This window comes from Sodalis praecaptivus, from assembly GCF_000517425.1.
Classification (GTDB): Bacteria; Pseudomonadota; Gammaproteobacteria; order Enterobacterales; family Enterobacteriaceae; genus Sodalis_A; species Sodalis_A praecaptivus.
Genome location: NZ_CP006569.1, coordinates 1,955,543 through 2,011,192 on the forward strand (window position 1 = coordinate 1,955,543; position 55,650 = coordinate 2,011,192).

Annotated in this window: 62 protein-coding genes (2 of these 62 only partly in view); 48 read left to right on the top strand and 14 right to left on the bottom strand. The window is 58.1% G+C overall.

The features are described from left to right. Nucleotides 1-472: the 3' portion of an SOS response-associated peptidase family protein gene (locus tag SANT_RS08675; protein ID WP_025421903.1), read on the top strand. It extends 209 nt beyond the left edge of the window; only the last 472 of its 681 coding nucleotides appear in the window; the start codon falls outside the window, past its left edge; it ends in the stop codon at nt 470-472. 1,066 nt (nt 473-1,538) lie between these two features. Here SANT_RS08675 and SANT_RS08680 read toward each other — a convergent pair. Then, nucleotides 1,539-1,775 (bottom strand): DUF2171 domain-containing protein, encoded by a 237-nt coding sequence (locus SANT_RS08680; RefSeq protein WP_025421904.1) that lies wholly within the window; start codon nt 1,773-1,775, stop codon nt 1,539-1,541. A gap of 995 nt (nt 1,776-2,770) precedes the next feature. Between SANT_RS08680 and SANT_RS08685 the strand changes: the two genes are divergently transcribed. Next, complete coding sequence (locus SANT_RS08685; RefSeq protein ID WP_025245146.1) at nt 2,771-2,983, top strand: hypothetical protein; 213 nt, start codon at nt 2,771-2,773, stop codon at nt 2,981-2,983. A gap of 479 nt (nt 2,984-3,462) precedes the next feature. Here SANT_RS08685 and SANT_RS08690 read toward each other — a convergent pair whose 3' ends face one another. Both SANT_RS08690 and SANT_RS08695 read right to left on the bottom strand, forming a co-directional pair. Continuing rightward, nucleotides 3,463-4,098, bottom strand: a complete 636-nt coding sequence (locus tag SANT_RS08690) for a two component system response regulator (RefSeq protein WP_025421905.1) — start codon at nt 4,096-4,098, stop codon at nt 3,463-3,465. After that, on the bottom strand, nt 4,091-6,901 hold the full coding sequence (locus SANT_RS08695) for a hybrid sensor histidine kinase/response regulator (protein WP_025421906.1): 2,811 nt from the start codon (nt 6,899-6,901) through the stop codon (nt 4,091-4,093). The genes SANT_RS08690 and SANT_RS08695 overlap by 8 nt, the downstream gene beginning before the upstream one ends. Nucleotides 6,902-7,117: 216 nt before the next feature. Between SANT_RS08695 and SANT_RS08700 the strand changes: the two genes are divergently transcribed. The 29 genes from SANT_RS08700 to SANT_RS24055 all read left to right on the top strand — a co-directional run bounded on the left by SANT_RS08700 (nt 7,118) and on the right by SANT_RS24055 (nt 27,737). Further along, complete coding sequence (locus SANT_RS08700; RefSeq protein ID WP_025421907.1) at nt 7,118-7,516, top strand: hypothetical protein; 399 nt, start codon at nt 7,118-7,120, stop codon at nt 7,514-7,516. Continuing rightward, nucleotides 7,500-8,978: an EscC/YscC/HrcC family type III secretion system outer membrane ring protein gene (locus tag SANT_RS08705; RefSeq protein ID WP_025421908.1), complete on the top strand. Its 1,479-nt coding sequence runs from the start codon at nt 7,500-7,502 to the stop codon at nt 8,976-8,978. Before SANT_RS08700 ends, SANT_RS08705 begins: the two co-directional genes overlap by 17 nt. Next, on the top strand, nt 8,975-10,165 hold the full coding sequence (gene sctD, locus SANT_RS08710; protein ID WP_025421909.1) for a type III secretion system inner membrane ring subunit SctD: 1,191 nt from the start codon (nt 8,975-8,977) through the stop codon (nt 10,163-10,165). Before SANT_RS08705 ends, sctD begins: the two co-directional genes overlap by 4 nt. Nucleotides 10,166-10,177: 12 nt before the next feature. Beyond that, complete coding sequence (locus tag SANT_RS08715) at nt 10,178-10,438, top strand: EscE/YscE/SsaE family type III secretion system needle protein co-chaperone (RefSeq protein WP_025421910.1); 261 nt, start codon at nt 10,178-10,180, stop codon at nt 10,436-10,438. A 39-nt stretch (nt 10,439-10,477) separates the two neighbouring features. Continuing rightward, nucleotides 10,478-10,783 carry a hypothetical protein gene (locus SANT_RS08720; protein ID WP_025421911.1) on the top strand — a complete coding sequence of 102 codons (306 nt, stop codon included), beginning with the start codon at nt 10,478-10,480 and terminating at the stop codon, nt 10,781-10,783. Further along, nucleotides 10,780-11,358 (top strand): hypothetical protein, encoded by a 579-nt coding sequence (locus SANT_RS22905; protein WP_081730439.1) that lies wholly within the window; start codon nt 10,780-10,782, stop codon nt 11,356-11,358. Before SANT_RS08720 ends, SANT_RS22905 begins: the two co-directional genes overlap by 4 nt. Then, nucleotides 11,339-11,845 carry a CesD/SycD/LcrH family type III secretion system chaperone SscA gene (sscA, locus tag SANT_RS08730; protein WP_025421913.1) on the top strand — a complete coding sequence of 169 codons (507 nt, stop codon included), beginning with the start codon at nt 11,339-11,341 and terminating at the stop codon, nt 11,843-11,845. The genes SANT_RS22905 and sscA overlap by 20 nt, the downstream gene beginning before the upstream one ends. Continuing rightward, nucleotides 11,823-12,887, top strand: coding sequence for a type III secretion system translocon subunit SctE (gene sctE, locus SANT_RS08735; protein WP_081730440.1), 1,065 nt, complete (start codon nt 11,823-11,825; stop codon nt 12,885-12,887). Before sscA ends, sctE begins: the two co-directional genes overlap by 23 nt. 9 nt (nt 12,888-12,896) lie before the next feature. Beyond that, nucleotides 12,897-13,592, top strand: a complete 696-nt coding sequence (locus tag SANT_RS22910; RefSeq protein WP_025421915.1) for a hypothetical protein — start codon at nt 12,897-12,899, stop codon at nt 13,590-13,592. 6 nt (nt 13,593-13,598) lie between these two features. Beyond that, nucleotides 13,599-14,021 (top strand): hypothetical protein, encoded by a 423-nt coding sequence (locus SANT_RS08745; protein ID WP_025421916.1) that lies wholly within the window; start codon nt 13,599-13,601, stop codon nt 14,019-14,021. 87 nt (nt 14,022-14,108) lie between these two features. Beyond that, nucleotides 14,109-14,552 carry a SycD/LcrH family type III secretion system chaperone gene (locus SANT_RS08750; protein WP_237234666.1) on the top strand — a complete coding sequence of 148 codons (444 nt, stop codon included), beginning with the start codon at nt 14,109-14,111 and terminating at the stop codon, nt 14,550-14,552. A 366-nt stretch (nt 14,553-14,918) separates the two neighbouring features. After that, a complete protein-coding gene (sctF, locus tag SANT_RS08755) occupies nt 14,919-15,134 on the top strand; it encodes a type III secretion system needle filament subunit SctF (RefSeq protein ID WP_025245132.1) in 216 nt (71 codons plus the stop codon). A 2-nt stretch (nt 15,135-15,136) separates the two neighbouring features. Next, nucleotides 15,137-15,400, top strand: coding sequence for an EscG/YscG/SsaH family type III secretion system needle protein co-chaperone (locus tag SANT_RS08760; protein WP_237234667.1), 264 nt, complete (start codon nt 15,137-15,139; stop codon nt 15,398-15,400). Beyond that, entirely contained in the window at nt 15,397-15,651 is a 255-nt protein-coding gene (gene sctI, locus SANT_RS08765) for a type III secretion system inner rod subunit SctI (RefSeq protein ID WP_025421919.1), read from the top strand. Before SANT_RS08760 ends, sctI begins: the two co-directional genes overlap by 4 nt. Beyond that, a complete protein-coding gene (ssaJ, locus tag SANT_RS08770) occupies nt 15,648-16,373 on the top strand; it encodes an EscJ/YscJ/HrcJ family type III secretion inner membrane ring protein SsaJ (RefSeq protein WP_025421920.1) in 726 nt (241 codons plus the stop codon). The genes sctI and ssaJ overlap by 4 nt, the downstream gene beginning before the upstream one ends. Further along, complete coding sequence (locus SANT_RS08775; protein ID WP_237234668.1) at nt 16,352-16,954, top strand: type III secretion system domain-containing protein; 603 nt, start codon at nt 16,352-16,354, stop codon at nt 16,952-16,954. The genes ssaJ and SANT_RS08775 overlap by 22 nt, the downstream gene beginning before the upstream one ends. Beyond that, nucleotides 16,936-17,709 carry a hypothetical protein gene (locus tag SANT_RS08780; RefSeq protein WP_025421922.1) on the top strand — a complete coding sequence of 258 codons (774 nt, stop codon included), beginning with the start codon at nt 16,936-16,938 and terminating at the stop codon, nt 17,707-17,709. Before SANT_RS08775 ends, SANT_RS08780 begins: the two co-directional genes overlap by 19 nt. After that, on the top strand, nt 17,603-18,589 hold the full coding sequence (locus SANT_RS08785) for a SepL/TyeA/HrpJ family type III secretion system protein (protein ID WP_025421923.1): 987 nt from the start codon (nt 17,603-17,605) through the stop codon (nt 18,587-18,589). Before SANT_RS08780 ends, SANT_RS08785 begins: the two co-directional genes overlap by 107 nt. 61 nt (nt 18,590-18,650) lie before the next feature. Beyond that, a complete protein-coding gene (locus SANT_RS08790; protein WP_025421924.1) occupies nt 18,651-19,019 on the top strand; it encodes a type III secretion system apparatus protein in 369 nt (122 codons plus the stop codon). Next, on the top strand, nt 19,004-21,061 hold the full coding sequence (locus SANT_RS08795; RefSeq protein ID WP_025421925.1) for an EscV/YscV/HrcV family type III secretion system export apparatus protein: 2,058 nt from the start codon (nt 19,004-19,006) through the stop codon (nt 21,059-21,061). The genes SANT_RS08790 and SANT_RS08795 overlap by 16 nt, the downstream gene beginning before the upstream one ends. Beyond that, nucleotides 21,048-22,376, top strand: coding sequence for an EscN/YscN/HrcN family type III secretion system ATPase (locus tag SANT_RS08800; protein ID WP_081730441.1), 1,329 nt, complete (start codon nt 21,048-21,050; stop codon nt 22,374-22,376). The genes SANT_RS08795 and SANT_RS08800 overlap by 14 nt, the downstream gene beginning before the upstream one ends. Continuing rightward, nucleotides 22,373-22,750, top strand: a complete 378-nt coding sequence (locus SANT_RS08805; RefSeq protein WP_025421927.1) for a hypothetical protein — start codon at nt 22,373-22,375, stop codon at nt 22,748-22,750. Before SANT_RS08800 ends, SANT_RS08805 begins: the two co-directional genes overlap by 4 nt. Then, nucleotides 22,731-23,108 (top strand): hypothetical protein, encoded by a 378-nt coding sequence (locus SANT_RS08810; protein WP_025421928.1) that lies wholly within the window; start codon nt 22,731-22,733, stop codon nt 23,106-23,108. The genes SANT_RS08805 and SANT_RS08810 overlap by 20 nt, the downstream gene beginning before the upstream one ends. After that, a complete protein-coding gene (locus tag SANT_RS08815; protein WP_148296259.1) occupies nt 23,089-24,129 on the top strand; it encodes a YscQ/HrcQ family type III secretion apparatus protein in 1,041 nt (346 codons plus the stop codon). Before SANT_RS08810 ends, SANT_RS08815 begins: the two co-directional genes overlap by 20 nt. Nucleotides 24,130-24,186: 57 nt before the next feature. Beyond that, nucleotides 24,187-24,834, top strand: a complete 648-nt coding sequence (sctR, locus tag SANT_RS08820; RefSeq protein ID WP_025421930.1) for a type III secretion system export apparatus subunit SctR — start codon at nt 24,187-24,189, stop codon at nt 24,832-24,834. After that, nucleotides 24,831-25,100, top strand: coding sequence for an EscS/YscS/HrcS family type III secretion system export apparatus protein (locus SANT_RS08825; RefSeq protein ID WP_025245118.1), 270 nt, complete (start codon nt 24,831-24,833; stop codon nt 25,098-25,100). The genes sctR and SANT_RS08825 overlap by 4 nt, the downstream gene beginning before the upstream one ends. Next, a complete protein-coding gene (locus SANT_RS08830; RefSeq protein ID WP_025421931.1) occupies nt 25,097-25,867 on the top strand; it encodes an EscT/YscT/HrcT family type III secretion system export apparatus protein in 771 nt (256 codons plus the stop codon). The genes SANT_RS08825 and SANT_RS08830 overlap by 4 nt, the downstream gene beginning before the upstream one ends. After that, complete coding sequence (locus SANT_RS08835) at nt 25,860-26,924, top strand: EscU/YscU/HrcU family type III secretion system export apparatus switch protein (RefSeq protein WP_025421932.1); 1,065 nt, start codon at nt 25,860-25,862, stop codon at nt 26,922-26,924. The genes SANT_RS08830 and SANT_RS08835 overlap by 8 nt, the downstream gene beginning before the upstream one ends. A 177-nt stretch (nt 26,925-27,101) precedes the next feature. Next, nucleotides 27,102-27,737, top strand: a complete 636-nt coding sequence (locus SANT_RS24055; RefSeq protein WP_025421933.1) for a hypothetical protein — start codon at nt 27,102-27,104, stop codon at nt 27,735-27,737. 1,041 nt (nt 27,738-28,778) lie between these two features. On the opposite strand, the gene SANT_RS08845 is transcribed toward SANT_RS24055, so the two are convergent. Next, entirely contained in the window at nt 28,779-29,204 is a 426-nt protein-coding gene (locus SANT_RS08845; protein ID WP_025421934.1) for a VOC family protein, read from the bottom strand. Between the two features lie 119 nt (nt 29,205-29,323). On the opposite strand from SANT_RS08845, the gene SANT_RS08850 reads away from it, so the two are divergent. Continuing rightward, nucleotides 29,324-30,208, top strand: coding sequence for a LysR family transcriptional regulator (locus SANT_RS08850; RefSeq protein ID WP_025421935.1), 885 nt, complete (start codon nt 29,324-29,326; stop codon nt 30,206-30,208). Between the two features lie 42 nt (nt 30,209-30,250). On the opposite strand, the gene SANT_RS08855 is transcribed toward SANT_RS08850, so the two are convergent. After that, nucleotides 30,251-31,219, bottom strand: coding sequence for a biotin-dependent carboxyltransferase family protein (locus SANT_RS08855; RefSeq protein ID WP_025421936.1), 969 nt, complete (start codon nt 31,217-31,219; stop codon nt 30,251-30,253). Further along, the gene (gene pxpB, locus SANT_RS08860; RefSeq protein ID WP_025421937.1) at nt 31,219-31,947 is read right to left on the bottom strand and encodes a 5-oxoprolinase subunit PxpB; all 729 of its coding nucleotides are present in this window, start codon (nt 31,945-31,947) and stop codon (nt 31,219-31,221) included. The genes SANT_RS08855 and pxpB overlap by 1 nt, the downstream gene beginning before the upstream one ends. Before the next feature lie 175 nt (nt 31,948-32,122). Here pxpB and SANT_RS08865 point away from each other — a divergent pair, with 175 nt between their 5' ends. Further along, complete coding sequence (locus SANT_RS08865) at nt 32,123-32,902, top strand: LamB/YcsF family protein (RefSeq protein WP_025421938.1); 780 nt, start codon at nt 32,123-32,125, stop codon at nt 32,900-32,902. 28 nt (nt 32,903-32,930) lie between these two features. On the opposite strand, the gene SANT_RS08870 is transcribed toward SANT_RS08865, so the two are convergent. Beyond that, the gene (locus SANT_RS08870; RefSeq protein WP_051440140.1) at nt 32,931-33,896 is read right to left on the bottom strand and encodes a hydroxyacid dehydrogenase; all 966 of its coding nucleotides are present in this window, start codon (nt 33,894-33,896) and stop codon (nt 32,931-32,933) included. Between the two features lie 113 nt (nt 33,897-34,009). On the opposite strand from SANT_RS08870, the gene SANT_RS08875 reads away from it, so the two are divergent. The 6 genes from SANT_RS08875 (at nt 34,010) to SANT_RS08900 (ending at nt 38,757) form a co-directional block, all read left to right on the top strand. Beyond that, a complete protein-coding gene (locus SANT_RS08875) occupies nt 34,010-34,657 on the top strand; it encodes a DUF1989 domain-containing protein (protein ID WP_025421940.1) in 648 nt (215 codons plus the stop codon). Then, a complete protein-coding gene (locus SANT_RS08880) occupies nt 34,654-35,460 on the top strand; it encodes an amino acid ABC transporter ATP-binding protein (RefSeq protein WP_025421941.1) in 807 nt (268 codons plus the stop codon). The genes SANT_RS08875 and SANT_RS08880 overlap by 4 nt, the downstream gene beginning before the upstream one ends. Continuing rightward, complete coding sequence (locus SANT_RS08885) at nt 35,457-36,113, top strand: amino acid ABC transporter permease (protein ID WP_025421942.1); 657 nt, start codon at nt 35,457-35,459, stop codon at nt 36,111-36,113. Before SANT_RS08880 ends, SANT_RS08885 begins: the two co-directional genes overlap by 4 nt. A 17-nt stretch (nt 36,114-36,130) precedes the next feature. Further along, complete coding sequence (locus tag SANT_RS08890) at nt 36,131-37,078, top strand: agmatinase (RefSeq protein WP_025421943.1); 948 nt, start codon at nt 36,131-36,133, stop codon at nt 37,076-37,078. Nucleotides 37,079-37,165: 87 nt separating this feature from the next. Beyond that, on the top strand, nt 37,166-37,969 hold the full coding sequence (locus SANT_RS08895) for a transporter substrate-binding domain-containing protein (protein WP_025421944.1): 804 nt from the start codon (nt 37,166-37,168) through the stop codon (nt 37,967-37,969). A 116-nt stretch (nt 37,970-38,085) separates the two neighbouring features. Then, nucleotides 38,086-38,757 (top strand): GntR family transcriptional regulator, encoded by a 672-nt coding sequence (locus tag SANT_RS08900; RefSeq protein WP_025421945.1) that lies wholly within the window; start codon nt 38,086-38,088, stop codon nt 38,755-38,757. Between the two features lie 125 nt (nt 38,758-38,882). On the opposite strand, the gene SANT_RS08905 is transcribed toward SANT_RS08900, so the two are convergent. The 6 genes from SANT_RS08905 to yebS all read right to left on the bottom strand — a co-directional run bounded on the left by SANT_RS08905 (nt 38,883) and on the right by yebS (nt 46,793). Continuing rightward, a complete protein-coding gene (locus SANT_RS08905; RefSeq protein ID WP_025421946.1) occupies nt 38,883-40,160 on the bottom strand; it encodes a Zn-dependent hydrolase in 1,278 nt (425 codons plus the stop codon). Further along, a complete protein-coding gene (locus SANT_RS08910; RefSeq protein WP_025421947.1) occupies nt 40,160-41,377 on the bottom strand; it encodes a pyridoxal phosphate-dependent aminotransferase in 1,218 nt (405 codons plus the stop codon). The genes SANT_RS08905 and SANT_RS08910 overlap by 1 nt, the downstream gene beginning before the upstream one ends. A gap of 101 nt (nt 41,378-41,478) precedes the next feature. Continuing rightward, on the bottom strand, nt 41,479-41,997 hold the full coding sequence (locus SANT_RS08915) for a hypothetical protein (RefSeq protein ID WP_025421948.1): 519 nt from the start codon (nt 41,995-41,997) through the stop codon (nt 41,479-41,481). Nucleotides 41,998-42,352: 355 nt separating this feature from the next. After that, nucleotides 42,353-42,598, bottom strand: a complete 246-nt coding sequence (locus SANT_RS08920; RefSeq protein ID WP_025421949.1) for a DUF1480 family protein — start codon at nt 42,596-42,598, stop codon at nt 42,353-42,355. 345 nt (nt 42,599-42,943) lie between these two features. Beyond that, complete coding sequence (locus SANT_RS08925) at nt 42,944-45,571, bottom strand: PqiB family protein (protein ID WP_025421950.1); 2,628 nt, start codon at nt 45,569-45,571, stop codon at nt 42,944-42,946. Beyond that, nucleotides 45,543-46,793: a membrane integrity lipid transport subunit YebS gene (gene yebS, locus SANT_RS08930; protein WP_025421951.1), complete on the bottom strand. Its 1,251-nt coding sequence runs from the start codon at nt 46,791-46,793 to the stop codon at nt 45,543-45,545. The genes SANT_RS08925 and yebS overlap by 29 nt, the downstream gene beginning before the upstream one ends. 233 nt (nt 46,794-47,026) lie before the next feature. Here yebS and SANT_RS08935 point away from each other — a divergent pair, with 233 nt between their 5' ends. The 4 genes from SANT_RS08935 (at nt 47,027) to htpX (ending at nt 51,430) form a co-directional block, all read left to right on the top strand. Continuing rightward, a complete protein-coding gene (locus tag SANT_RS08935; protein WP_025421952.1) occupies nt 47,027-47,518 on the top strand; it encodes a GAF domain-containing protein in 492 nt (163 codons plus the stop codon). 101 nt (nt 47,519-47,619) lie between these two features. After that, nucleotides 47,620-48,297, top strand: a complete 678-nt coding sequence (gene proQ, locus SANT_RS08940; protein ID WP_025421953.1) for an RNA chaperone ProQ — start codon at nt 47,620-47,622, stop codon at nt 48,295-48,297. 19 nt (nt 48,298-48,316) lie between these two features. Next, nucleotides 48,317-50,356 (top strand): carboxy terminal-processing peptidase, encoded by a 2,040-nt coding sequence (gene prc / locus SANT_RS08945; protein ID WP_025421954.1) that lies wholly within the window; start codon nt 48,317-48,319, stop codon nt 50,354-50,356. A gap of 192 nt (nt 50,357-50,548) precedes the next feature. After that, nucleotides 50,549-51,430 carry a protease HtpX gene (gene htpX / locus SANT_RS08950; RefSeq protein ID WP_025421955.1) on the top strand — a complete coding sequence of 294 codons (882 nt, stop codon included), beginning with the start codon at nt 50,549-50,551 and terminating at the stop codon, nt 51,428-51,430. A gap of 289 nt (nt 51,431-51,719) precedes the next feature. Here the strand turns inward: htpX and SANT_RS08955 are convergent, their stop codons facing one another. Next, nucleotides 51,720-53,105 carry an MFS transporter gene (locus SANT_RS08955; protein WP_025421956.1) on the bottom strand — a complete coding sequence of 462 codons (1,386 nt, stop codon included), beginning with the start codon at nt 53,103-53,105 and terminating at the stop codon, nt 51,720-51,722. A gap of 214 nt (nt 53,106-53,319) precedes the next feature. On the opposite strand from SANT_RS08955, the gene kdgR reads away from it, so the two are divergent. From kdgR to SANT_RS08980, 5 genes are all read left to right on the top strand, one after another. After that, nucleotides 53,320-54,111 carry a DNA-binding transcriptional regulator KdgR gene (gene kdgR / locus SANT_RS08960; protein ID WP_025421957.1) on the top strand — a complete coding sequence of 264 codons (792 nt, stop codon included), beginning with the start codon at nt 53,320-53,322 and terminating at the stop codon, nt 54,109-54,111. A 66-nt stretch (nt 54,112-54,177) separates the two neighbouring features. Then, nucleotides 54,178-54,426 (top strand): DUF2766 family protein, encoded by a 249-nt coding sequence (locus SANT_RS08965; RefSeq protein WP_025245106.1) that lies wholly within the window; start codon nt 54,178-54,180, stop codon nt 54,424-54,426. A gap of 165 nt (nt 54,427-54,591) precedes the next feature. After that, nucleotides 54,592-54,735, top strand: a complete 144-nt coding sequence (gene mgrB / locus SANT_RS08970) for a PhoP/PhoQ regulator MgrB (protein WP_025245107.1) — start codon at nt 54,592-54,594, stop codon at nt 54,733-54,735. A 92-nt stretch (nt 54,736-54,827) separates the two neighbouring features. Further along, nucleotides 54,828-55,097: a YebO family protein gene (locus SANT_RS08975; RefSeq protein WP_025421958.1), complete on the top strand. Its 270-nt coding sequence runs from the start codon at nt 54,828-54,830 to the stop codon at nt 55,095-55,097. Nucleotides 55,098-55,184: 87 nt separating this feature from the next. Further along, nucleotides 55,185-55,650, top strand: the start of a protein-coding gene (locus SANT_RS08980) for an MBL fold metallo-hydrolase (protein ID WP_025421959.1). It continues 521 nt past the right edge of the window; only the first 466 of its 987 coding nucleotides appear in the window; its start codon is at nt 55,185-55,187; the stop codon falls past the right edge of the window.

Sequence of the window (55,650 nt, forward strand, 5' to 3'; positions counted from 1 at the left end):
ACCCCTTATCAATGCTCGTGGCGAGACTGCTGCTACAGGACGTATGTTTAAGTCTTTATGGAACCGAGGCCGTGCCGTTATCCCGGCTGACGGCTGGTATGAATGGAAAAAAGAGGGGAATAAAAAACAGCCTTACTTCATTTACCATAAAGCAAAAAGACCTCTTTTTTTTGCGGCGATTGGCAAAGAACCTTACGATAAAGAACACGATAGAGAAGGGTTCGTTATTGTCACGGCCTCGAGCAACAAGGGGATGGTTGATATCCATGACCGCCGTCCGCTAGTTATTAGCGCCAATAGGGTGAGAGAATGGTTAAACAGGGAAACAACGTCAGAACAAGCACAGGAAATCGCTCGTGATGCGGCATTACCCGAGTGTGATTTTACATGGCATCCCGTCTCTAAAAGGGTGGGTAATCCCTATAATCAGGGCGCTGAACTAGTGAAGATGATAAATGACCCCGAGGTTTGAATGCTTTTCTTCCACCTTTTTCCGGTAGCGAGCTTTGACTCGCCTCTGCCGTCGATAACCTCGTCGCAATCAGCTGCTTCAGGGATTGCCCGCCAGGTATGACGACAATGTTAATAAATCTTAAGGGGCGATCTCAGTTAATCTCAGTGATCTAGGCTCCCTGCTGTATCTGCACGGGGCGATTGATGGTAATCGCGTCTCACCGCAAGCCACGACGCCACCCTAGGTCGTCTGGCATTTGCGCTTTAACCTTAACGTCATTGATCCTGCATCGGCATGACAACCTGGATCGTCAAAACAGGGCTATGGCTCTGTCAGTGCCAGATAAGGTTAAATCGAAGACGCTGCACAAGGTTATCACGGGTCATGATGCCGCTGGTAAGATGTCCTCGCGGTCGATGTGGCAGCGGGCAGGCCTGTTCCTTAAAGGACTTCATTGGCCTCTCTGGGCAGCCTGCGTCAGCGATCTGGGTAATTGTCTTGACCCTTGTTCATCAAAATAGGCGTCACGGAACAAGGAATGCCGCACTATAACATAACTCACCAAAACATTTCGACGACAGGATGCAGCAGAAGGGTTTTCGTATACGTCATCCTAAAATGCCTTCAGCACCTCCTTGGTTTCCCCCGTTCATTCCTGCGACGACCGCTCGATAAAGGTTCCTCTGTTAATATGAAGACGGCGGGGATATTGAATGGGCTTCACCGCGAAAAAAGCTGTTTAATATCACGTGCAACATTGAAGAAGGGCGGCCATGTATTTTGGAGGAACATTAATGGGGTAAGTCTGCATCTACTGTCTGAAGGATGCATTAAATAAACAGTGAACGCATTGCGGTCATTTTCTTTATAAAAAAGGAAATACTTCGCGATGCTGAACTTGAAATATTCGATGCCGGGATAATAGCATGAAAAATGCGGCTCTTTTGCAGGATAGGTTATTTATTTTTTATTAAGTAAGGGGTGTTTTTGTCTTTTGGGATGCCTGCACGGCAGGTTGATGCTGCGCAGGCTTTAACACGGGTGAAAACCGTTGCAATTTCGCCGGCCGTCGGCGCAGCGGCAACTAGCAGGCTTGCCACGCTTGATGCACTTCATCTTGGGTTTTGGAGAGTATCACCTTGTTTTCCTTGACTTCTTTGACCCAGGATAAGGGGATCAAATGGTGCTTGCCGCCCGATTCCGGGTCGTTTTTTGCGAGCTTAATATGATCCTCACCTTCCATATGATCGACGATGCCCACATGATTCCCACCGCAGCAGGTAACTTGAGCATGTTCCATAATTTGTGATTTATTGACCATGGTAGCCTCCTATTGGCTTTGAAATAAATGACCATTGAAAGTATAGCGGACGACCGGATGTCTATTTTCCGCAATGACAAATTATCGCAGGCCTGTATTTTAATAAGTTGTTAACCGCAAGCGCGGTGGTAATGTTTTTTTAAATGCCTCAAGTAGAAATGACATGATGCTGGCAAGCTAAACGATAAGAAAATGAACAGGCTAACGCCCGCGATGACGTCAAGCCCGTTGTTCGATGGCCTGGCGGGGGGGATAATCTGTCCTCGGTGAATGGGGTCGCACCGCGAGAGAGGAAGAGCGATAATAGCATTGACGCGCCAGGCAATAACGCGATCGCTTACGGCGTTTGGTCGCGCAACGGGTTAACTGTCGACCCAAAAGCTGAGATGGAGAGTGAGAAGAGGCAACTGAACTTTAGTCTAGTTGTTAACCGTTATTGTTACGAGTATAAATTACCCATGTACAGAATGACAGCGCTTAATCTTGTTCACCTATTATCCGCTAAATAAGATAACTCGCGCCTCAATCAACTACAGAGAGGGAGAAAATGGCTGCGGGGTCGCGGTGCGCTGACCAACAGAACGGATAGCGCGGTGTTGTAAACGGTGAAGTCAGAGCGCAAGGAACAGCAAAGAAGAGTAAAGTATACCGGTAAGACGCGCAGAGTGGCGTCGATAGCGTTAAAGTCAGATATATCATACCAGCGGTAACGTGCGCGATGAATGACAATACCGTTGATTATCAACCTATAGCTTAGGGCATTCGTGGCCTGACCACCCAAGGGAAATTTCTATTTTCCTGTATGGCCCGTGGAGAATTGTCGTACTTGGCCCTAATTTAACTAGGCCGTAAGTATGGATAAAAAATTATTTGAAATTGTATTAATGTGAGAATTAATTAACTAGATACGTAAAGAGACAATCATAACCAGATGAAAACCGATGCCCGCAAGGGCAATATTATAATTATTAACAAGCTATTTAGGAGGGAACAATATGAAAGGCGATAGCAAAAAATTGTTACTTCAAGCCATGTTGACAGATGTTCGCGCGCAATTGGTGTCGGCCTTCCATCGGGCCTGCCGGGCGAGGGAAAAGAAACCGGAACAAATTCGGCATCAGGATTTGACCGAATTGCGTAAATTGATTGATAAACTCGATGAAGCTATCCTGCTTGAAAAGCAAAGTTATATTGAGCGGTTTCGGTGATGGGCGCCAAGGAATCCCTTTCGCAATGCGCCGTGCCAAGGATGGACGCCATCAATTGAGACGCCTGCGCCGTGATCATTGCGCGCATATCGACCGCACGGACAAAACAACGTACCCTCCTTACAACGGGGTGGGTTTCAGTGAGCGTCTGTGCAGAGTGAACAAGCAGGGATTCGCCTTGTTGCGGTGGCGTCAATGTCAGCCGAAAACCCGATAGGTAGCACGCCAAATCGTCTTATAATCTGTCGCCACTCTTCGTCTGTCATTCGTTGCCCTGGCGCGGGCGGCGAGGCGTTAAAGCGGGGGAGCCGTGCGGGGCCGTTGAAGTGGCTACCTTTGGTCTGCGGCGGTCGAAACGCTGCTCTGAAGCGGACCGGGGCCTGTGTCACGCCGTTGCAACCGCGCTGAGCACGGACTGGGGGCCGAACCCCGGCGGCGGGAGTAGGGATCGCCGCCATGGTTGGCCAGTATTGTGAAGGTTAGTCGGTCAATCCAAGTCGGCGAGAGCAGTTGAGCAGCTCCGTGACTTTATGGACATTCAATTTTCGCATGATATTCAAGCGGTGGGTCTCCACGGTCTTCACGCTGATGCATAACTGCTCAGCGATTAGCCGGTTGGTGTTGCCATCGGCGATGAGTTTAAGGATTTGTCGTTCCCGAGGCGTCAGCAATTCTTGATTGTCGGCCTCCATGCTCAGGGCGGTATGGATTATATCCCGGTTCAGCGCCGGGTCCACATAGCATTTGTTGACCGCTACGGTTTGTAGCGCCGCCAGCAATACCTGCTGGCGGCTATTTTTCAAAACATAACCTAGCGCGCCGGCGGCCAGCGTACGTATCGCCATATACTCTTCAGTGTGGGCGGTATAGGCCAGAATGGACATCTGCGGCCAGCGGGAGCGCAATTGGGGGATCAAATCCAGGCCGTTAATGCCCGGCAGGCCGAGATCGAGCACCAGAATATCCGGTTCATGGATTCGGCATTGGTTATACACCGCCAGGCCGTCATCGATATGCGCCACGATTTTAAAGCGCGGATAGGGTTCGAGCAGGTTAATGATGCCGTTGATAATCAATTCATGATCATCCACGAGCAGGATTTTATAATTATTCATATTCCGTGACCTCTTGAGTAATAGCATCCCGTGCGGATGCATTTTCGGCGCTTAGATATTTGTCCAGGGCATGACGTAATTCGGCTATCTGTTCCCCGGACAGCGGGAGGCCATGCTTGACCAGATTTTCCATATCGACGACGTCGCACAGCAGTTCTCCCAACCCCGCCTGTCCCAGTCCCCCTTTCAGGGTATGTAACAGCGCGCTGATTTTTTCCACATCGTTAACGTTCAGTTCGATATCATTGAGCAGCGAATGCAGTGATTCGTGTACTTTTTGGCGCAGCAGATCGCTGCCTGCCGACAGAAAGGACGTGGTTAATCGGCTGTCTTGTTCTTGCAGCGGAATATCCCGCTGGAGTTGATATTCTGCGGCGTAGCTAATGCCGTCAGCCAACTGCGCCAGCGTGACCGGTTTGGTCAGATAATGCCGCATACCCGCCTCTTTGCAGCGCGCGATATCCTCCGGGGCGGTATTGGCGGAGAGCGCGGTGATCATACAGTCGCGGTCACGGTTCTCCGGATCCTCGCGCCAGAGGCGGGCGCATGCGGTGCCGTCCATATCGGGCATGCGGACATCCATCAACACCAGATCGAACGGCTGTTGTCGTCCGAGCGCCAGCGCGCTGGCGCCGTCGGCGGCGAGGGTGACATCTTGCCCAAGAGAGTGCAGCATCATGCCGATAATCTCCCGATTGATCACCGCGTCATCCACCAGCAGAATACGCAGCCGCCAGGGCTGTACCGGAATATTGCCGGTGGTTTCCGGCAAGTCGCCCGCGAAAGCGCGAATAACGCGGTCATACAGTTTGCCCGGCAGGAAACGCAGTTCGGCGGCGGAGAAGGGCCCGTCCTCGAGCGACGGCTCACAACTTATGCCCCAGGCGGCCAACTGCCGATGAAGCGCCAACGGTGCGGCCAGCTGCCCTCCCAGCGGGTGGGGTTCACGGTAGTCGTTGAGCGGCATAATAAACGACATGCAGGTTCCCAACCCTGGTGTACTGCTTAACGTGAGCGAACCGCCCATCATCTTCGCCAGATTGGCGGCGATGGCGAGCCCCAGGCCGGTGCCCTGCATAGTGCCTTCGCTCTGGAAAAACGGGGTAAACACATCCGCCTGATCTTCCGGCGCGATCCCCTGGCCGCTGTCGTTGACGGCAAAGATCACTTGCTGATCGTGTCTTTTTACGCTTAAAAAGATGCCGCCGGATTGAGTGAATTTGAGGGCGTTACCGAGCAGATTGACCAGAATTTGCCGCAGACGCATTCCGTCTATATCCAGATACAGCGGTACCTGTTTGCCGACGAAGGTACGTAACGTCAGACCTTTGCTTTGACCCGGCCCCTGTATGGTATGCATCGCTTGATCAAGGATCGGCAGCAAAGGGGTCTCTTCGATATGCAGCGACAGCTGGCCGGATTCGATGCGGGAAAAATCCAGTAAGTTATTAATGATGGATAATAAGGAGAATACGCACTGGCGGGCGGTATCCGCCAGTTGGAACTGCTTATCGGTCAAGGTTGTCATTTGCAGCAGTTCCAGCGCCCCAAGCGAGCCGCTAAGGGGCGTGCGCAATTCGTGGCTGATGGTGGTGAGATGACTGCTCTTACGTTTGTTCGCCCGTTCCGCCTGCTGTTTCGCCTCGTTTAGCGCGCGGGTCCGTTCGGCAACCACATTCTCTAAGTTGTCGTACTGCGTGCGCAGGGTATCCAACAGCAGATTATAAGCATGGGCGATACTGCCCAACTCATCATGGCGATTTTCCGGCAGGCGGGCCGAAAGCGAGTGGGGCCCGGTTTTGCCGATAATCGCGACAAAGTCCCAGAGCGGACGGGCGAGATAGCGATGCAACAACCAGAATAACGTTACGGCCAGCATTAGCAGCGTGACCACCGCAAAGGGCAGTTGTGCCGCAATGACGTCCAGGGTGCGTTTCATACCGCCGCTTTGGGGAAACAAGATCACCTGCTGCCAGCCAGGCCCTTTCAGCTGCGTGCGCAATAGCATATAGCCGGGAACCGGTTGCCAGCCGTCCTTCAGCGTGAGTCGTTGCAGCATCGGCTGGAGGCGGGCGGCGGTCTGCGCCGATACACGCGAAAACGGTAGGATGCGGTTGCTGCCGTCCAGCCAGAGATTAATGTCCGACCCCAGTACCGGGTGGCCGTAAGAGAGTAAATCGTTCAGCTTTACCGTCAGACCGGTGAGTACCTCATTCGGCGCGGCGGCGGCGACGGCCACGCTCCAGCCGGTGCCGGGAAGAAACTCAGGTCTGCCCCAGAACAGGTTATCGTGAGCGGGTTGATTGGGGAAAGCGTTAAGTTCGACCTGCTGGCGGATAAAATAGTCCGGCGTATGGTCGCGCGGCGGTAGCAGCGACACGCCATAGCGACGATCTAAAATAAAGCTATCCAGGTAATAGGTCTGCCCGGCGGTGCCGAAAACCTGGATGAACGTGCGGTCGCGCTCTCTTTTGCCCGGCGGAATGCAGTTATCGGGATTGAAGGGGAAATAGCGGCTTTCGCTTTTTTCACCGGGCAATATCATAAGCGGCGTTGCGTGATAAAGCTTATAGCGGTGCGCGAGCGCTTGGGCATCCCGTTCCGCGCCTTCAAAACGATGGTTGGTCAATTCCATACGCAATGCGGAAAAATGGGCGAGATTCTCTAATATACGGTGTCTACTCAAATTTAACGAAACATAGGTCGCGGCAAATACGGATATGAGCCAGATAATTATCAGACTTATTGATATGAATATAGTTAGCTTTATTACTAAGGACTGTTGTCTTTTCATTATGGTCATCCCTGATTAATGTGCTGATAAAAAGTTGCCGTTGGGATTTTGTCCGTTTTTTAAAAACATCGGATGGTTATAGAATAATGGATGACGCGAGGGTTTATGTATTAATTTGTAAGGGGATATGTGGTTAATTTTGCCCCATTGGGAATCAGGTATTTTGCTGATGTACCCTGTTAGGTTTTCAACTGAGTATGACGAAGTAATGAGGAGAACCCATTCATGCTTAATAGATTTAGAGGCGTCTCTTTTCTTAGCGATATTCATCTATCGGAAAAGGGGAGTGAGGTGTTATTGTTAATTGATAATCAGCCCGCTCGAGCTTATATAAGCACGCTATCATTTTTCTTTACCATTTCAATAAGTGATTCAAATATTTTATCTGATATATCAATACGTTATTTAACATTGCTCTTGGCCGCGCATCCCGGGGTTCATGATTATGCTCTGCAATTATCAGCCGCCGAAGCCTGGCTTGGATGTTATTATGATAAAACCTTAGCAAATGAGACGTTGGCGACGGAATTAGAAAAACAACTTGCGTTGGCGCGATATTTGACAAATGTGGTCGCCGGACTTGGCATAACCCGTCAGGATGTGCGACATGAAGTGGAATTATAACACGCTAATACTATTTATGGTATTTATTATTTCCTCCGTCAATGCCAAAACGTTACCCTGGCGCGAAACGGGTTTTTCTTTGCGTGCCCGGGAAATGCCGTTATCGCAAGTCTTATCCAGTTTGGCTGAGAATTATGATACTTCCATCATTATAGACCCCGAGGTTAATGTGAATTTCAGCGGTTTTATTCCGCCGGGGCCGCCGTTGGCCATTCTCAATAAGTTAATGAGCCAGTATCATCTTATTTTCTATTTTGATGGCGATACCTTGTTTATTTATCCGGCATCACAGCTGAGGCGCCAGGTTATCACTCTCACGACTTTGCGCGCGCTGGAATTCATTCGCTATTTGCAAAACCGTCAAGTACCGGAGAAAAGAAGCTGCGAAATTCGGCGTATTCCCGGGGTGAACGCGCTGGATATTAAAGGCGTACCGGCCTGTCTTGAGCGCGTGTCGCAGCTGGCCTCCATGCTGGATGGTGAGCTGACCAAGCGCCAGGGAGAGGCGGTCAGTATGACGATCTATCCACTAAAATACGCCACCGCGGTGGACGACCGCTATCAATATCGGGATCAAACCGTGGTGGTGCCGGGTATTGTCAGCGTGCTGCGCGACATGAGCCGCGGCGCGGACGCGAGCGGGAATGCGTCGACGCCGCAAACGCAGGGGTTGCCGATGTTTTCCGCCGATCCGCGGCAAAATGCGGTGATCGTGCGCGATTATGCGGCCAATATGGCGGGTTATCGCAAACTCATTATGGCGCTGGATCAACGGCCGCAAATGATTGAGATTTCAGTCATGATCATCGATGTTAACGTCGGCGATATTAATAAGCTGGGTATTGATTGGAGCGGCGCGGTGTCTCTGGGCACTAACGCGTTCACTTTTAATAGCGATGTCGGTCTGACGGGCGGGTTTTCATCGGTTATCAGTAACACCGGCGATTTTATGGTGCGGCTCAATGCGCTGGAACAGAGCGCCCATGCGTATATCTTGTCGCAGCCGTCGGTGGTGACGCTCAACAATATTCAGGCGGTGCTGGATAAAAATGTGACGTTTTATACCAAGTTGCAGGCCGATAAATTCGCCAAACTGGAGTCGGTGACCACCGGTTCCCTGCTGCGCGTTACGCCACGGCTTATGGAAGACCAAGGGAAACAAAACATCATGCTGAGCCTGAACATTCAGGACGGTCAGCAAGCGACGCCGCTTACCGCGACGGATCCCTTGCCCCAGGTGCAAAATTCCGAGATAGCGTCACAAGCCACCCTCCGACCTGGACAAAGTCTGCTGCTGGGGGGCTTCCAGCAGGATAAGCAAACGCAGGGGCAAAACAAAATCCCCTTGTTAGGCGATATTCCGGTGCTCGGTCATCTGTTTAGAAGCCGTACTGATGAAACCCATAGCGTCATTCGACTGTTTTTGATCAAGGCCACCGTCGCCGGTAGTGAAGCGCCATGAAGAATCAGTGGAAAATCCGCCTGCTTGGCGGCGTGCTGCACGGGCGGGAAATCGTCGTGCCTGAGGGCGGTTTGACGCTCGGCGAACGCGGTTGCGATGTCTGTGTTCCCCTTACGGCGGCGGCCAAGGTGGCGTTGACGATAACAGCAGGTCGGTTATATGCCGATGCGGGCGGCGCGTCGGTGCGGGTCAATGGCCGCCGGCATCGGAAGGGTGATGCGCTGCCGGCGTCCGGCATTTTACAGACCGCCGGCGTGACGCTGGCCTTTGGATCGCCGCAAGACTGCTTGGCGGAAATGGTGCTGCCGACGCGCTATGGCGCTTTACTCTGGACGGGCACCCTGGCGGCGGTGTTGCTGGCCGTCATGCTGGCTGGTCTGTGGCTAAACGGCGCGGCGTGGGAGAGCGGCCCCGCTATTCCTGGACGAGTAGAACGGATGTTGCAGCAGCCCGGTATGGACCAGGTTAACGCCGCCTGGGCGCCGGATGGAGTATTGACCTTGTCCGGCTATTGCGCCGAGGGGGCGCAGATGGGAGGGGTGCGTCAGAGACTGGCGTCCTGGGGCGTTGTGTTTCGCGATCGGGTCGTGCGCGGCGATCTGCTCGCTCGCGATGTCCAGGAGCTGTTGCAACAGGCAGGCTACGCCAGCGCACGGGTGCGCAGTACCGCGCCTGGCGAGGTGTCTATCGAGGGCAATATCTCCATGGGTCAGCGCTGGGCTGCGGTGCTGCCGCAACTGCGCCAAATTCCCGGCCTGCGACGTTGGCATATTGAAAATCGGCGCGCGATACAGAGTCAGGCTATCATCGCGGCGCTTAAGGAAGGCGGACTGGCCGGTGAGATTAGCGTGACGCCGGTGGGAGACGCGTTCACGCTGAGCGGGGTGCTCGACGAAGCAGGCAAGGAGCGCCTTGAGCACCTGCTCGGCCGTCTGAGAGCGCAGTTCCCCGGGCTGGCGCTCAGCTATCAGGCGGTACCGGCGTCCGCCGACGGCGCGCAGCGCCTGCCCTCGCCGGCGGCGGGCATCATCCATAGCCGCCGCGGTATTTACCTGGTGCTGGAAAACGGTGTACGCCTACAGGTCGGCAGCCAATTGCCGGACGGCGGTGAAGTGATTGCCCTGACTGACCGCGCCATCGCCATCCACTATCGTGGGGCGCTAATCAATTATCCCTATGAATTCTAGACGGAGGCTGCTGTGCCCACTTTGACCCTTATCGAAGACGGTTTACGCGATTCACCTGTCCAGGCCGAGCAGTGGCAACGCCAGCTTCGCGCCATCCAGCGTCGCCTGCGGCAGGCGATGATCTCGCCGGTGCGCCCGGCGCAATATCAGCAATTCACCGTATTGCTGGAAGCGGCGCTACAGGCTGAAGATATTCTCAACGGCATTTACTTTCGTTATCACAATGCCCCATTGGGCTGTCGTGACATGACGACGCTAAATATCAAGTCATAACGCCACAACGATGATGTCTAACGGGAAGGGGACGACAGCATGCAAAAAAACAGCGAAGCGTTGAAGATGCAGCTCGATCGGGAATATCGCCGGTTGCAAAAATGTTTTCACGATTTTAATTACCTAAAACAATCCCTGGCCATGCTGGATAGCACCGCGGGCAGGGATCCGGATGCCGCGCGCAGAACCGCCCGTCTGGAAAGTTTTTTCCCGGAGGGGCTCACGCAACTCGAGCGCGAGGCGGCCCGAGATATGAAAGAGCTGGAAAAGAAGTTCAAACAGCTCGTCACGCGCGTAAAACACGAACAGGCCAATATTAACGATACCCTGGGGGTCTCGCTATGAGCGGAACGCCAATTCCAAACGCGATGTCGAACACGTTGAATGTGACGTTACCCGCAGACAAGGCGTCAGCCAATGCCGCAGCGGTTATCGATCGTTATGAAGTGAACCCCTTTTCCACGGCCTGTAACACCCTGTTAGGCATCTCGCGGTTGATGGAAGAAGTATTAAGTGATCAATATAACGCGATGCAGCAAGCAGCCAACCGCGCCCATGCCACCAAAGACATGTCCAACAGGATGGACAAAGCGATCGCGGATGTCTCTAAAAAGGATGAAACGGGAACCGAACCCTTGCCGGATGGCGTCTACGACTACATGTTGGCGAATGGCATCTTGGTAGAGGGCAAAACCATCGCCGAGTATATGGGCAAGAACCCCAAAAAACGGCTGAATAAAGGAGAGCTGTCGTCCATTCGAGCCAGTCTCGATAACTCATTTAACGGCGATACCGACCTGTTGAAACAAAAGCAAATTTTGTTGGATAAATATTCCAATACCTACAACGCCATGCTTGAGGGCGCCAAATCCTGCATGGACAAGTGGGGGCGGCTGTTGAATGACATTATCCGGGGATAAGGCGCAACCGGATGATTGGCAGGATGTTCAAGCGGTAGGGGATTTTCTCCGTCAGGGCGGTTCGGTCTATATGCTGTTAGACAGGCAGGTTGAGACCTCTTTGCAGACGCTGTTTGACTATGCCAAACAATTAGCCGCCGCCGGCGATCAGGCCGGCGCGGCCAGGATATTCAAATTGCTGACTTTTTATGATGGTTGGTCGTTTGAATACTGGTTCCACTTGGGAAAATGTTGTCAAGCCCAAAGAGCATGGATCGACGCTATTTATGCCTATGGTCGCGCGGCGCAAATTAAGGTGGCCGCGCCTGAAGCGCCCTGTGCGGCGGGCGAATGCTATTTTGCCAGCGGCAATAAGACGTATGCCCGCAAAGCGTTTCGCGCGGCGCTGCTGATTTGCGGCGAGCTTAAGCACCATCAGGCCATACGACAGCGGGCGCGGACGGGCTTGGCCGCAACGGGAGGCGATGATGAGTCACTATCCGATTAACATGATGCAGGGGATCGCCGCCGAGCCGCGCGCCAACCTGGTCGAAATAGGCAATACGGGGGGGACCGCCGCCGCCGGGGCGCTCGGGTTGAAGGTGGTCAATACCGCCTGGCCTGCCCCGGCAGAGAGGGGGGAATCTTCGGCCGGGGCGAGCTATACCGGCATCGTCACCGCGTCACAAGCGCAATCCGCGCTGGACGATTTGTTTGATGCCTTGCCATCCGCTCCGCCAGCGCGTCCCACGTTGGGCCAATTTCTCACCTTGGATGTGGCGACGCTGTCGCTCATGGCCAATGGCCTCATGCAGACTATCTGTAATAAAAACGCCGACAGTATTTGCCAGCAAATCCAGCGCGCGAGTGAGGTACAGGATGTATTGCGCGCTCGCCAGCTCAAGGATTATCAGGCGCAAATCAATAAAACCGCCGAGCAAGCGGAAAAAGTGCGCAAAGCGGGCATTATCAGCGCGGTGTGCGACTGGATAGTCAGCGGCATACAATTGGTGATGGGGACGCTCAGAGTCATGGCGGGCGATGTGGTGGGAGGCATGGCTACCATCATGAATGGCGTGGCTGGCGTCATCAAGGCGAGCGCCGAAACCGCGCTGCTCTGTGGCGCGGACAAAGAGACGTGCGCAAAGGTTATCCTCATCGCGACGCTATTGCAGACCGTTTTTGGTGCGATGTCCATGATGGGCAGCATGGCAAGCGCGGGGAATATTAAGGACGCCGGGCAAGCCGTTAGAGGATCCAAATTCTTTACATATCTCAGAATCGCGAATAATGGCGTCGAAGGCGCGAACCAGACGCAACAGAGCGTGACCTCAATGGCCCTTGCGGATCTGCAAAAGCAAATTGAGGAATTAATGGCCAACCAGTCATTCACTGACGGTGTACAACAATGGATTGAAGCGCGCAAGACAACGCAGTATCAGCAATTACAGGACACCTTCCAGGACAGTATGCAATCCCGCAAGAGCGCATTGCACACTATTAACAATTATGGTTCGGCGCTGGCGCACGTCGTCGGCGGCCGCGCCTAAGGAGAGATTATGGATAGCCGCTATCAGACAAACAGTCCACTTCCTTTACAGCCCGCCGACGTTTTGGTCCCACAGAGCGACCCGGCGCTCAATTCTGCGGCCGCCACGGATGTCTTTACCCGCGTGCCCGTGAAAGGGAATCCTTATGGCGACCTGATGAGGTATGACGAGATCTGGGCAAAGATGATGATGATGTGCAAAAAGTTACGCAACATGATGAATGAATATAATGCGCAACGGCAGGCACAGGCGTGGACGCTGGATGTTAACGCGCTGGTTAAAACACGCGACGGCATCGAAAAGGCGTTCCAGGCCGCGGTGATAAGTTCGGCGGGGGGGGTGGCCGGCGGTGTATGTAGTATGGGGGGAACGGCTACGGGTTTCCGGGCCGTAAAAAACCTCAAACAGAATCCGGGGGAAAATCTGCATTCCAACAGCACCGACGCCTTCAATCTACACCAAGGTCTTGGTCGTGATTCGGGGCAATTCATCAACAGCGGCTGCGCGGCGGGCGCCAGCGGCATGACCAAAGAGGCGGATACGGCCAAAGCGGAAGCCGAATTGTTGCATAAAAGCGCGCACGCCTATGACAAAACCCAGGATGAGCTGCAGGCGCAGGCTAAAGATATCATGCGGCAAATGCTGGAAATGGGCCAGAGGTACGTGGAACAGTACAGTCAGGCGTTACAGCACCTAGTGAGGTAACCGGCTATGGAAGAGCTCGCACGGCAGTTGCTGAGCGAAGGATTACGTTCGCGGCCGGCTTACCTGGAGGGCAGCGCCTTGCTCATCGGTCATCAGCTGGAGTTGCCCCCCTATCAGGTCACCTACCGGGTGGAGGGGGAGGTGCTTATCCTCTGCGCCCTACAGCGTGAACGCGACGCCCGCAGCCGGCCTCAGCAGCTGTTCCGCCTGATGGCGGTGTTGCGCCGCGTTTTCCAAGCGCTGCGCTGGCTGGTCAGCGTTAGGATGCTGGTGATCGCTGATGTCTTTGACTCGGCGTTGGCACGTAAACGCCAGCAGTTGGTGCAGGTGCTGCTATCGCTGGGCGCGGAGAGGATCCGTTATCATGGCGATCTCTGGTTGGAGCTCCCCGCTTCCCGCTTGCTCAGCCGCCGCGCCGGTCTTCACTGACCGGCGCCGCGTTTGTTATACCCTGCCTTGCCGTTAAGCGAGACGCGCCGTCTCGCCGAGGTAATCTGACCGCGTGGTCTGGAGGTGATGATGATTTCCACCCGGGATGACGATGCCGGCCAATGCGATCCCTGCGCCGCCATTGACACAGCCATAACCAGCGAGCTTGAGCAGCGCTATACCGGCGGGCATCAGGCACTCCACAGCGGGTGCTACGACCGCGCACTCATTGATTTCAGCTGGCTGGTGATGTCGCAGCCGTGGAGCTGGCGCGCGCATGTTGCGCTGGCAGGCACGCTCATGAAGACGAAAGAGTATCAAGGGGCGATGAATTTTTACGGTTATGCATTGATGCTTGATGGCGACCACCCGGAACCGATGTATCAAATGGCCGTGTGTTTACAGGCCATGGGGCGGCTTGCGGATGCCCGTATGGCGCTGCAAAACGCCATCAGTATGAGTGAGGCTAGGCCGCGTTACAGTGCAATACGCGCCAACGCCTATCGCCTGCTTAATCAGCTGTTGGTGTGAACTCCGGCGCGCGGCCTGCTCAGGCCGTTGGCGACAGGCGCGCCGCCCTTGACCTGTCCGTTGCGGCGACACCCCCCGAGCTGCCGGTTATCTCTGCGTTGTCGCGACAGCTTCGCGCCGCCGCTAACTTGCGCATTGGCGTAATCGGATCGCGCCGCCGTTGGCTACAGCGTTGTCGCGGGATCAGTAGGCTTCTAGGCCATCGGAGAGGCCCGTGACGCTGACCTATCCTGCCCTGAATTCAGGTTTACACCGGATGCAGCCTGCAGCGCAGTGCGCGGATAATCCCTTTATTGCCGCTGCCCGGCGCGACGCGCATTACCCAAATTACGGCAGTGGCCAAGACGCAAGACACCGGAGGTGCCCATGGATGTGTCACAACTCATCAATACGCTTTCCCTTCTGGCGCATAAGGCGGGAAATGACGTCGAAGATAAAATGACGGCGGATAAGCTTACCGACCCTGCCTCCTTGCTGCGAGCGCAGTTCGCGGTGCAGCAATATTCAACCTTTATCAACTATTCCAGCGCGATACTCAAGACCATGAAAGATATGGTCGGCGGCATTATCGCTAAGATATGACGATGCTCGCGGATGCCGATCGCCGATTGCTGGTGGAGCTTGCGTGCGCGGGCGTGAATCACGGTTACCGGCAGCAGGTCCGCGCCATGTTGCCCGCTTTGCCTTTTCTGGTGCCCGATGAATCGCTGCGGGCAGCATGCCATGCTTTCTTGTTGTTCGGCGTGGATGACATCGCCGCCGCCCGGGCGCGCCTGGCGCGGGCGACGGGGCCGGAGGTCGAGACGCTAAAGGCCATTTTGCAGTATCACCACGGGAGTCACGGATGAAAATCGAAAACGCCTACCACATCGCCCCGCCGACCAACGGCCTGACGGCCGCGCCGGCCGAGGCTTCAGTGGATGCCGCCGCGGCATTCAGTCAATTGCTCTACGGCGTGGCGCCGACAGGGGCCCTGTCGCCGCACGATATGCTGGTGCGACAGGCAGCGATCTTTGGGGTGACGTCGAGTATCGATCTTGGCGCCAAAATAGCCGGTTCGATGGCGCAATCCATTAATAAACTGGTGAATATGGCATGAAAAGCGGGCGCTGCCTGGCCGTTGCCGCCACGGTACTGTTGCTCGCAGGTTGCCGTATCGAGCTCTATAGTGGCCTGCCGGAGGAGGACGCCAATCAGATGCTGGCGATTTTAATGCAGCACCATATCGATGCGGATAAGCAGCGGGGCGAGGGCGGGATAACGCTGCGGGTCGAACAGGCGCAATTCATCAATGCCGTCGAGCTTTTGCGGTTAAATGGTTTCCCACACCGCAAATACACCACCGCTGAAATGATGTTCCCGCCAAATCAATTGGTGGTGTCGCCCAGCGAAGAGCAGCAGAAGATCCTTTACCTGAAAGAGCAGCGCATTGAGGGCATGCTCAGCCAGATGGAGGGGGTAGTGCAGGCGGATGTCGCTATCGCCTCACGCTCGGCCGGCGATGAGGAGGTCGGCGCCCCCGTATCGGTGGCGGTGTTCATCAAATATTCGCCGCAGGTCAATATGGAGACATTTCGTATGCAGATAAGGAATCTGGTCGAGAAAGCCATTCCCGGTCTGCAATATGATCACATCAGCATACTGATGCAGCCAGCGTCTTACCGTATGGCGGCGTCAGCGCCGAGCGTGCACCAGGATCCGCAGGGGAGGGCCATCCACTGGCTTATTCAGCATTACCGTCTGCTCATGATACCGCTGGCGCTGACGCTTATCGCGATGATTTATCTGGCGGCGGGGAAATGGCGGGACCGGCGGCGCTAACGCCCCCGGACCCGCTGTTGCTACAGCTGTATCGCTATAGCTGGCAACCCGCGCGCTATGCTCATCCCGCCTGGCTGGCCGCCCTCGGTTTCCGGCCGCGGCCTGACTGGCGTTATGGACAGCGGCCGCCGCTGGATGAAGGGTTGAATCAGGCGTTGCGGCGACGGCGGGGCACGCCTCCCCTCGGCCAGGCGCTGACGCCGCGTGCGCGGCGACTGGCCCGCTTGGCACCGATGATGACGGCAGCGGCGCTGGGTCTTGGGCTACTGGTGCTGGAATGCAGCGATTACTTGCTGTTACCCGCTTACCGTCAGGTGATAGGACAATGGCTATCGGAAGAGGCCGTCTGGCAGCTGTTTGGGCTGTGTGGCGGCAAACGTGGCGTGGTATGGGCGCCGGACCAACTGGCCGAGCGCGCTATATCGCTGGGCGCTGCCGTCCTTGCCAGGCTGGCGGTCAATGAGCCGGTGCTTTATATCCTGATGATTTTGCTGCCGCCGCCCGAGCGGGCATTGTGGCCCAAGGTGCCCGGCAGCGCGCTCATTGTATTGGAGCAGGTGTTATGTCCGCCCGAGGATTAACCATTATCGAATTGGCCGGGCCTGCGCCAGACGGCCCGGTGATCCCTGCCGACTGGTTTACTACCCGCCTGACGCGGGATCAGACGCTTAAACAGGCGGAACGCCAGGCCGAGTTGATACTCGGCGCCGCGCGCCGTAAAGCCACGGCCCTTTTGCGGCAGAGCGCAAGACACCAGCGACGGGCGCGACGCGAGCTTCTTGCCGAGCGCGCCCGCCTGGAGCAGGCCCTGTTGCGGCGCGGTGAGCGGCAATGGCTGAAGCGGCATGTCGGTCGGGTGCTGGACGAGGCAGAACAAGAACGTCTGCTGATTCGGCATGCGGCCGAGCGCATCCAGAAATGCATGGCGCAGGTGCTCAGCGCCTGGTATGAACAGCAGCCTGCGGATGAGCCGCTGTGCGCCCGGCTGGCCCGGCAGGTGGAAAAGCTGGCCGGCGAGGGAACATTGACCCTGCGGGTCCACCCCGCGCTGGTGCCGCGGATGCGTGCCGAGTGGGGCGAGCGCTTAACCATCGTCGCCGCGCCCCATTATGCCCGTGCTGAAGCGCGGCTGGCATCGGCACACTGCGCGGTGGACATTTCGCTGGATCGTCATTTTGCGCAGTTGCTGGACTGGCTGCGGGGCGTTACGGCGTCATCAGGAGAACCCGATGAAAGCGAGCGAAGGAATATTGCCGCCGGCTTCGTTACAGGATGCGCACGCCCGGCAGGTGCCGGAGGAGCGGAAGATGGCCCTGCAGGAGATGGCGCTGCTTGAGCTTGAACAGACGTCAAGCAACGCCCTCTGTGAAACGCTGGAAGAGATGGGCATGGCTATGGCGGGCAGAGTGCTTGGCCGTAAAGACCTGGGACCGGCCGGCCGGCAAGCGCGCAAGCAGCAGGCGCTCATTAAGCTGGTGCAAAGCGGCGGGGAGCAGGGCGCCGGCGTGGCCCGCATCCTGGCGCTGGCGCCGCAGGACCGCCAGGCGCTGGAAATAGCGCGGCAAATCGTCGCCCTGTCTTCGCGGCTGGCGCAAGATACGCTGAGTCAGCGTCGAAAACAGGACCTTAGCGCCAAACTGGCTGCATTGATGGCACAGCAGGGTTGGGAAACGACGCTGTTTGCCATGATGGAAATGGGGGAGGTCGATCCGGCCTCGCTGCGACCGATCACGCGCCTGATGCAACAGGCGTTGGATGAGCCGGAAGTGTCGCTGATGGAATGGTTCAAGCGTATCGCCGGCTGGCGCGAGCGGCGTCAGCGGTTGCGCGTGCTGCTGCGGGTCATGGCGTTTGAACTCTCCGCCTGCCTGCCGGGGCAGCAACAGCAGCGGCTTGCGGTCGTGCTGCAGCGTCTGCGCCGGCTGTTGCTGTTCCTGGGACTTGAGAATGAGTGCCGGCGTATCGAAGGGCTATGCCGGCTGCCGACGGGCACCCTGTTGCCGCTGACCATTGAGATCGTCGGCGAAAGCTGGTTATTTGCCGACTGGCTCAATGCGCGTCTGGCGACCCTTAAGCCCCCCGGCGCGTTGCGCAACCGCCTTATCCACCACCTGGCCACCCTTTACACGCTGCTGCCTGACGGCTGTTTTATGGATGATGACCAGCGCGAGCAAATCATCGGCGTTTTGCGGCAGCTGGCGGCAAATCAGGTGTAGCCCCGATACCCGTTGCCCGCGCCATTTGGGACGCTGTCGCCATTCATTGCCGGGAGACGTCATGGAATGGGATTTGGTTACTGAACGGAATTTACAACAATTTATCCGGCTGGCGGATCTGGGCGACTGCCCGGTGTCGAACGCTATGTGCTGGCGCCATGCGCGCGGCGAAACCTATTTGCACTACCGCGGCGGCCGTATCCACCTCGGCCAATATCTACCGCGCGTCACCTCAGCCGCCGACGCCTTGCGCCAGGGTTTACAGCGCTGGACGCCGGCCCTGTTCGCCGGCGTGCCTCAGCGCCTGTACGCTCTGGGCGCGGGGCTGGCCATCAGTTGTTCGCCGCCAGCGCACAGCGCGGCGGAGCTCTGGCTGCGGCTACATCAGCGCCAGCAAACCTTTCTGGAGGCGCTATGTCGGGGAGCGTAACCGACGGGCTGAAACAAAACCGCTGGCTGGCCGCCTGCCGCGGGCGGCAGGACATCATTCTGGCGCTGATGCTGCTCATCGCGATTGTGATGATCGTTCTGCCGCTGCCCACCTTCATGGTGGATATTCTTATCGCGATCAATATCACTTTCTCGGTGATTTTGCTGTTGATCGCTATCTACATTAACGATCCGCTCGATCTGTCGGTGTTTCCTTCGCTACTGCTGATTACCACGCTTTACCGTTTATCCCTGACGATAAGCACCACCCGGCTGGTGCTGTTGCAGCATAACGCGGGCAGCATCGTCGAGGCGTTCGGCCGCTTTGTGGTGGGCGGCAATTTAACGGTCGGGCTGGTTATTTTTTTCATCATTACCATTGTGCAGTTCATTGTCATTACCAAGGGTACCGAACGCGTGGCGGAAGTGAGCGCGCGTTTTTCCCTTGACGGCATGCCCGGCAAACAGATGAGTATCGACGGTGATTTACGCGCCGGGGTTATCGATGCGGTCCAGGCGCGCCAGCTGCGCCAACAGGTGCAGCAGGAGAGCCGTTTCCTGGGCGCAATGGACGGTGCGATGAAGTTTGTCAAAGGGGACGCCATCGCCGGCATCATCGTGGTGCTGGTCAATATTATCGGCGGCATCATCATCGGCATCGTGCAGCACGGTATGGCGATGGGCGAGGCGTTGCAGACCTACAGCGTGCTGTCAATCGGCGATGGCCTCTGCGGGCAAATCCCCTCGTTGCTTATCTCGCTAAGCGCCGGGATTATTGTTACGCGGGTCCCCGGCGAAAAGCGCCAGAATCTGGCCGGCGAAGTCTCTATGCAACTGGGTAAACAGCCGCAGGCGCTGATGCTTACCGCGGTGATCCTAGTGCTGTTCGCGCTGATCCCGGGTTTCCCTTTTATCGATTTCTTTATGCTGGCGCTGCTGTCGGCGCTGCCTTGCCTACTTATCTGGCAACGTCGTCGCCGTGAGTCGGGCGCGGGGCCTGCCGCGCAGAAGGCGAGTGCGGGGGACGTCATGCGGCCGGGGGCCTGTCCGCTGATGTTGCGGATTGCGCCCTCTCTCAATACCCCCTCGCTGACGCAGGAAATCGACGCGCTACGCTGGTCGCTGTTTGAAAACTACGGCGTCCCGCTACCGGAAATCACCATTGTGCTGGAGCCGGCGCAGCCGCGGGCGGCGATGACGCTGCTGCTGTATCAAGAGCCGGTGTTTAGCCAGGTTATGCCGGAGCCGCCGTTTTGCCTCGCGTTGGGTATTGCCGACGATCTGGGCGGTGAGACGGTCGCGTTGCCGGACGGTATGGGGCAGATAACCTGGCTGCCGGCCGAGATGGCGGCGCTGGCGCGCGAACGCGGGCTCAGGGTCGCCGCGCAAGAGGGCTGCCTGTCCGCGCTGTTGCGTCGGGTGCTGGTCCGCTATATGGCGGAATTTATCGGCGTGCAGGAAGCGCGCTATCTAATGGACGCCATGGAGGCCCATTACGCCGAGCTGGTCAAAGAGCTGCAGCGCCAGTTGCCTATCAGCAAAATTACCGAAACGCTGCAACGTCTGGTGGCGGAGGGAGTCTCCATTCGCGATTTACGCTTGATTTTCGGCACGCTGATTGAATGGGCGCCGCGGGAAAAAGACGTCCTGATGCTGACCGAATATGTGCGTATTGCCCTGCGGCGGCATCTTCTCCACCGGCTGAAGCCGCAGGGGGAGCCGCTACGGGTGGTGCGTATCGGCGAAGGCATTGAAAACCTGATCCGTGAATCCATACGGCAAACCGCCCTCGGCACCTATGCCGCGCTGAGCCCGGCGCAAAATCACCGTATTCTGACGCTGATAGCCGATGCGCTGGCGCCGCTGGGGGAGGTTTGCGTGGTGACCTCGGTGGACGCGCGCCGTTTCCTGCGCCGGATCATCGAGACGTTTCGACACGATATTCCGGTACTGTCCTGGCAGGAATTGGGGACGGAATGTGAGATACAGGTACTGGCGGCCCTTGATCTGAGCGCTGAGGAGTTGGTTGTTGACGACCTGTGACCCGCGCCTGGCGGCGGCGCTCAGGCAACGCTTGACCCCGAAGGGCGATCCCCCCGACGGCTATCGCTTAACCGGTACGCTACTGCAAATTGGCGCCACGCTGCTGCGCGCCCGCCTGCCGGGGGCGATGATGGGGGAAGTTTGCCGGCTGTTGCCCACGGGCGGGCAGGCGGAGGTGGTGGGTATCGAAGGGGATGATGTGTTGCTATCGCCTTACGGGGCAACGGACGGTCTGAGCTACGGCCAACCGGTGCAGCCGCTGCGCCGTCGCCAGCGCGCGCCGGTGGGCGGCGGCTTGCTCGGCCGGGTGATCGACGGCTTGGGCAAGGCGCTGGACGACGGGCCCGATCCCGAGGGACCCTGGCGGGAGCTGGATGCCTTGCCGCCGCCGCCGCTGTCGCGCCAGCGGATCGCCCGGCCGCTGCTGAGCGGTATTCGCGCCATCGATAGTCTGTTGACCTGCGGCGAGGGGCAACGCATCGGCATTTTCGCCGCCGCGGGCGGCGGTAAGAGCACGCTGTTATCGATGCTGAGCGCGTGCCCTGACTGCGACGTCACGGTCCTGGCGCTCATCGGCGAGCGCGGCCGGGAAGTGCGCGAGTTTCTTGAACAAACGCTGGACGCCGAAGCCAGGCGGCGCTGCATCACTATCGTTGCGACCTCGGACCGGCCGGCGCTGGAGCGCGTACGCGCGCTCTCGCTGGCCACGACCGTTGCCGAAGCGTTTCGCGACAGGGGAAAACGGGTGTTGCTGCTGGCCGACTCTCTGACGCGCTATGCGCGCGCCGGTCGGGAAATTGCGCTGGCCGCCGGCGAGTCCTGCGTGGGCAGCAGTTATCCGCCGGCGGTGTTTGCGGCGCTACCCCGGTTGCTGGAGCGTGCCGGCATGGGGACGGTTGGCAGCATCACCGCCTTCTATACCGTACTGGTGGAAGGGGACGACATCAATGAGCCACTGGCCGACGAGGTCCGCTCCCTGCTGGATGGGCATATTGTGTTATCCCGGCGCCTGGCGGAAGGCGGCCACTTCCCGGCGATCGATGTCTTGGGAAGCTTAAGCCGCATCATGCCGTCGATCGTCAGCGAGGCGCATCTATCGCTGGCGGCGGCGCTGCGTCAATTGCTGTCGGTTTACCGCGAGGTGGAGTTACTGGTGCGGGTCGGCGAGTACCAGCGCGGCGATGATCCGCTGGCGGATCAGGCGGTAGACGCTTATCCCGCCATCTGCGCTTTTTTACAACAACGGGAGACGGCGTCATGCGACCTCGATGCTCTGCAGCAGCAACTTATGCGGCTGACCGGAAAAAGGTGTTGAAAGAACTATTACGGCTGAAAGCACGGCGCGAGGCGCGGTTGCGGCGGTTGCTCGCGCAGGTTAGCCGCGATGAACGGCAAAACGAGGCCAACGCGCGCGAAGGCGATGCCCAACTGGCGCGGCTCGCCCGGACGCGGCATGCCATGCTGTCGTGGCGAGGGAGGGCGACGGTGGGCGACATGGGACGCCGGGCGCGGGAAATGCAAGGCGTGCTGCGGGGCGTATATGCATTGAACGAGGAACGCTGCCGCCAGCGGCAGACGCGCGCCCTGCTGGAGGAGCGACGTCGCGCATTGCAGCAGGCGCGGGTAACGATAATGAAACAGCAGGAAAAACTCACGCTGGTACTAACGGATGACGACTATCAAAACTGAGGGAAGCGCCTGGCATTGGCAGGCGGAGGATGGAACGCAGGGGGACAGCGCCGCGGGCGCGCACCCGGCGGCCTTTGCGCGCTTGATGGAGCGGGGCGCAAAGGCGGCGTGCGGCAACGCGCCGCCGCCGCTCACGGCGCGAGGGGCGAAAGCGCGCTATCGGCTGGTGGGTGGCCGCGCCGACGGTCTGATTTGCGACGTCAGCGACGGGCCGGACGGTCTGCAAATGTGCGTCATCGTGCCGGAGGCGGCCTTATTCCACCGTCTAAACGAGGTGGTGCCACGTCTGGCCGCCGTGCTTGGCGAAGCCGGTTACCGGGTCAGTCTGGAGGTCCGCCGTGCTGAGCCTGGCGCCTGAGGAGCAGCCGCTGGCCGAGAGGCTGATGCCCGGCGGCGGTACTGTAGGCGCTACGGCGCTGCGGCTGCAGCCGTGGCCGGCGCGCGCGGAGGGAGTCATCATCACTCTTGACGCCGATGGTGCACTCTGTGACCTGTGGCTACCGACGGCGGTATGGCAGGGCTGGTGTGAAACCGTGCTGGGCACGGCCGATTGGACGGCGATCGCCGAACCGCTGATGGCGTCGATTGTCGCCTGGGGCCTCTCGCCGTTGCTAACGGCGGCGGAACTGACGCTGTCGCCGTGGACGCCGCCCCGACCGTGCAGCGTCCTGGGTCGGCACCTGACCGCCACCTTTTCCTGGTGCGTCGAGCAGCAGGCCTTTCAAGGGGTGTTAATGGCATTGCCGGCGTGCGTATGGCGCAGGCTGGCCGCCGCAGTGACTCCCGCGACGCGGATTGCCGACGCATCGTTCCCGCTCAGGGCGGCGCTGAGTATCGGCGGGAGTGATCTGACGCTTAAAGAGCTGCGCCAGCTTGGGCCGGGCGCGGGAATACGACTACATACCGCGGGCTGCCCGCAGGCGGGGAAATATGCGTTAATCCTGCCCGGGGGCGCGGTATTACGCATTACCTGGAAAGGGGAAGAGACCATGGAAATAGACGCGCTAATGCAGGATATCGCGGTGCAGCTGGAGCAGGACGCAGCCCAGGATGCCCCGCCGGAGGGTGCGGATCCGGCGGCAGGCGATGACGGTGTAGCTCAGCCACTACCGCCCGCCGCCACGCTTCACCTTGATACGCTACCGCAGCGGGTGCGGGTAGACGTGGGACAGGTGACGCTGTCGGTGGGTGCGCTGCGCCAGCTTTCCGCCGGAGATGTCGTACCGGTCACCGGCCGGTTTTCGCCTTACGCCATCCTGCGTCTACAGGATAAGATCCTGGGCCAGGGGGAACTCATTCGCTGCGAAGGCGCTCTGCTGGTGCGCATCACCCGCTGGTATCTTACTGATGCCAAAGCGGATCAGGCCAATACCGGATAGTGGGGGGATGGGGCGGTGCGATAACGTCGGCAAGAAGCCCATCAACCGGATTACACTATGTCATTACCTGACTCGCCCTGGCAGTTGATCATTCTGCTGGTGGTCCTTTCCCTACTGCCGCTGGCGGTGGTGATGGGCACTTCATTTCTGAAACTGGCGGTGGTGTTATCAATTTTGCGCAATGCGCTGGGGATCCAACAGGTGCCACCCAACATGGCGCTGTACGGCCTGGCGCTTATCATGTCGCTGTTCATCATGGCCCCGACGGCCTTAGCGGTCAAAGCCCAATGGCATCCGGTCGCCGCGCCCGGCGACCCGCCATGGGCGAGCGGTTACGACGGCAAAGCGCTGGGCCCTTATCGCCAGTTTTTACGCCGCAATGCCGATGAGAAAGAAATTCGCTATTTCCACAACCTGATAGCCAAGACCTGGCCGGAAGAGGCGCGCCGGCAGGTCAGGCCGGACTCGCTGCTCATCCTGCTGCCGGCGTTTACCGTCAGCCAGCTCAGTCAGGCTTTTCGCATCGGCCTGCTGATTTATCTGCCGTTCCTCGCCATCGACCTACTGGTGTCCAATGTACTATTGGCGATGGGAATGATGATGGTCTCGCCGATGACGATTTCACTGCCGTTCAAGCTCTTGATTTTCCTGCTGGCGGGCGGTTGGGACTTGATTCTCTCGCAGCTGGTGCAGAGCTTTTCATGAACGACGCCGCCCTGACCCATTTGGTGACCCAACTGATGTGGATTGTGCTAATCACCTCTTTACCGGTGGTGCTGGTGGCGTCCGCCGTCGGTATTCTGGTCAGCCTGTTTCAGGCGTTAACGCAAATTCAGGATCAGACCCTGCAATTCATGATAAAGCTGCTGGCGGTGGCGATAACCCTTATGGCTAGTTATCCCTGGCTCGGCGGGATCTTGCTGGGCTATACGCGCCAGGTCTTGCTGCAAATCGGCGTGCGCGGCGGATGATTGCGCTAACCGACGGGGTAGTGACGGTGGCGTTCACGCTGATTCGTCCCCTTGGCCTGACATTGCTGTTCCCGCTGCTCAATACCCGCAGTCTCGGGACCGCTCTGATAAGAAATAGCGTGCTGCTGGCGCTGATGGTGCCCGTCCTGCCGCTGGTGCATGAGCAGGCGGCGCAGCTGCGCGGCTGGGGTTGGCTGCAACAACTGCCGGGGGAGCTGCTTATCGGCGTCATCCTCGGATTTTGCGCCGCCATTCCCTTCTGGGCGGTGGATATGGCGGGTTTTCTTATCGATACCTTGCGCGGCGCCACGATGGGATCCGTATATAATCCGGCTATGGCGATGCAGACCTCGCTGTTTGGCCTGTTATTCAGCCAATTTTTATGCGCGCTGTTCTTCCTTGGGGGCGGCATAAATCTGTTGCTCAGCGCGCTGTACGACTCCTATCGCGCCTTCCCGCCGGGCACCACGCTGGCGCTAGACCACAGGCTGTTTGATTTCATTCTGATGCAGTGGCAATTGCTCTATCGTCTGTGCCTGAGTTTTTCCCTGCCGGCGGTGCTCAGTATGATATTGGCGGATCTGGCGCTCGGCTTGATCAATCGCTCCGCACGGCAGTTGAATGTCTTTTTCTTATCGATGCCGATCAAAAGCGCGTTGGCGCTGTTACTCCTGCTGCTGTCTTTGCCTTATGCATTCCATCATTATCTGCGCGAGACGGAAACGCTTTACCCGTCCTTAAGCGCAGGGTGGTTGCGGCATGAGTGAAAAAACCGAGAAGCCGACCGAAAAGCGACGACGCGACGGCCGTAAAGAAGGGCAGGTGATAAAAAGCAATGAAATTACCTCGGGCGCTCAACTGGCGGTAATCCTCCTTTTCTGGCATCTGTTTGCCGAGGCGGTGCTGGAACGCGTCTCGGCGCTGATTATTCTGTCCATAAACCTGATTAATCGCCCTTTTATTTTTGCTTTGAACCAGCTAATGCATGTTGTACTGTCGTCGGCCGGATTGATGTTTGCGCTGTTCGGCGGTATGTTAGCGCTGGCCACCGTTGGCAGTGTGCTGCTGCAGGTTGGGGTCGTCCTGGCCAGCAAAGCCGTGGGCATCAAGGGGCGGCGTATAAATCCGGTCAGCAATTTAAAACAAATTTTTTCACTGCATAGCCTCATAGAATTGTGCAAATCAATGGGCAAAGTGGTGGCATTGACGCTGATTTTCGCCGGCTTGTTCTATTTTTATGCACCAACGTTTCAGGCGTTGCCGTTTTGCAATAGCCGCTGCGCATTGCCGCTGTTTTCCACCTTCATCCGCTGGATGTGGTTTGGCTTAATCGGCTTTTATATTGTTCTTGGCATACTCGATTATGCATTCCAGGCCCATAACACGCTGAAACAGCAAAGAATGAGCAAAGAAGAGGTGAAACAGGAATATAAAGACGCAGAAGGCGACCCCTACATGAAACGTCGCCGCTACGAAATGCAGCATGAAATTCAAAGCGGAAGTTTGGCGCATAATGTAAAACGCTCGGCGGTGGTGATACGTAATCCGACCCATATTGCGATATGCCTGGGATACCATCCCCAAGAGATGCCGGTGCCGCGCGTGCTGGATAAAGGTATGGCGGGACGTGCGGGCCAAATTGTTGACCTGGCGCAACGCGCCGCCGTGCCGGTTGTGGAGAATATCCCCCTCGCGCGGGCGCTTTTCCAGCATGTCGGTTGCGGCGACAGAATACCGGAAGCGTTGTTTGAACCGGTTGCGGCACTCTTGCGCATGGTGTTGGAAATTGACTATGAATGCGATGAAAAAACGGTAAAATCATGAGCTGAAATATGCCGTTGAATAAGGGAAACCGATTTCGCGTTGTCGGTCGGGGATTATCTTTTCAGGGTTGTCGTAGAAAGATTTCTGCCCAGCACGGTAGCTTGTATAAGACTCGAAAAATGATAGAGGGAACTGTCTATGAGGACTGCAGCACAGACATCATCAGGGAAGGTGAATATGGCTATTTCCGCCAGCCTGGCCGGAAGAATGATAGCCGGCGATCAAAGTGTGTATCACTTCAATTTATGGCGCAAAACGGTAGATTTCATCAGATATATTTTCACTGGACGTTCGTTACAGGAAGATTACGAAGTCTTATTTAATCTATTGAATATTAACCGGCCACGCATTTTGGATAGAATGCCGGTGAAGGATATTAAGGCCTTAAGACATGTGTTGGGCTTTATCCGCATGATTGACAATAGTCCGCCGGAGCTTAGAAGCCAATATGGCCTGCAGGGGCGGTTTTGCGATGGGCGCATCGCGGTGCGCCTTAGCTACGACGACACGATGATCAGAGAAGTGCTATTAACGGAGGAGGCTTTCGGTTTATTGAACAACGTCTTTACGGTCAACAAGCGGGGAGCGATGACCTGCGTTGAACGTGAGGACAACGCTCGCGCGGCTGGAATGCTGGAGGCGCGGTTTGTCGCCGCCTGTGAACAATGGCATACGACGAGCGCCGGCAAAAACGCACCGCCGGAAGGCCCATCCCGCGTAGAGATGATCCATTTGTCGCCATGGCGAGGCAGAAGGCCGGTTGTTCAAGGACTCAGAAGCATGCTGGAGGGCGTTAGCCAGCAGCGGTATTGACTCCCGCCCCTCCCGCTCTCTTATGCTCGCTGCGCGAAGGCGCGAAGGCGCGAAGGCGCGAAGGCGCGAAGGCGCGAAGGCGCGAAGGCGCGAAGGCGCGAAGGCGCGAAGGCGCGAAGGCGCGGCGGGCGCAGCATGGGGTGCGGGAGAGGGCAATCGGGCTCCAGGCCATGATGCCCGCCGCGGCGGATCTCCGCGGCACTGGCCGCGCGAGTAAAATACGGCGACCGGGAGATGCTCGGATAAATAGTGCATTCCGATTGCGACCGGTACAACTACAGTCTCGATTCTCATGCGAATCGTCTATTACTTCGAGTTAGTCAGATCCGCCCGTTTGCCAAAAATGAAATAAATGAAAACACCCAGTAGTAATATAATAATGCAAATTATCGCAATAATAAAACGCACGAGTTTCTTATAAGAATAGAGTAATTTAGTCACGAGTCGTTCCAGAAGGATTATTCTTTTTTATTACATGATCAATGGGATAGGAAGTCAATGGCAAAAGCGCGATTCGTCATGCCGGCCAATCCGTTCCTCTTCAAATGAAAAATTATGCACCTGTGACACTATTGTAAATGTCACCGGCGGTAAAAGTGCGGGGGAACTTTGTTTCTAATAAACAAGAAACAGCCGGCAGATTTAATCAACCTGTGGCCGGGATTTGTCGCGGTGAAAACATTCCCTGTTGCCAGCAAAGGAGCCGAGCGTAGCGATATAAAGCTTTGGCGGGCGGTATGGCAATTAGCGCACGTCACCGTCTCCTCGCTGTGGATGGGATAGGGGAGTGCAAAGAAATGCCGAGTAAGGGAGCATAACGCCAGTTATCGCCGCCTCCGCATACTGCGCTAGGCACAGCGTTACAGCCGGCGCTGTTTTTCGACAACGGTGTTTTTTGGTGGCGGGGAGGGCGTTATGCGCTACGCGGCGTCGATGATGTAGGGATAAAAGGGTCTTAACCCGTGCGACGACGATAGCGCATCGCCATCGTCGGTTAGCGCCCGTTGGCCGCGTTTGTCTTAGGTCAATCAGCCCGGCGGCTTATTTGGCAAACAGCTGGCTTCTGTCCTTAAAGGCTTTGAATTCCAGCGCATTGCCGCAAGGGTCGAGCAGAAACATGGTCGCTTGTTCACCGACCTGACCTTTAAACCGAACATAAGGTTCGATAACGAATTCCGTAGCGAAATCGCGCAGCCGCGCCGCCAGCGCTTCCCACTCTTCCCAAGATAAAACAATGCCAAAATGCGGCACGGGAACGTCATGGCCATCCACCGGATTGGTGCCCAGTGCCTGCTGTACCGGCGTTTTGGCCTGTTCATGGATCACTAACTGATGACCGTAAAAATCGAAGTCCACCCACTGATCGCTGGAGCGGCCTTCCGCCAAGCCGAATATATCCCGGTAAAAGCGGCGCGCGGCGGGCAGATCGTCAACCGGAATGGCTAAATGAAACGGGCTCAGGGCCATGGGTACTCTCCTGTTAAAGCCGGAAATCGGCCGTTGCAGGCTATTCTTACCTTGAAATATTTTTATTAAAAGCGAATATTATCGCTACTACTCATCAAAAATTTTGCTAAGTGATACCCATGCTGCGCGAACTGCACACCTTCATCGCCGTGACCCGCTATGGCACGTTTTCAGCGGCCGGCCAGCGCATTGGCCTGACGCAATCGGCGGTTAGCGCCCAGATTCGTCTGCTGGAGCAACATCTCGGCATGCTGCTGTTCGATCGCAGCGGCCGTGCGGCCGTGCTCAATGCCAACGGGCAGCGGGTGCTGCCGCTCGCGCAGGAAATCATGACGCTTTTCGGCCGCATGCGCCAGCCGGCGACCGTCAGCGAATACCGCGGCACGATCAGGATTGGCGCCATTTCCACCACCCAAACCGGGTTGCTGCCGCAGGTACTGCTGCGCCTGCAGCGCCAGGCGCCGGATCTGGAAACCCAAATCATTCCCGGCGTCTCGTTTAATCTGCTCAATCAGGTCGAGGCGGGTAATATCGATTTGGCCGTGGTGATTAAACCGGATTTCGTGTTAACCAAAGACCTTTACAGCGAACCGCTGCTGCGCGAGCCGTTTGTGCTGGTCACACCATTGGGTATGAAAGGAGAGGATCCGCTGGCGCTGCTGCGCGCTGCGCCGTTTATCCGTTATGATCGCACGTCGTTTGGCGGCAGGATGGTCAGTCAATTTTTGCGGCGCGAGCGCTTGACGCCAAAAATAGCGCTGGAAATTGATGAGATTGACGCGATTGTGCGCATGGTGGAGCACAATCTTGGCGTGGCTTTGGTGCCGTTGGCGGGGCAATGGCGCGAGCGTGCCGAACGCGTGCGCGTCGTGCCGCTGGGGGAGTCGTTGACTTTCTACCGTGAATTGATTGTCGTCATGCGTTACAGTTGGCGTCAATCGCCGCTGCATCAGCTGATAACCGGTTTCCTGCGCGCCGCGGCGACAGAGGCCCAGACCGGCTAACGGGCGACGGCCGCCGTGCCACCGCACGCGATGTGGTGCGCGCTAACCCCGCAGCGCGGCCTCGCGTAATTCCCCCAGCCAGCGCTGCATATGCTGGTGTCGGCCTATCCAAAGGCTTTCCGCTTTTTCCACGCTGACCAGCTCGAAGCGCAGGCTGTCGCCGGGTTTATGCTGCCCCAGCCGGGCCAGATCGGCGCGAATCACGGTGGCGATTTTGGGGTAACCGCCGGTCGTCTGGCGATCGTTCATGGCGATAATCGGCTGTCCGTTACCGGGGATCTGAATACTGCCGCGGGAGATGGCGTCGGATACAATGTTGAATCCCTGCACGTGGGGCACGGGCGGTCCACTCAAGCGGTAGCCCATCCGATCACTTTCACCGCTGACGCGGTACTCGCCGGCGAGAAAACACGCCAGCCCGACCTGACCAAAATGCCCCTCCTGCGGCCCCGCCACCACCCGCACTGGCCGGCGTTCGCGCTGGGGCATGAGCCGCTGCGCCGGCCGGCTGGGCTGACGCGGTACGGTGTCGGGCGTTGCCGCCAGCGGTAGCCAGTCTCCCTTTTGCAACGGCCGGCCGGCTAAACCGCCGAGCGCGGCGCGCGCCAGCGTGGATACGCTGCCCATCACCGGCGCGATGGCGAAACCGCCCGCCACCGCCAGATAGCCGCGGGCGCCGCTGCAAGCGCGCATCACGCGCAGCGTACTGCCCGGCAGCAGAGTGTGGCGGCAGTGGGTCGTAAGCGGCTTATCATCAAGCGTCAATTGCATATCGCCGGTCACGGCGAAACGGCAGGGGGCGGACCCGGTCAGGCGCAGCGTTGCGCCGGTCAGGGTGAATTCCAGCGCGCCCGTCGAGGCCGGATTGCCCACCAGGGCATTGGCGATGCTGAAACTCATCTCATCCATGGCGCCCGAGGGCGGCACGCCGTAATCTTCAAAACCAAACCGTCCCTCGTCTTGTACGGTGGTATAGACGCCGGGGGTCAGTACTTCTAAACCATTCGCCATTATTGCCATGTCCAGTCGGGAAGATAATCGCCTTGCGCCTGCAGACGTGTAAAGGTGCCCGCACAGACCGGCGTAAAACGGATCCGGTCGCCGGCGCTGAACAAAAACGGCTGCTCGCGGTCCGGTACGAAACTGCGCACCGGCGTACGGCCGATCAAATGCCAGCCGCTGGGTGCTTCTACCGAACCGACGGCGGTCTGCATACCGCCGATGCTGATGCTGCCGGCGGGGGTTTTCAGACGTGGTGATTCCCGGCGTGAAGTATGCAGGCGCGGAACCAGACCGCCGAGATAGGCAAAGCCGGGCATAAACCCTATCATATACACCCGGTAAAGGGCCGCGCTGTGCAGATCTATTACCTGCTGCGGCGTGAGATGGTGCAGCGCGGCCAGATCCGCCAGATCCACGCCGTGCTCGCCGCCGTAACTGACCGGGATAGTCCAGCACTTCGCCCGTTGGCCGGCGGCGTCTGGCTGTCTCAACAGTTCCTGCAGCTGCGCCACCAGCTGCGTCTGTCTGATCTGGGTGGAATCGTAGGCGACGGTTAACGCCCGATATGTGGGGATCAGCGAGAGGACGCCGGTCAGCGCCGCGCCCCTGACTCTGGCCGCCAGCGCGGTGACCCGTTGATTAATCTGTTCATCGATGACTTCCCCGAAGTCTACGCAAACCGCCTGATCGGCAATGGGCAAAATGCGCCACGAGGGGGTATTTAGGCTTTGTCGCACGCGAATATCCTGTTTTGCCCTGCATGAAAGCGCAGGGCTTTACTCAGCGGGTGTTTTTGGAATACTTTTGGCATACCGAAAAAAGGCTGTCAATGCACAGCGTTTTTCCTAAGCCAGCTATTAGGCAAGAATGATGCCAGCGTGCCGCATACGGCCAACCGGGAGACAAAAAAGCATGTTAATCGATTTAAATAGCGATATGGGCGAGAGCTTTGGACCGTGGGCGATGGGGGATGATGGGCGCATGCTGGAGATCGTTAGCTCGGCGAATATCGCCTGCGGCTTCCACGCCGGGGATCCGGAGGTGATGCATAGCACGCTCAGCCTGGCCCACGCCCAGGGCGTCGGTGCGGGCGCCCATCCCGGTTTTTATGATTTACAGGGGTTTGGCCGTCGACAAATCCTGGGGGATAGCCCGGCGCAGATAGAGCGGCAGATCGTTTATCAAATCGGCGCCCTACAGGGGTTGGCAAAAAGCATAGGCATCCCTTTGCGGCACGTTAAAACCCATGGCGCGCTGGGCAATCTGGCGGCGGAAGATCCCGCCCTGGCGCAGGCGGTGGCCCGGGCGATATACAGCGTCGATCGCGACTTGATCATGGTGGTTATGCCCGGCATGGAGACCGAGAAAGCGGCGCTCAAGCGAGGATTACCGGTGGTGCGCGAGATTTATGCCGATCGTGCCTATGCGGATAACGGCAATCTGCTGTCGCGCAAGCTTGACGGCGCGGTGTTGCACGATCCGCAGCAGGCGGCGACGCGTATTTTGCGCATGCTGGAGCAGCAGGCCATCACAACGGTGAGTGGACGGATATTGCCGTCGCGCATCGACAGCATCTGCGTGCATGGCGATACACCGGGCGCGGTGGCGATGGCCGCGGCATTGCGCGCGCGGCTTGAGGCACAGGGTTTTACCATCGCGCCGATGCAGGCGGTGCTGGCGGCGGGGGGCTAACGCCGGGGTTGGCGGCGCGGGGGGCGCGTCAGGGCTGCCGGCGGCGCGGCCACACCGCCGGGTTCACCAGCGAGGCGGGCGGCTCACCGGCGAGCACGCGCAAAACCCCGTCCACCGCCGCGTTTGCCATGCGCGTCATCGCCTGTTCGGTGGAGGCGGCGATATGCGGCGTCAGCACCACATTGGGCAAGCCGAGCAGCGGATTGTCCCGTAAAACCGGCTCTTGTTGAAAGACATCAAGTCCCGCGCCGGCGATGGCGCCGCGTGTCAGCGCGTCCGCCAGCGCCGCCTCATCCACCAGCGCGCCGCGGCTGGTATTAATGAGATAGGCCGACAATTTCATCTGTGCCAGCGCCCGCGCGTCGATGATATGGCGCGTTTCCGGCAAGGACGGGAGGTGTAGCGAAACGATGTCGCTGTTGGCCAACAGCGCGGACAGGCTGTCGGCCTGACGTAAACCCATGGCGGCGATATCCGCCACCGGGCGGCGGGTCAGCACCTGCACTTGCATACCCAGCCCGCGGGCCAGCGTGGCCGTCGCGCGGCCGATGGCGCCAAACCCGATGACCCCCAGCTGAGCGTCCTGCAGCTCGCGCAATCCCCCCTCATATTTAAAGGCGAAGTGACCCGTGCGCAGCGCGCTGTCAGCCGCGGGGATCCGTTTGGTCAGCGCGAACATTAGCGCCAGCGCATGTTCAGCCACCGAGCGGGTATTCATTTCCGGCGTGTTGAATACCGCGATGCCCAAAGCATCGGCGGCGTCGACATCAATACCGTCAATGCCGACGCCGTGGACGCCGATTGCACATAAAGAAGGCAACTGCGCCATTTCAGTGCGCGAAAATTGCCCGCTGCGATAGATGGCGGCAACCACCCGATCGGCTGGCGCTGCACGGCAAGCCTCTACACCGACCGCGGGCGTGATGCCATGTGCGCGCAGCCTTTCAATACCGCAGGGGTGGATGGGCTGCGGAATAAGACAATATTTTTCCATGATAAACACCGCGCTCGGTTCGGGATGGCGTCATGGCATTTTAATTGCATTCCCAGTGTATACCAAGGGAATTCCAAAGAATGCCTGCGTAATCGATGTCAGTAAGGAACCATATGAACTCAAAAAACCACAGCTTTGTCAATGGCTTCCGTCTGGGTGCCGGCCGGGGTGTCGCGGTGGGGCTCACGTCCGGGCAGATTCTTGAAATTGAAAATATCCGGGGAAATCAGGTGGTCGATACCTGGGCGTTAACGCAGGCGGACGTGCTGGAATACGCTTCCATGGACCATACGCGCTCGGTCAATAGCAATCTGTTTTACCAAACCGGCATGACGGTCGTCAGTAACCACCGCCGCCCGTTGTTCACGTTGATAGCGGACAGCACGCCGGGCTGGCACGATACGCTGCTCTGCCCCTGTAATGCCGCGATCTATCGTGAATTGGGCTGCCGCGATTATCATCGCAGCTGTACCGATAATTTCCATGAGGCGCTAGCGGCGCAGGGGTTGTCGCTGCCGTTTACGCCCGCCTCGCTGAATTTATTCATGAATGTACCGGTTGCCGCGGACGGCGCCCTGGATCGGGTGCCGCCCCGATCGGTCGCCGGCGATACGCTGCAATTGCGGGCCGAGTGCGATATTTGGCTGGTACTTTCCGCCTGCCCGCAGGATATCACGCCCATCAACGGCGCCGCACGCCAGCCCTCAGACATCGGGCTGCGGTGGGGCGTTGCCGCCGCGGGCAGGGAGGGGACGGCATGAGCGAGTTGTCCGCGCCGCTGTTGCGGATCCGCGAGCTGAATAAAAGTTACGGTGATTTGCACGTCTTAAAGAATGTCGCTCTTAACGTTAACGCCGGGGAAGTGGTGTCCATCATTGGTGCCAGCGGTTCCGGCAAAAGTACCTTTCTGCGCTGTTTGAATGTCATGGAAATGCCGCAAAGCGGTTTCATGGACTTCGAGGATTTTTCCTTTGATTTCCGCGAGGGCGCGCGCGCTCAGCCGACGCCCGCACAATTGAAATTGCTACGGGCCCGCATCGGCATGGTGTTTCAAAGCTACAACCTTTGGCCGCATATGACGGTGCTGGAAAATGTGATCGAAGCGCCGCTCCGGGTGCGTAAACTGCCGCGCAAGCAGGCTATTGACGAGGCGGAAGCGCTGCTTTCTCGGGTTGGCCTGTACGAGAAACGGCAACAGTATCCCGCGCGGCTTTCCGGCGGACAACAGCAGCGGGTGGCCATCGCCCGCGCGCTGGCGATGAAACCGCAGCTGATGCTGTTTGATGAGGTAACGTCGGCGCTGGATCCCGAGCTGGTGGGCGAGGTGCTATCGCTGATGGCGTCGCTGGCGGAGGAGGGGATGACCATGTTGCTGGTGACCCACGAGATTGCTTTCGCCCGCGATGTGTCGAGCCGGGTGCTGTTTTTCGATCAGGGCGTGATGGCGGAGGACGGCCCGCCGGGACAGGTCCTTCATGATCCGGAAAGTCCGCGTTTGCGGCAATTTTTGCGTCGCATTTTACATCAGGACCTCCGCCGGGCATCACCGGAGGCGCAGCCATGAATCAGCTTTGGAGCGATATAGATACCTACGGTCTGGGTTTCCTGCAGGCCGGTTGGACCGTGCTGCTGATAACCGTCGCCACGATCGTTTTAAGCTGGATCGTCGGCTTCCTGGCCGTGTCGGCGAAAATGTCGTCGGTGAGGTTTTTCAGCGCCATCGGCCGGTTTTATATCTGGTTTATCCGCGGAACCCCGGCGCTTATCCAGGTCTTTGTGGTGTATTTTGGCTTCCCGCAAATAGGGATCCATTTGTCACCGTTCGTCGCCGGCGTCGTGGCGCTGGGGCTCAACAGCGGCGCCTACGTGGCGGAAATCATGCGCGCCGGGCTGCAAGCTATCCCGCGCAGTCAGATGGAGTCCGCCTATGCGCTCGGGATGAGCAAAGGGGAAGTGATGCGGCGGATAATTTTGCCGCAGGTGTTCCGCATCGTCTTACCGCCGCTGACCAACGAGGCGATTTCGACGCTGAAGAATACCTCGTTGCTGTCGACCATTACCGTCATTGATATCACGCTGTACGCACAGACGATAATTTCCGCGACATTCCGCCCGTTCCAGTTTTATATCGCCGCAGCCTTGATTTATCTGCTGCTGACTTCGCTTTTGACCGAATTTTCCGCCTGGCTTGAACGGCGCCAGCGCCGTTTAAGTTAACCCAAAGGACGTAAGCTATGAGTGTGTTACCGACTAACTCCCTGGAGACCCCCCGTTTCTGCGGTGTGCCGACCTTTATGCGACTGCCGATGGCAACCGATCTGAGCGTGCTGGACGCGGCGATAATCGGCCTGCCCTCCGACGCCGGCGCGCCTTTTCGACCCGGCGCGCGGTTTGCCCCCAACGCCGTGCGCGCAATGTCCATTATGCTGCGGCCGATAAATCCCTATCGCGACAACATTAATGTGTTTGATGTGCTGCGGGTGGCGGATGCCGGGGATGCCCTGGTGGTGCCGGGCTACGAAGAAGAGACCCTGGCGCGTATGGAGCAGGCGGTGTCGACGCTGGTGGACGCCGGCGTTATCCCCTGCGCCATTGGCGGCGATCATTCGGTGACGCTGGCGGAGCTGCGCGCTGTCGCCAAACGCCACGGGCCGGTAGCGCTGGTGCAGTTCGACTCCCACAGCGACACCTGGGATAAGTACTTCGCCGACAAGCGCTACAGCGCCGGCACGCCGTTCCGCCGCGGGGTGGAGGAAAATATCATCGATCCCGCGCACTCGATTCAGATCGGCTTGCGGGGATCGCTGTTCCAAACAACGGATATCACGCAGTCGCTGGATTTGGGCTTCGAGGTGGTAACCACCGACGCCATGTTCGAGATGGGCATCGCGGCGCTGGCCGAACGCATCGCCGCGCGCACCGCCGGCCGGCCCACCTTTATTACCTTCGATATGGATTTTGTCGATCCCGCCGCCGCGCCGGCGGTGGAGACCCCCGAAGCGGGGGGACCCACGGCGCGCGAAGCATTACTGCTGCTGCGCCGCTTGTCCGGCATCAATCTCGTGGGATGCGACGTCACCGAAATCACCCCGACCTACGACGGTCCGGGCCAAATCACCTCGCTGCTGGGCGCGACGGTAATGGCGGAATTGCTGGCGCTGCTGGCCAGCGAAAAACGGTAACGGTCCCGTGCGCCGCCGTTGAGGCGTGCGGCGCCGGCAGGCCATGAACCACCCTTTATTTTTTTTGCAGCCTAATGAGAGCGACCAATGAAAATCAAGCGTTTACTCTGTATTGCCACGGTTGTTGCCATAATGACCCCGCTGTTTGGCGCCAGCGCCGCCGATGACGGCGCACTGGAACTTAAGCAGCCCGGTAAGCTGTCGGTCGCGACCGAAGGTACCGATCCGCCTTTTAGCATGCGCAGCGCCGACGGCAAGCTGGACGGGTTGGAAATCCGCGTCATGAAAGAAGTGGCCAAACGGCTGCAGTTGGAATATGTGCCCGTGATCACAAAATGGGACTCGGTACTGGTGGGGCTACAGGCCAATCAGTTTGACATGAGCAGCGCGGCGATGGATATTACCCCCGCGCGGCAAAAGGCGATTTTGTTTTCCGACGGCTGGATAGAGTCCGGCGGCCGCATCATTATCCCGCAAGATTCATCGATTACCTCCGCGCAGGATTTGAAAGGTAAACGCATCGGCGCGCAGGTGTCTTCGACCTATGCGCAACTGGCGGTGGATCACGGCGCAACGCTGAAGAATTATATCGATGTGACCGCGGCGGTGCAGGATTTGGCTAACGGCAATATCGACGGCGTCATCAATGATTCTATCGGTAACGCCTACTTGATAAAAGACATGCATTTGCCGCTGCGCCAGACGCCGGATTATGTCAGCCGGATTCAAAAAGGGTTCGCCTTTACCAAGAGCAAACCGCATCTGGCGGCGGCGGTCAACAAGGCGCTGGCGGAGATGGTGGCGGATGGGACCTATGCGAAACTCGTCACTCCCATCGTCGGCTACGATCCCTATCCGAAAGAGCCGGTCCGGTCGCTCTTGCAGCCCTAAGTCTGCCGGGTCGGCGTTGCGCGGGCGCGCCATCCGCGCAGCAGCCGTGTCTGCACATAGGGCGGGCCTGCGGCCTGCCTTTTTTAATCGGGGTGTTGACGATATGAAACGACGCTATGGATCCCTTTAAAACGACGGGCGAGATGATGGGTGAACGGGAACAGAATCTCAGCGTTAAGGCTTATGATGTACTGCTTAATATGCTGATAAATCGTGAACTCCCGGTCAATACCGTCCTTCAGGAGCGCCGGCTCGCCGAGATGCTGACGATTTCACGCACGCCGGTACGCGACGCGCTGAATAAATTGGAAAACGAGGGCTTTATCGGCCGCAGCGGCGGCAGAACGCTGGTGGTTAAAGAGTTCTCTATCCGCGAACTTATCGAAACGCTGCACGTGCGGCGCACGCTGGAGGCGGAAGCCGCCCGCTTGGCCGCAGGGCGGGTGCCGGCGGCAACGCTTGACGCGATTGAAGAGAGTATCAACGCGCTGCTGGCGGCGGCGGATCCCAGCCCCCAACAGGATTGGCAGATAGACAGCCAATTGCACCAGGCGCTGGCCCATTACAGCGGTAATGCGCTGCTGATGCAGTATATCGAAAGCCTGCGCCTCAAAACCCGCATGTTCAATATGCGCCAGGTACCGGAACGTTTCATCAAAGGTCACCATGAACACCTGGCGATCATTGCCGCTCTGCGCGCCAACGACGCCGAGGCGGCGCGCGCCGCCGTCGCCAACCACATCGATAACGTGCGCGACAGCATCGTTAAGCGTTTAAGCCAGATTTAGCCATCGCGCGCCGCGCCAGCGCCAGGGTGGCCGACAGCCTCGTTGGGCGCGTCAGTCAGCCGATGTCGCAACCACGGCCGAAGGCGCCGCATCCTCCCGGCGTCCGGCTCCGGCCGTGGCGCCGATCACCGCGTATCGCTACGGCGGGCCAAAAGCGCCGCCAGCACGCCGGTGGCGGCGGCGAAATCCGCCAGCGCCATGCTTTCCGCGGGGTTGTGGCTACCGTTGGCGTTGCGCACGAATAACATTGCGGTGGGCACGCCCTGCGCCGCGAACAGCGCCGCGTCATGGCCGGCGCCGCTGGGCATGACGCGGGCGGGCACGCGCTGTTGCTCAGCCGCACGCGTCAAATCGGCCAGTAGCGCGGGGTCCATTTGCGCTGGCGCACTTTCGGTCTGCTCGCCGAGTTCAAAGCGTACGCCGTGCCGAAGGCTGATGTCGTCTATTAAGCGCCGCAGCGCGGCATCCATTAGCGACAGCGTTTGCGGGCTGCGCGAGCGAAAATCCAGGCAAAAGGCCACTTCACCGCTCACTTTACTGAAATCCGCCTGCTGGGGATGGGTCGCAAACTGGCCGACGGTCACCGTCAGCTCGTGCCCCTCCTGCTCTAGCGCGCCCCATTGGAGATGTAGGCCGGTCACCAGCGCCGCCGTCGCCACCACCGCATCTTGCCGGTGGCCGCGCGGAGTGGCGCCCGAATGGGCGTAGCGCCCAACGCAGCGCGCCGCGCGATAACGCAAACTGCCGCATATACCGCTCACCAGGCCCAGCGGGATGCCGCTGTTCAGCAGAACCGGCCCCTGTTCAATATGCAATTCGATAAAACAGGCGATTGCCGCCGCGCTTAACCACGGCGGCTGCGCCAGGAATTGCGCGGCATCCGCGCCCCGGTCGGCGAAATGCTGCGCCAGGGTTCGCCCGTTATCGGCCCGCGGCGTCTGCATCGCCGACGGCGGCAACAGACCGAAAGCCGCTTTGCTGCCTAAATAGGAAATTGGGAACCAGGCGCTCTCCTCCGCGCGGATGGCCATTACCGTGACATCCCGCTGCGGCCGGTAACCTGCCGCCACCCAGCCCGCCAATACGGCAATGCCGGCCAGCACGCCGGCGGCGCCGTCGAAATTGCCGCCGCAGGGTACCGAATCCAGATGGGAGCCGGTGATCACCGCCGGCGCACCCGGCAAAGTGCCGGGCAGCGTCATATAAAGATTGAGCGCCGCATCGGTGGCCACGCGCAGCCCCAGCGCCCGCGCGGTACGGTGCAGCACATCGTGGGCGCGCTGTTCCCCCTCGCCGTAGCTATCGCGGCTAATGCCGCGACCGTCGAAGCTCAATTGCTGTAGTTCGGTAAATAAGCGCTGCGCCAGCGCAATATCCGGGGCAGGGAGCGGCTGGTCGCGCATCACCGCAGGGCCCTGCAGGCCGCGACGATGCGCTCACAGGCCCGCGCCACAAGTTCGTCGGCTATGCTATAGGCGATGCGGAAATGATGCGCGAGACCGAAGGCGGAGCCCGGCACTACCGCGACCCCGGCGTGTTCCAATAGGTAGGCGGCCAGCGCCACGTCGTCATTGATCGTCTCCGCCGAGGGGCTCTGCTTGCCGATAAGCGCGCGGCAATCTACGAACAGATAAAACGCGGCGGGCGGCGTTGCGACCCGCAGGTCGGGCGCCTGACGCAAAATCGACAAAGCCCGGTCGCGGCGAAGCCGCAGGCGGCCGCACCACGCGGGCAGTAAGCTTTGCGGGCCGTTAAGCGCCGCCAGCGCGCCGGCCTGACCGATAGCGCTGGGGCAGGAGGTGCTTTGCGATTGCAGCAGCGCCAGCCCGTCTATCAGCCACTCCGGCCCGCCGGCGTAACCGAGGCGCCAGCCCGTCATGGCATAGGCTTTCGACACGCCGTTGACGGTAAGGGTACGTGCCGCCAGGGATGGCACGGCGGTGGCGAACGACACGAATTCCCCTTCATAGACGATGTGTTCATAAATATCGTCAGACATCACCAGCACCCGAGGATAGGCCGCCAGAACCTCGCCCAGCGCGCGCAATTCCTCCGCGCTATAAAGCGCCCCGGACGGATTTCCCGGTGAGTTTAACAGTAACCAACGGCTGTTCGCGTTCAGCGCGGCAGCAAGACGCGCGGGCGTCAGTTTAAACCCGTCCTGCTCGCCCGGCTCGACGTAGCGCGGCGTGGCACCGGTCAACCGCACCATTTCGGGATACGATACCCAATAGGGGGCGGGGATAATCACCTCATCTTCCGGCTCTAGGGTCGCTAACAGCGCATTGAAAATGATCTGCTTGGCGCCGGTGCTGGCGATAATTTGTCGGGGAGTAAAGGCGAGCTGATTTTCGCGGCGGAATTTGGCGATAATCGCTGCCTTAAGCGCCGGGGTGCCGCCGACATCCGTATAACGGGTCTGTCCGTCGTGCAAAGCGGCAATGGCCTCGCGCACGATAGGCTCGGGAGTGGAAAAATCGAGCTCGCCGGAACTCATGTTGATGATGTCGCGGCCTTCCGCGGACAATTTGCGGGCGAGCTGGGAAATAACCAGCGTCACCGAGGGTTGCAGCGCGCGCAGACGCGAGGACACTTGGGCATGAGGGGCGTGGGCGGACATCCTGCTGTCATCCTGTGCTAACGTAAAGGTTTATTTTTATCCAGCGTCCGACGGATGAACAGCAAATATTTCGATTGCCCAGTATAAAGAATTTTGATGAGTCAGCGCGCCTGGGGCGTCGCCGGCGGTTGCCGTCGCGCGTCGGTGTCCTGCGCGGCGGTTTGCCGCAGCACTTCGCTTACCACCCGGTAACAATCATCGATATGGCTATTCCCCAGCAATTTCATCGCGCTGAAGCTTAAGCCTGCCGCCAGCGCCTGGCCTAACAGCGGGACATAGCGTGCCACCGACTTGGTGGCGACCCGCACGCCGACGCGTTTAAGCGCGTGGCTGACCGCTTCGCGGGTGAGGGTCCTGCCGATGAGACGGCTGCCGACGCCGGTGATGGCAATAAAGGTATATTTTTTACGGTTGGGGTGAAGCTGCGCCAGCTGCTGCTCGCTCAGGCCAAATCGCTCATTAATCGCCGGCAGTAGCCCAAGAAGAATCGATACATCGGTACCAATATCCAGGCCGGGCAGCGGAATGACCGAGGCGCCGGCCGACAGGGCGGCGCGTTGGGTCACCAGTTTGCGGCATGCGTCGCGGACTTCATCAAGCTGTTCACGGGTCTGTATCATTCGCTGTCGCGTTCCTGTTGCTTATCCATGGCGGTAAGTTTAGCAGGCGTCCCGCGTAAGATACGGGCGCGCGCCGATCATCCTATTACAGCGATAGGTCGCGCGAACGCCGCGAGGGCATTATTATTTTCCTACCCTCATTCGTATTGTTCTTGCTTTATTTACTCTTCTCAGCCTGCGGGCTGATTTTTTTTGCCTGGCGCTATCACCTGACACGCTCATTCGATGCTTTTAGCTGACACGCTGAGCCGATGCCTTATCCCATGACTTAAGCTGGCGCCTGGCTCGCCGCGCGCTGATGAGGGGTAACGGAGGGTCAACGGTAGCCTCCCGCGAGGACGGGAGGAGGGGACGGTTATTCGAGGCGCATGATCCAGGCATCATTGTCGTGATCATAATGCTGGCGAAACAAGATGTGCTCTTTCCCGTCCAGAAACGCCGGGATACCGGTCTGTTCATCCCAGCCATCGAGCTGCAAACACAGATCGGGGTCGGATTTACACGGAATGCTGACGATATTCTGGACCCGGTGATCGTCCCCGGAGGAAAGGGTGGCATCGTCAACGGCAAAACTGCCGATTTGCACTGTCGTCTTGGTCATGAATAGGCCCCTTATGCTGTGAGGTGAGAAAGGCGTACTCCTGCGGCAAAGAGTTATTGCAGTATAGCGCAAGCAGCACGAAAAGCTAAATCCTGCCTTAGCGCCTTAGCGCCTTAGCGCCTTAGCGCCTTAGCGCCTTAGCGCCTCAACCCCTCAACCCCTCAACCCCTCAACCCCTCAACCCCTTAACCCCTTAACCCCTTAGCTTCTTAGCTTCTTAGGCTCCTAGCCCTTTCGCCTCTTAGCGCTCGCTGCCGCCTAACGTGCCTTAACCGCTTCGCGCCCTCCTTTTCACCCGCTAGCGGGTAAGGAGGAGGGGGACGCCCACGCCAGACCGTCACGCCATCAGTTCGGCGGTACGGCGGTACCCCAGTTCTTCCACTCTTTTTGTTCTTCGCCATAGAGCAGAAAATGTTTGCCTTCGGTCGCCTTCGGCGCCAGCGGCGTCGTCGGCGGGGTAGCAAACGCGATGCCGCCGCGGACGAACTGCTGGAAGGTGCCGCTCTTCACGCTACCGCCGGTCAGGCCGAACTTGATGTCGTAACCGGAAGCGAGCCAGAAAACGGAGTTGGTGCGCACCAGGTGTTGATATTGGCGGCTGATGCGCAGCGCCACATAAACTCGGTCAGCCAGCGCGCCGAGGGTCAGGCCGGTGACCGTACCCACCTCGATGCCGCGATACAGCACCGGCGTTCCGACCTGTAAACTGCCGGCTTCCGGCGTATCCACGACGACATTCAGCCCATTCAGATAACGGGAATCGGTGATGGTGGTCTGCTGCAATTCAAATTCGCGCGCGGCCGCCCCTTTGCCCGGCTCGACGTTGATATACGGCTGTAGCAGCGTTTCCAGATGGTTTACCCCGGCGGCGGAGATTTCCGGCGTCACCACTGAAAACCGCGTGCCGTTGCGGGCAAACGTCTGCACGTATTCGGGGTACAACACCGCCTGCGCCAGCACCAGGTTATTGCCGGGGGAGAGCTTTAGCGTCTCCATTTGGCCGACGTCGATGCCCAGATAGCGAATAGGCATGCCGGGGGAGAGCTTGCTGGCGTCGTAGGTGCGCAGCACGATCTGGCTGCCCACCGCCCGCGCGGCGTTTTCAGAACCGTAAAGCTTACGCGGCGCGCCTTTCACCACCGCGGCGCCCGCCAAATTGTCGAAACTCACCGCCCCCTTCAAGGCGCGGTTCAGCGGCGAGGCCTGAACCGTCAGGCCACTGCCGTTAATCTGCACCCGGGCGCCGCCTTCGGCCCAGAACACGCTCTTATCGCTCAACAAATTACGGTATTTGGGTTGGATGTAAACATCGACTTTAAAGTCTTGCGGCGTGGGCCGCACATCCACAATCTCACCCACCTGAAATTTGCGGTAAAGCACTATCGAGCCGGTCTGGATGTCGGGCAAATCGGAGGCGGTCAGCGTCAGCGTAGCGTTAGGCCTGTCCCCCTGAATACCTTGTTCAGCCATCTCGCGATTGCCATACAGCGGGTAATGACTCTGCGCCGGCCCTTGCGTCCCCGGAAGTACTTCGACGCCGCCGTCCAGCCACTCCTGCGCGCTGGTGCCCAACACCCGCACGCCGTCCAGGCCGAATTTGACATCCACCCGGCTATTGACGACAAACTTGGTGTCTTGATGGATAACGCCGGCGAACTCTGGCTTCACCGCGGCGCTGAAAACGATCTTGTCGCCCGTAAGCTGGCGCGCGGTGATCTTACCCACCTGTATCCCTTTCATCGTCAGCGGCTGACCGGCATCGATGCCATAGCTTTGCGGCGCGCTCAGGGTGAAGATTTTTACGCCGGGCAACTGAAGCAGATTACGGTTGCTATCGGGCACGGTAAAACGCTGCTGCGGCTCTCCGTCGCCGGGAATCAGCTCCAGCGTGGTGCCGGCCAGCAGGCCGCTGAAATCGGGCTGGGTCAGCGACAGCTGTGGGGTCGTCATAACGATGCGGGTCCCGCTGCGCATCAGATCTGCGACCGACGGATTGAGGGTCAATTCGCCGGTGACGTGCCGGTCTTTACCTAAAGTAATTTTGGTTAGCATGCCGACTTCCAACCCCTGATACAGCAGCGGGGTATGGCCGGCGCTAAGATGACTGCCGTCGGGCAGATCGAGGGTAATAATGACGCCGCGCTGACTGTGGGCCAGGTCGGGATAAAGCTGATAATTATCGTCGGTGCTGGCCTGAGCGCTATTGGCGGGAGAGTCGAAGGCGATAGCGCCGTTGACCAAGGCCGCCACGCTCTCCATTTCTACCCGCGCGCCATGAAGATCGACATTGGCCTTCAGGCCGGAGACGTTCCAGAATCGGCTGTCTTTTTTCACCAGATGGGTAAACCGGCGATCGATAAGCACATCAATATTCACGCCTTTACGGTTGCGGGCAATATCGAAATCGTAAACCTTACCCACCGGCAGCTTGCGGAAATAAACCAGCGAACCGGTGCTGAGCGAACCTAAGTTGTCCGCCTGCAAATGTACCAGCAGCTCGCCGGTATTCACGCGATATTTGGGTTGGGTATCCAGAGCGGTGAAATGGGTCTGCTCGTTGCCTTTACCCGGCATCATGCCGATGTAATTGCCGCCAACCAGGGCGTCGAGGCCGGAAATACCGGCCAGCGATGCCTTGGGCGTCACCAGCCAAAATTGCGTTCCTTCGCGCAGCGCGTCACGCATATCGCTTTTGATGCTGGCCTCTACCTTAATGGTGCGCAAGTCATCGCTGAGCTTGATATTCTGCACGGTGCCGACCTCAACCCCTTGATAACGCACCGGCGTGCGCCCGGCGACGATGCCATCGGCGGAGACGAAATCAATCGTCACCGTGGCACCGCGCTCTTGCAGCGTGCTGTACACCAGCCAGCCGGCAATCAACAGGGCAATAAACGGCAATAGCCAGAAAGGCGAAATACGACGCTTGGTGCGGACGGTCGCATTAATCGGTGTAGTCGGCGTGTGTGGCATGTGCGTCCCATAGCAAACGGCTGTCCAACCACTCGACAGCAAGAATTGTCAAAATTACGGCGGAGCCAAAATAAAAGCCGGCCGGTCCCAGCGTAAAGGCGAGCAATTGATCCCTATCTACCAGCGATAGGGTAATTGAGATAACAAACAAATCCAGCATTGACCAGCGTCCAATCCAGATAACAAATCGCAGCAGCCGAACGCGTGTCTTCATGCCGTGCCGAACTTTGAAATGGATGCTCAGCAACAGCGTAAATAGCACAATAATTTTGATAAACGGCACCAAAATGCTGGCGATAAAAACAATCGCCGCCACCGCGACATTTCCCTGCGCCAGGGACAGAATACCGGACATAATGGTATCTTGATTGCGGCTGCCGTTGAGATAAATAATGGATATCGGCAGCATATTGGCGGGAATAAGCATAATTATCGCGGCGATGAGGGCGGCCCAGGCTTTTTGCAAACTATGGCGCCGGCGGTGGCGCAGCGGGGTGTGGCAGCGCGGACAGCGGCCGCGGGCGTCCGGCAGGCCGGTAAATCGGCAGTTGAGGCAGACGCGCAGCGCGCCGGTCAGCGGCATTCCCGGGCGCGGTGCCGGCTGTGGAAAAAAGTGCTGCCACAGCTGGCCGGTATTGAGCTTAATTAACGTCAGGATGGTGAGCAGCGTCAAAATAACATAGGCGGTTAAACCCAGACCGGTGGTCACATCGGCGTAATCCTTCACTTTTATGGACGCCACGGCCATGCCTACCAAATAAATATCCAGCATCACCCACTCTTTTAGCCGGTGCAGCATCAACAGCACGGGGCGCAAATTCAGGCCCAGGCGCTGGCCAAAATACAAATACAATAGCGAGAAGACCAGCGTGACGGGCGCACCGACGGTACAAAACGCCACCATACTGGCGGTAATGATGTTGCCCTGAAGCGCCATTTGCCAAATACCCTGTAGCAAACTGGCGCGAATGGGGGTGCCCAGCAAGCGGATGCTTATCAACGGTTCGGTATAGGCAAAAGGCATCAGCAGCAGCAGCGTGACCGCCAGCGCCGCCAGGCGCGTCATGCTCCAGTCGCGTCCACGCACCACTTTTGCCTGGCAGCGTGGGCAGCAGGCATCCTGGTTATCGCCGAGGGGCGGCAGGATAAATAACACATCGCATTCCGGACAGCGTTGATATTGGCCGGACGGAAAGGCATCATGAATCGCGGTTATTTTCATCGCGCGGCGTTTACGCCTCCCTCACACCTCATTTTTCACCCTGCACGCCGCCGTTATCGGGTTATAATAAACCGCCGGCGCAACGCCTGTCTGGCCGGGCAAACATACCCGCGCGCGAACACTTTGTGAAGTCATAACGGATTAATCTTGTGGCTTTGGGCATTTATTGCTTATTTTATAGAGGCTGGTGTGCCGTCTGCTAACACAAAGATTAGCTCATTTAATGGTTTATTATGAAAAAACAACAATTTTACGCTGAATTATTGCAAGATATGTCGGCACTCCTTGAGGGCGAAACGCATTTTATCGCCGCGCTGGCCAACGTCAGCGCCTTACTTTATGAACGTCTGGAAGGGGTGAACTGGGCCGGTTTTTATTTACTCGAGGGTGATATACTTGTGCTCGGGCCCTTTCAGGGCAAGGTTGCCTGCGTGCGCATCCCGCTGGGTAAAGGCGTCTGCGGCACCGCGGCGGCGGAAAACCGGATTCAGCGTATCGGCGATGTGCATGCTTTTCCAGGCCATATTGCCTGCGACGCCGCCAGTAACGCGGAAATCGTATTGCCTATCACAATCGATGAACGCGTGGTGGGGGTTTTGGATATCGATAGCACGATTTATCAACGCTTCGATCAGGATGATGAAGATGGACTGAAGGCGGTGGTGGATTACCTCTGCCGGCAGTTGGGAACCACCAATCTGCGCAAATTTATCACTAATACTTGATAATGATATACGGATAACGTGGCATTTGCCGATGGCGTCATTATAATGACGCCTGTTCATGCCTGCGCTGGTTGGCAAACCCGTTGTAATCAGGAAAATTCATGGAAAATCAACCTAAGTTGAACAGCAACAAAGAAGTCATTGCCTTTCTGGCGGAGCGTTTCCCGCTCTGTTTCACGGCCGAAGGTGAAGCCAGGCCGCTTAAGATCGGTATTTTTCAGGACCTCGTTGAACGGGTTCAGGGCGAAGACAATATCAGCAAGACGCAACTGCGTTCCGCATTGCGCCTTTATACTTCAAGCTGGCGTTACCTTTATGGGATAAAGCTTGGCGCGCAGCGCGTTGATCTCGATGGTAATCCCTGCGGCGAGCTGGAAACGCAGCATGTTGAACATGCGCGCAAACAATTAGAGGAAGCCAAGGCCCGCGTTCAGCTTCAGCGCGCCGCCCAGCAGGCGAAGAAACGCGAAAATGGCGAGGCCGTTGCGCCGCGTCGTCCCGCTGCGGCCAAGCGGCCCGCTAAGAGTGACGCCGTCACGCCTCGCAAACCCCGTCCCAAACAAGAACGTCCTGCGTCTGCCCCCAGGCAACCGGCGCCGGTCGTCAAAACCGTGCCTGTCACCGATATTTCCACGTTGCAAATCGGCCAGGCTATCAAAGTCAAAGTGGGTAAAAATCCCATGGACGCAACCGTCATGGAAATCGCCAAAGAAGGGGTACGAGTGCAGCTCTCTTCCGGGATGGCTTTGATAGTACGCGCAGAACACCTGCAGTTCTGATACGGAGGCCAACCAGGGCATGAACACATTTGTCAGAGTCGCCATGATGGCGGGGGCGCTGCTGGCGGGCGGGGCGATGGCGAAAGACGACATCACCCGCGCCGATCAGATCCCGGCGTTGAAAGAAGAAGCACAGCAGCAAACGGTGAGCCAGCGGGTCAGCGCGCGTTTTACGCGGTCGCACTATCGCCAGTTCGATCTGGACGGGGCGTTCGCCGGCAAAATTTTCGACCGTTACCTCAACATGCTCGACTACAGTCACAATGTGTTGCTGGCGTCAGATATTGCGCAGTTCGCCGCCCAAAAATCACAGCTGGCCGATGAGCTTAAAAGCGGTAAGCTGGATTTGCCGTATGCGATGTACAACCTGGCGGAGAAACGCCGGTTTGAGCGTTATCAATATGCGCTGGCGCAGTTGGCGAAACCGATGGATTTCAACGGTAACGGCGCCATTGAAATCGACCGTAGCAAAGCCCCCTGGCCCAAGACCACCGCTGAGCTCGACGCGCTATGGGATGCCAAGGTGAAGTATGACGCGCTGAATCTCAAGCTTACCGGCAAAGACGAGAAAGAGATCCGCGACATTTTAACCAAGCGCTATCAGTTCGCCATCCGGCGGCTGGCGCAAAGCAATAGCGAAGACGTTTTCCAGCTGATCATGAACGCTTTCGCCCATGAGATCGATCCGCACACCAATTACCTTTCCCCGCGCAACACCGAGCAGTTCAACACCGAGATGAGCCTGTCGCTGGAAGGCATCGGTGCGGTGTTGCAAATGGACGACGATTACACGGTGATAAACTCGCTGGTGCCGGGCGGCCCGGCGGCCAAAAGCAAAGCCATTACCGTTGGTGATCGCGTGGTGGGCGTAGGCCAGACCGGCAAACCGATGGTGGATGTGATCGGCTGGCGGCTGGATGACGTGGTGTCGCTGATAAAAGGGCCGAAGGGCAGCAAAGTGCGCCTGGAAATCTTGCCTGCCGGTAAGGGTACCAAAACCCGTATCGTCACCGTTACCCGCGAGCGTATTCGGCTTGAGGATCGGGCGGTGAAGATGTCGGTGAAAACCATTGGCAAAGAAAAAGTCGGCGTTTTGGATATTCCCGGTTTTTATGTGGGCCTGACCGATGATGTCAAGGTGCAACTGCAAAAGCTGGAAAAACAGAACGTGCAAAGCGTCATTATCGATTTGCGCGCCAACGGCGGCGGTGCGCTAACCGAAGCCGTATCGCTATCGGGACTGTTTATTCCCAGCGGGCCGGTGGTGCAGGTGCGCGATAACAACGGTAAAATCCGCGAGGACAGCGATACCGACGGTATTGTCTACTATAAAGGACCGCTGGTGGTGTTGGTGGACAGGTTCAGCGCCTCCGCGTCGGAGATCTTCGCCGCGGCGATGCAGGATTATGGCCGGGCGCTGGTGGTCGGCGAGCCGACCTTCGGCAAAGGCACGGTACAGCAATACCGTTCGCTGAATCGCATCTACGATCAGATGCTGCGCCCGGAATGGCCGGCGCTGGGGTCTATCCAATACACTATCCAGAAATTTTACCGGGTCAACGGCGGCAGCACGCAGCGTAAAGGCGTGGTGCCGGATATCATCATGCCCACCGGCACTGAAACCGTCGAAACCGGCGAAAAATTTGAAGATAATGCGCTGCCCTGGGACAGCATCAACGCGGCCACCTATACCAAGGCCGGCGATTTGAAGCCGTTCTCGGCCGAGTTGCTCAAAGCGCATCAGGCGCGCATCGCCAAAGATCCTGAATTCCAATATATCCAACAGGATATCGCGCGTTTCCACGCCCTGAAGGAGAAACGCAATTGGGTCTCTCTCAATCTCGCCCAGCGGGAGAAGGAGAATCACGAGGATGATGCTATCCGCCTTCAGCGCACCAACGAGCGGCTGGTGCGGCAGGGTAAAAAACCGGTGAAGAATCTGGAATCCATCCCCAAGGATTATAAAGAGCCGGATCCCTATCTGGATGAAACGGTGCAAATTGCGCTGGATCTCGCCCATGCCGAGGCCAGCCAACCCGCCGCCCCGCCGGCGGGGTAGCAACGTCATCAGGCGCCTTAACCGGCGCCTTTTTTTTCGCCGCCTCTCAAGGAAGGGGGCAAAAAGTTTAACAAAATGTAAAGTTATGTCTTTTTAGCGACTTATCGACGCCTAATGCTTGAAAAACGCCGCCAAGACCCTAGATTAACGTTACGCAATAGGCGTGATTATTTCCGAGGAACCTGACATTTTATGATGCGTATCGCTCTTTTCCTGCTCACTAACCTGGCGGTGATGGTGGTGTTCGGTATTGTACTGAGCCTCACCGGGATCCAGTCCTCCAGTGCCGCCGGATTAATGATAATGGCCGGGCTGTTTGGTTTCGGCGGAGCCTTCGTTTCGCTGTTAATGTCAAAATCCATGGCGCTGCGCTCGGTCGGCGGCGAAGTGATTGAGCAGCCGCGCAATGAAACCGAACGTTGGCTGCTCACTACCGTTCGCCAGCAGGCGCAGCAGGCCAATATCTCCATGCCGCAGGTGGCGCTTTATCACGCGCCCGATATCAACGCTTTCGCCACCGGCGCCCGGCGTGATGCCTCGCTGGTGGCCGTCAGCACCGGTCTGCTGCAAAACATGAACCGCGACGAGGCCGAGGCGGTCATCGCCCACGAAATCAGCCACATCGCCAACGGCGATATGGTGACCATGACCTTGATCCAGGGCGTGGTGAACACCTTCGTTATTTTCGTCTCGCGGATCCTGGCGCAGCTGGCGGCGGGGTTCATGTCGTCGGATCGCGACGAGGGTGAAAGCGGCAATGGCAACCCGCTGGTCTATTTTGCCGTCTCCATGGTGCTGGAATTGGTGTTCGGGGTACTGGCGAGCATCATCACCCTGTGGTTCTCGCGTCACCGCGAATTCCACGCCGATGCCGGTTCAGCCAAGCTGGTGGGGCGTGAGAAAATGATCGCGGCGCTACAGCGGTTGAAGACCAGTCATGAGCCGCAGGAAGCCAGCAGCATGATGGCGTTTTGCATTAACGGCCGCAACAAGACGTTCAGCGAACTGTTTATGTCCCATCCCCCGCTGGATAAACGGATTGAAGCACTGCGTTCCGGCGCCTACCTGAAATAAGGCGCGCCGGCAGGGCCGCCGCCGAGGAGGGGATGTCGCCCCTTGCGATGGCGCCCTGCAAACCGCCGAACGTCGGTCGGTTACCGCTCATGACTTAGCCCCCCAGGACGTCGGCCGGGAAACGGCGATGCTTCAAACCGTGCGGTCGGCTAAAAAACGGCAAGAGGTGCAACTGTCCGGTAACCGACCAAACCTGCCCGGACGCGCGGCAACCTCTAAAAAATCCCCCACGGCGCGGGGATTTTTTTTGCCCGACACGCCAATCCATTCGACATTTGCGGCGCCGCGTTTATTTCCCCACCGCCTGCTGGGGGTTGGCCTGGGTTATACGCAGCGAACTGACCAGCGCGGCGCCGGCGGCGAACACGCCCGCCAATACCAGCGAGGTGTGCGTACCGCTGTCGCCGAACAGGTTAAACATTAACGCCACCAGGGCGGCGCCGCTGGTTTGGCCGAACAGGCGGGCGGTGCCCAGCATGCCGCTGGCGCCGCCGCTGCGGTTGCGCGGCGCCGAGGTGATGATAGTGTGATTGTTAGGGGACTGGAATAACCCAAAACCGGCGCCGCACAGCATCATCCGCCATATAATCTCGCCGTCGGTCGGCGCGGCCGGCAGCCAGGCCAGGGAGAATAGCCCCGCGGCAAATAGACTCATGCCGATCCCCCCCAACAAACCCGCGTGTACTCGGCCGATCAAGGCGCCGGCCAGCGGGGCGAAAACCATGGTCGCCAGCGGCCAGGGTGTAAGCAACAGGCCTGTTGCGACCTCGGTGCGGCCCAATACGGTTTGCAGGTAAAACGGCAGCGATACCATGGCCAACATTTGGGCGCTAAAAGAGCAGATAGACGTACACATGGACAGGGAAAACAGCGGGATACGCAGCAGGTCCACCGGCAGCAGAGGCCAGCGCTGGCGCAGCTGGTGGCGGACGAACAGGGCGCCCACCGCGATGGCCAGACACAGCTCGATGACGATCCAGCGGCCGTTGACCTGCTGGGCGAAACCGCTCAGGGCGGAAAGCAGCAGGCCGAAGGTCAAGGCATTCATCAGCGCGCTGGCGGCGTTAAAGCGCTGGCCGCTGTTCTTCTGCGGGTTACCCGGCAAGAACCGGTGTCCCAGCCACAGGGCGAAGAGGCCGATGGGCACATTGATGGCGAACAGCCACTGCCAGCTGGCCACCGATAAGACGCCTGCCGCTACCGTGGGGCCGGCAGCGGTGGACACCGCTACCATCAGGGTATTGATTGCCATACCGCGGCCGAGAATACGCTGCGGATAGATGATCCGAATTAGCGCGCCATTGATACTCATCACCGCTGCGGCGCCGAGGCCCTGTAGGACGCGGGCGCCAATCAACATCCACAGACTGTCGGACAGCGCGCACAGCAAAGACATCAGGCTGAACACCGCCAGACCGCATTGATAGACACGCCGGTACCCGTAAATATCGCCGAGGCTGGCGAAGGATAGCAATGAAACGATAATCGCCAGTTGATAGGCATTGACCACCCAAATCGATGCAGCCGGACTGGCGTGGAGTTCACGAGCAATGGTGGGCAGGGCAACGTTGGCGATGGCGCCATCCAAAACCGCAATGGAGACGCTCAGCACAATCGTCAGAATGGCTCCGTAGCGCTGCGGCCGGGGAACGCCGTCATGGTCGATGTGGGTCATTAAGGTTCGTTCGTCCGTAAAAGCCTTTACTGTAACACTTTTGTTGCAGCCGGCGAGGTGCGTTTCGCGCGGCAAATGTAATAAATACTAACTAACGCGCAACGCGGCTTAACCGCCATTGCGCATTGCGCAGGCTGCGGCCTTGCCATTATACTAAAAATCATGTTCTATTTTTTTTAAAACACAAAACTGCTCTTACAGGATACTTATTAACATGGCGATAGCAGAAGTCGACCGGCAACCCGATTCGGTGTCGTCGGTATTGAAGGTGTTCGGCATCCTCCAGGCGCTGGGGGAAGAACGTGAAATTGGCATTACCGAACTGTCGCAGCGGGTCATGATGTCGAAAAGTACCGTGTACCGCTTCCTGCAAACGATGAAATCCCTGGGTTACGTCGCGCAGGAAGGCGAATCGGAAAAGTATTCCTTAACGCTTAAGCTGTTTGAGCTCGGCGCGAAAGCGCTGCAAAACGTCGACTTGATTCGTATCGCCGACATTCAAATGCGGGTGCTATCCAACCTCACGCGAGAAACCATTCACCTCGGTGCGCTGGATGAAGACAGCATCGTCTACATCCATAAAATCGATTCGCTGTACAATTTACGCATGTATTCGCGCGTTGGCCGCCGTAATCCGCTCTACAGTACCGCGATTGGCAAAGTGTTACTGGCCTGGCGTGACGTCACTGAGGCGAGCGATATTCTGGCTGATGTGATCTTCACCCGCAGTACGTCCCGCACCGCCGCCAGTCGAGAAGCGCTGTTGCCGGAGCTGGAGCAGGTGCGCGCGCAGGGGTTCGGCGAAGATAACGAGGAGCAGGAGGAGGGGCTGCGCTGTATCGCGGTACCGATTTTTGATCGCTTTGGCGTTGTCATTGCCGGCCTGAGCATCTCGTTTCCCACGATCCGCTTTTCCGAAGAGGCCAAAAATGATTATGTCAAAATGCTGCACGACGCGGCGCGCGCCATCTCCCGCCAGATAGGCTACCACGACTATCCGTTTTAACCCCTCAAAGACCGAACCGGTGCGTTTGATCCGCCGGTTCGGATGCACACGCATAAAGGAAAAGAAATGACACAATCCCTTACTGAAAACCAGGAACTGGTGTCCGATCTGGTTGCCTGTCAGCTGGTAATCAAACAGATTCTGGACGTTATCGATATCATCGCGCCGGCGGAGGTGCGCGACAAAATGTCCGCGCAGTTGAAAAACATTGACTTTGGCACCCATCCCGCCGCCCGTGACCCCATTACGCGGCGCGCGATTGAGAAAGCCATTGCCCTTATTGACATGAAGTTCGAGCGCGCCTCTCCCCACTAAAAGCCGCTACGTGGCCGCGTCTCGCCCTGGGCGCGACCCGTTTAATTTACCCGTGTATTTTCTTACTTAAAAATCATTTCATTGAAAACTAAATGAGGTACTGTTATCTCTCGTTTAAGTTTAAGCGGATAACATTAGTTGATTAGGCATTTCAGGAATAGGGTTTTGAAAAGAGGCACAACGATTAAACTGGTCGCGATTCTGCTGCTCTGTTTGGCTCTTTGGCTGTCGGCGCTGAATAGCTTTTGCGATCAGGGAGGGGATTTTTTCAGCGGCATGTGCCTGGTGACCAAATGGATGCCTTGGTAACGTCTGTTAACAGGCAAATTTTGTCAGCGGGCTACTAAGTCGGCCGTGGAGTGATAAGATAGCCACTGGTTCAATGAGTGGCAGGTCAGTTCATGAATGAGTTGGGAGTTAACAGCCTGAATATCGCAATCGCCGTGGCGTCCGTCGCGGTATTCGTCATCGTACTGGTGGTCTGGTTTTTTTTGAACCGTGCCAGTGTCAAAGCGAACGAGCAGATAGCTCTGCTAACCGAACTTCTCGAGCAACAAAAGCAGCAGACCGAGCTGTTGGCAAAACTCACCCGGGGAGACCCGCCCAACCCGGCTTCAACCCCCGTTCCCGGCGAACCTATCATGTTTAAGGATTTTATCGCCGAACGTTAATCCCCCGACGCGCCTGACCCCGCCGGCTTGTGAACGGCGGTTTATCCCTTTGCGTTGTCCGCCCCTGACAGGGAGAGTGCAAAAACCATGAGCAAGCCCAATCGCTGGTATGATTCCACCAAATCTCACCATACACCCACCGGTTTTACCAATCCCGATATCTCCCAGCGCGATCCCGGGGCGCTGAAACGCTGGCGGGAGGAGCGCAAGGCGCAAGGGCTGCCGCGTCCGCCCGGCGAGGGTTATGAAGCCTTTGTCCGCCAGTGGTGGCAAAAAGCGGATTTTAGCGGCGATGAAGACGCCGTCTGGTGGCTGGGCCATGCCTGCCTACTGCTGCGGGTGGGCGGGCAGCATATCCTGTGCGACCCGGCGCTGGGCCAGCGCGCCTCACCGCTGCCGTTTGCCGGTCCCCTGCGCAAAACGCCGTTGGCGGCAACCATCGCCGAATTGCCCAATATTGATTGGGTGTTGTACTCCCATAATCATTACGACCATCTTGACCGTGGCACGCTGCGGCGGCTGTTAAAACGCTTTCCCGCGCTGCGGGTCGCGG

Coding starts and splice junctions, on each gene's coding strand:
- SANT_RS08900 (WP_025421945.1), top strand. CDS start 38,086: ATGGATCCCTTTAAAACGACGGGCGAGATGATGGGTGAACGGGAACAG.
- SANT_RS08690 (WP_025421905.1), bottom strand. CDS start 4,098: ATGAATAATTATAAAATCCTGCTCGTGGATGATCATGAATTGATTATC.
- sctF (WP_025245132.1), top strand. CDS start 14,919: ATGGATGTGTCACAACTCATCAATACGCTTTCCCTTCTGGCGCATAAG.
- SANT_RS08875 (WP_025421940.1), top strand. CDS start 34,010: ATGAACTCAAAAAACCACAGCTTTGTCAATGGCTTCCGTCTGGGTGCC.
- sscA (WP_025421913.1), top strand. CDS start 11,339: ATGACATTATCCGGGGATAAGGCGCAACCGGATGATTGGCAGGATGTT.
- SANT_RS08845 (WP_025421934.1), bottom strand. CDS start 29,204: ATGGCCCTGAGCCCGTTTCATTTAGCCATTCCGGTTGACGATCTGCCC.
- SANT_RS08965 (WP_025245106.1), top strand. CDS start 54,178: ATGACACAATCCCTTACTGAAAACCAGGAACTGGTGTCCGATCTGGTT.
- SANT_RS08790 (WP_025421924.1), top strand. CDS start 18,651: ATGGAATGGGATTTGGTTACTGAACGGAATTTACAACAATTTATCCGG.
- SANT_RS08880 (WP_025421941.1), top strand. CDS start 34,654: ATGAGCGAGTTGTCCGCGCCGCTGTTGCGGATCCGCGAGCTGAATAAA.
- SANT_RS22910 (WP_025421915.1), top strand. CDS start 12,897: ATGGATAGCCGCTATCAGACAAACAGTCCACTTCCTTTACAGCCCGCC.
- sctI (WP_025421919.1), top strand. CDS start 15,397: ATGAAAATCGAAAACGCCTACCACATCGCCCCGCCGACCAACGGCCTG.
- htpX (WP_025421955.1), top strand. CDS start 50,549: ATGATGCGTATCGCTCTTTTCCTGCTCACTAACCTGGCGGTGATGGTG.
- SANT_RS08915 (WP_025421948.1), bottom strand. CDS start 41,997: ATGATACAGACCCGTGAACAGCTTGATGAAGTCCGCGACGCATGCCGC.
- SANT_RS08775 (WP_237234668.1), top strand. CDS start 16,352: ATGGCGGGACCGGCGGCGCTAACGCCCCCGGACCCGCTGTTGCTACAG.
- SANT_RS08925 (WP_025421950.1), bottom strand. CDS start 45,571: ATGCCACACACGCCGACTACACCGATTAATGCGACCGTCCGCACCAAG.
- SANT_RS08700 (WP_025421907.1), top strand. CDS start 7,118: ATGCTTAATAGATTTAGAGGCGTCTCTTTTCTTAGCGATATTCATCTA.
- SANT_RS08745 (WP_025421916.1), top strand. CDS start 13,599: ATGGAAGAGCTCGCACGGCAGTTGCTGAGCGAAGGATTACGTTCGCGG.
- SANT_RS08905 (WP_025421946.1), bottom strand. CDS start 40,160: ATGCGCGACCAGCCGCTCCCTGCCCCGGATATTGCGCTGGCGCAGCGC.
- SANT_RS08865 (WP_025421938.1), top strand. CDS start 32,123: ATGTTAATCGATTTAAATAGCGATATGGGCGAGAGCTTTGGACCGTGG.
- SANT_RS08830 (WP_025421931.1), top strand. CDS start 25,097: ATGATTGCGCTAACCGACGGGGTAGTGACGGTGGCGTTCACGCTGATT.
- proQ (WP_025421953.1), top strand. CDS start 47,620: ATGGAAAATCAACCTAAGTTGAACAGCAACAAAGAAGTCATTGCCTTT.
- SANT_RS08910 (WP_025421947.1), bottom strand. CDS start 41,377: ATGTCCGCCCACGCCCCTCATGCCCAAGTGTCCTCGCGTCTGCGCGCG.
- SANT_RS08825 (WP_025245118.1), top strand. CDS start 24,831: ATGAACGACGCCGCCCTGACCCATTTGGTGACCCAACTGATGTGGATT.
- SANT_RS08835 (WP_025421932.1), top strand. CDS start 25,860: ATGAGTGAAAAAACCGAGAAGCCGACCGAAAAGCGACGACGCGACGGC.
- ssaJ (WP_025421920.1), top strand. CDS start 15,648: ATGAAAAGCGGGCGCTGCCTGGCCGTTGCCGCCACGGTACTGTTGCTC.
- SANT_RS08760 (WP_237234667.1), top strand. CDS start 15,137: ATGCTCGCGGATGCCGATCGCCGATTGCTGGTGGAGCTTGCGTGCGCG.
- SANT_RS08705 (WP_025421908.1), top strand. CDS start 7,500: ATGAAGTGGAATTATAACACGCTAATACTATTTATGGTATTTATTATT.
- SANT_RS08785 (WP_025421923.1), top strand. CDS start 17,603: ATGAAAGCGAGCGAAGGAATATTGCCGCCGGCTTCGTTACAGGATGCG.
- SANT_RS08795 (WP_025421925.1), top strand. CDS start 19,004: ATGTCGGGGAGCGTAACCGACGGGCTGAAACAAAACCGCTGGCTGGCC.
- SANT_RS08695 (WP_025421906.1), bottom strand. CDS start 6,901: ATGACCATAATGAAAAGACAACAGTCCTTAGTAATAAAGCTAACTATA.
- SANT_RS24055 (WP_025421933.1), top strand. CDS start 27,102: ATGGCTATTTCCGCCAGCCTGGCCGGAAGAATGATAGCCGGCGATCAA.
- SANT_RS08955 (WP_025421956.1), bottom strand. CDS start 53,105: ATGACCCACATCGACCATGACGGCGTTCCCCGGCCGCAGCGCTACGGA.
- SANT_RS08920 (WP_025421949.1), bottom strand. CDS start 42,598: ATGACCAAGACGACAGTGCAAATCGGCAGTTTTGCCGTTGACGATGCC.
- sctE (WP_081730440.1), top strand. CDS start 11,823: ATGATGAGTCACTATCCGATTAACATGATGCAGGGGATCGCCGCCGAG.
- yebS (WP_025421951.1), bottom strand. CDS start 46,793: ATGAAAATAACCGCGATTCATGATGCCTTTCCGTCCGGCCAATATCAA.
- SANT_RS22905 (WP_081730439.1), top strand. CDS start 10,780: ATGAGCGGAACGCCAATTCCAAACGCGATGTCGAACACGTTGAATGTG.
- SANT_RS08720 (WP_025421911.1), top strand. CDS start 10,478: ATGCAAAAAAACAGCGAAGCGTTGAAGATGCAGCTCGATCGGGAATAT.
- SANT_RS08975 (WP_025421958.1), top strand. CDS start 54,828: ATGAATGAGTTGGGAGTTAACAGCCTGAATATCGCAATCGCCGTGGCG.
- kdgR (WP_025421957.1), top strand. CDS start 53,320: ATGGCGATAGCAGAAGTCGACCGGCAACCCGATTCGGTGTCGTCGGTA.
- sctR (WP_025421930.1), top strand. CDS start 24,187: ATGTCATTACCTGACTCGCCCTGGCAGTTGATCATTCTGCTGGTGGTC.
- SANT_RS08895 (WP_025421944.1), top strand. CDS start 37,166: ATGAAAATCAAGCGTTTACTCTGTATTGCCACGGTTGTTGCCATAATG.
- SANT_RS08780 (WP_025421922.1), top strand. CDS start 16,936: ATGTCCGCCCGAGGATTAACCATTATCGAATTGGCCGGGCCTGCGCCA.
- sctD (WP_025421909.1), top strand. CDS start 8,975: ATGAAGAATCAGTGGAAAATCCGCCTGCTTGGCGGCGTGCTGCACGGG.
- SANT_RS08885 (WP_025421942.1), top strand. CDS start 35,457: ATGAATCAGCTTTGGAGCGATATAGATACCTACGGTCTGGGTTTCCTG.
- SANT_RS08850 (WP_025421935.1), top strand. CDS start 29,324: ATGCTGCGCGAACTGCACACCTTCATCGCCGTGACCCGCTATGGCACG.
- SANT_RS08685 (WP_025245146.1), top strand. CDS start 2,771: ATGAAAGGCGATAGCAAAAAATTGTTACTTCAAGCCATGTTGACAGAT.
- SANT_RS08680 (WP_025421904.1), bottom strand. CDS start 1,775: ATGGTCAATAAATCACAAATTATGGAACATGCTCAAGTTACCTGCTGC.
- SANT_RS08935 (WP_025421952.1), top strand. CDS start 47,027: ATGAAAAAACAACAATTTTACGCTGAATTATTGCAAGATATGTCGGCA.
- SANT_RS08890 (WP_025421943.1), top strand. CDS start 36,131: ATGAGTGTGTTACCGACTAACTCCCTGGAGACCCCCCGTTTCTGCGGT.
- prc (WP_025421954.1), top strand. CDS start 48,317: ATGAACACATTTGTCAGAGTCGCCATGATGGCGGGGGCGCTGCTGGCG.
- SANT_RS08870 (WP_051440140.1), bottom strand. CDS start 33,896: ATGGAAAAATATTGTCTTATTCCGCAGCCCATCCACCCCTGCGGTATT.
- SANT_RS08855 (WP_025421936.1), bottom strand. CDS start 31,219: ATGGCGAATGGTTTAGAAGTACTGACCCCCGGCGTCTATACCACCGTA.
- SANT_RS08750 (WP_237234666.1), top strand. CDS start 14,109: ATGATGATTTCCACCCGGGATGACGATGCCGGCCAATGCGATCCCTGC.
- SANT_RS08810 (WP_025421928.1), top strand. CDS start 22,731: ATGACGACTATCAAAACTGAGGGAAGCGCCTGGCATTGGCAGGCGGAG.